This window comes from Dendrosporobacter sp. 1207_IL3150 (genome assembly GCF_036763085.1).
In the GTDB taxonomy this organism is placed as follows: domain Bacteria; phylum Bacillota; class Negativicutes; order DSM-1736; family Dendrosporobacteraceae; genus JBAIYU01.
In genome coordinates, this window is sequence record NZ_JBAIYU010000006.1 from 57,672 (window position 1) to 107,750 (window position 50,079).

Annotated in this window: 48 protein-coding genes and 11 tRNA genes (1 of these 59 cut by a window edge); 53 read left to right on the plus strand and 6 right to left on the minus strand. The window is 38.6% G+C overall.

Going from position 1 to position 50,079, the window contains the following annotated elements; translation table 11 throughout:
- From V6C17_RS00925 to V6C17_RS01020, 20 genes are all read left to right on the plus strand, one after another.
- Positions 1-111, plus strand: the final stretch of a protein-coding gene (locus V6C17_RS00925; RefSeq protein WP_333520680.1) for an HpcH/HpaI aldolase/citrate lyase family protein. The gene continues 762 nt to the left of window position 1, outside the view; only the last 111 of its 873 coding nucleotides appear in the window; its start codon lies off the left edge, out of view; its stop codon occupies positions 109-111.
- Positions 111-1,652 (plus strand): citrate lyase subunit alpha, encoded by a 1,542-nt coding sequence (gene citF, locus V6C17_RS00930; protein WP_333520681.1) that lies wholly within the window; start codon positions 111-113, stop codon positions 1,650-1,652. The genes V6C17_RS00925 and citF overlap by 1 nt, the downstream gene beginning before the upstream one ends.
- A gap of 3 nt (positions 1,653-1,655) precedes the next feature.
- Entirely contained in the window at positions 1,656-2,705 is a 1,050-nt protein-coding gene (gene citC, locus V6C17_RS00935) for a [citrate (pro-3S)-lyase] ligase (RefSeq protein WP_333520682.1), read from the plus strand.
- Positions 2,706-2,916: 211 nt separating this feature from the next.
- The gene (locus V6C17_RS00940; protein ID WP_333520683.1) at positions 2,917-3,759 is read left to right on the plus strand and encodes a fumarate hydratase; all 843 of its coding nucleotides are present in this window, start codon (positions 2,917-2,919) and stop codon (positions 3,757-3,759) included.
- A gap of 15 nt (positions 3,760-3,774) precedes the next feature.
- Positions 3,775-4,332, plus strand: a complete 558-nt coding sequence (locus V6C17_RS00945) for a Fe-S-containing hydro-lyase (RefSeq protein ID WP_333520684.1) — start codon at positions 3,775-3,777, stop codon at positions 4,330-4,332.
- A 91-nt stretch (positions 4,333-4,423) separates the two neighbouring features.
- Positions 4,424-5,041 (plus strand): succinate dehydrogenase, encoded by a 618-nt coding sequence (locus V6C17_RS00950; RefSeq protein WP_333520685.1) that lies wholly within the window; start codon positions 4,424-4,426, stop codon positions 5,039-5,041.
- Positions 5,042-5,144: 103 nt separating this feature from the next.
- A complete protein-coding gene (gene sdhA / locus V6C17_RS00955) occupies positions 5,145-6,854 on the plus strand; it encodes a succinate dehydrogenase flavoprotein subunit (RefSeq protein ID WP_442891420.1) in 1,710 nt (569 codons plus the stop codon).
- Between the two features lie 3 nt (positions 6,855-6,857).
- Complete coding sequence (sdhB, locus tag V6C17_RS00960; RefSeq protein WP_333520687.1) at positions 6,858-7,607, plus strand: succinate dehydrogenase iron-sulfur subunit; 750 nt, start codon at positions 6,858-6,860, stop codon at positions 7,605-7,607.
- Between the two features lie 295 nt (positions 7,608-7,902).
- A tRNA-Pro gene (locus tag V6C17_RS00965) sits at positions 7,903-7,979 on the plus strand.
- A 7-nt stretch (positions 7,980-7,986) separates the two neighbouring features.
- Positions 7,987-8,060, plus strand: a tRNA-Gly gene (locus V6C17_RS00970).
- A gap of 3 nt (positions 8,061-8,063) precedes the next feature.
- A tRNA-Arg gene (locus V6C17_RS00975) sits at positions 8,064-8,140 on the plus strand.
- Between the two features lie 8 nt (positions 8,141-8,148).
- Positions 8,149-8,225, plus strand: a tRNA-Arg gene (locus V6C17_RS00980).
- Between the two features lie 189 nt (positions 8,226-8,414).
- On the plus strand, positions 8,415-9,329 hold the full coding sequence (locus V6C17_RS00985) for a tyrosine-type recombinase/integrase (RefSeq protein ID WP_333520688.1): 915 nt from the start codon (positions 8,415-8,417) through the stop codon (positions 9,327-9,329).
- 707 nt (positions 9,330-10,036) lie between these two features.
- The gene (locus tag V6C17_RS00990; RefSeq protein WP_333520689.1) at positions 10,037-10,207 is read left to right on the plus strand and encodes a helix-turn-helix domain-containing protein; all 171 of its coding nucleotides are present in this window, start codon (positions 10,037-10,039) and stop codon (positions 10,205-10,207) included.
- A 49-nt stretch (positions 10,208-10,256) separates the two neighbouring features.
- A complete protein-coding gene (locus V6C17_RS00995) occupies positions 10,257-10,781 on the plus strand; it encodes a helix-turn-helix domain-containing protein (protein ID WP_333520690.1) in 525 nt (174 codons plus the stop codon).
- A gap of 152 nt (positions 10,782-10,933) precedes the next feature.
- Complete coding sequence (locus V6C17_RS01000; protein WP_333520691.1) at positions 10,934-11,125, plus strand: hypothetical protein; 192 nt, start codon at positions 10,934-10,936, stop codon at positions 11,123-11,125.
- 336 nt (positions 11,126-11,461) lie between these two features.
- Positions 11,462-11,614, plus strand: a complete 153-nt coding sequence (locus V6C17_RS01005) for a hypothetical protein (RefSeq protein ID WP_333520692.1) — start codon at positions 11,462-11,464, stop codon at positions 11,612-11,614.
- 48 nt (positions 11,615-11,662) lie between these two features.
- Positions 11,663-13,225: a ParB/RepB/Spo0J family partition protein gene (locus tag V6C17_RS01010; protein WP_333520693.1), complete on the plus strand. Its 1,563-nt coding sequence runs from the start codon at positions 11,663-11,665 to the stop codon at positions 13,223-13,225.
- Positions 13,226-13,794: 569 nt separating this feature from the next.
- Positions 13,795-14,376: a 5' nucleotidase, NT5C type gene (locus tag V6C17_RS01015; protein WP_333520694.1), complete on the plus strand. Its 582-nt coding sequence runs from the start codon at positions 13,795-13,797 to the stop codon at positions 14,374-14,376.
- A complete protein-coding gene (locus V6C17_RS01020) occupies positions 14,361-15,179 on the plus strand; it encodes a hypothetical protein (RefSeq protein WP_333520695.1) in 819 nt (272 codons plus the stop codon). Before V6C17_RS01015 ends, V6C17_RS01020 begins: the two co-directional genes overlap by 16 nt.
- Here the strand turns inward: V6C17_RS01020 and V6C17_RS15940 are convergent.
- Entirely contained in the window at positions 15,156-15,419 is a 264-nt protein-coding gene (locus tag V6C17_RS15940; protein ID WP_442891419.1) for a hypothetical protein, read from the minus strand. The two genes, V6C17_RS01020 and V6C17_RS15940, sit on opposite strands and share 24 nt — an antisense overlap.
- Before the next feature lie 1,028 nt (positions 15,420-16,447).
- Between V6C17_RS15940 and V6C17_RS01025 the strand changes: the two genes are divergently transcribed.
- The 13 genes from V6C17_RS01025 to V6C17_RS01085 all read left to right on the plus strand — a co-directional run bounded on the left by V6C17_RS01025 (position 16,448) and on the right by V6C17_RS01085 (position 24,164).
- Positions 16,448-17,026: a site-specific integrase gene (locus tag V6C17_RS01025; RefSeq protein WP_333520696.1), complete on the plus strand. Its 579-nt coding sequence runs from the start codon at positions 16,448-16,450 to the stop codon at positions 17,024-17,026.
- A 253-nt stretch (positions 17,027-17,279) separates the two neighbouring features.
- Positions 17,280-17,588 carry a zinc ribbon domain-containing protein gene (locus V6C17_RS01030; protein WP_333520697.1) on the plus strand — a complete coding sequence of 103 codons (309 nt, stop codon included), beginning with the start codon at positions 17,280-17,282 and terminating at the stop codon, positions 17,586-17,588.
- A 7-nt stretch (positions 17,589-17,595) separates the two neighbouring features.
- Entirely contained in the window at positions 17,596-17,964 is a 369-nt protein-coding gene (locus V6C17_RS01035; RefSeq protein WP_333520698.1) for a hypothetical protein, read from the plus strand.
- A 41-nt stretch (positions 17,965-18,005) separates the two neighbouring features.
- Positions 18,006-18,506 (plus strand): hypothetical protein, encoded by a 501-nt coding sequence (locus V6C17_RS01040; RefSeq protein WP_333520699.1) that lies wholly within the window; start codon positions 18,006-18,008, stop codon positions 18,504-18,506.
- Between the two features lie 253 nt (positions 18,507-18,759).
- Positions 18,760-18,836, plus strand: a tRNA-Arg gene (locus tag V6C17_RS01045).
- A 262-nt stretch (positions 18,837-19,098) separates the two neighbouring features.
- Complete coding sequence (locus V6C17_RS01050; protein WP_333520700.1) at positions 19,099-21,066, plus strand: methyl-accepting chemotaxis protein; 1,968 nt, start codon at positions 19,099-19,101, stop codon at positions 21,064-21,066.
- 75 nt (positions 21,067-21,141) lie between these two features.
- Positions 21,142-21,217, plus strand: a tRNA-His gene (locus V6C17_RS01055).
- Between the two features lie 18 nt (positions 21,218-21,235).
- A tRNA-Gln gene (locus tag V6C17_RS01060) sits at positions 21,236-21,311 on the plus strand.
- A gap of 6 nt (positions 21,312-21,317) precedes the next feature.
- A tRNA-Lys gene (locus tag V6C17_RS01065) sits at positions 21,318-21,393 on the plus strand.
- A gap of 12 nt (positions 21,394-21,405) precedes the next feature.
- A tRNA-Leu gene (locus tag V6C17_RS01070) sits at positions 21,406-21,488 on the plus strand.
- A gap of 189 nt (positions 21,489-21,677) precedes the next feature.
- Complete coding sequence (locus V6C17_RS01075) at positions 21,678-22,265, plus strand: hypothetical protein (RefSeq protein ID WP_333520701.1); 588 nt, start codon at positions 21,678-21,680, stop codon at positions 22,263-22,265.
- 218 nt (positions 22,266-22,483) lie between these two features.
- Positions 22,484-22,566: transfer RNA gene (locus V6C17_RS01080), tRNA-Leu, on the plus strand.
- A gap of 233 nt (positions 22,567-22,799) precedes the next feature.
- A complete protein-coding gene (locus V6C17_RS01085) occupies positions 22,800-24,164 on the plus strand; it encodes a mannose-1-phosphate guanylyltransferase/mannose-6-phosphate isomerase (protein WP_333520702.1) in 1,365 nt (454 codons plus the stop codon).
- Positions 24,165-24,219: 55 nt separating this feature from the next.
- On the opposite strand, the gene V6C17_RS01090 is transcribed toward V6C17_RS01085, so the two are convergent.
- Positions 24,220-25,554, minus strand: a complete 1,335-nt coding sequence (locus tag V6C17_RS01090) for a hemolysin family protein (RefSeq protein WP_333520703.1) — start codon at positions 25,552-25,554, stop codon at positions 24,220-24,222.
- A 397-nt stretch (positions 25,555-25,951) separates the two neighbouring features.
- Here V6C17_RS01090 and V6C17_RS01095 point away from each other — a divergent pair, with 397 nt between their 5' ends.
- Both V6C17_RS01095 and V6C17_RS01100 read left to right on the plus strand, forming a co-directional pair.
- Entirely contained in the window at positions 25,952-26,374 is a 423-nt protein-coding gene (locus tag V6C17_RS01095) for a Fur family transcriptional regulator (RefSeq protein ID WP_333520704.1), read from the plus strand.
- A gap of 22 nt (positions 26,375-26,396) precedes the next feature.
- Positions 26,397-27,362: a metal ABC transporter substrate-binding protein gene (locus tag V6C17_RS01100; protein WP_333520705.1), complete on the plus strand. Its 966-nt coding sequence runs from the start codon at positions 26,397-26,399 to the stop codon at positions 27,360-27,362.
- Positions 27,363-27,419: 57 nt separating this feature from the next.
- Here the strand turns inward: V6C17_RS01100 and V6C17_RS01105 are convergent, their stop codons facing one another.
- A complete protein-coding gene (locus tag V6C17_RS01105; RefSeq protein WP_333520706.1) occupies positions 27,420-27,851 on the minus strand; it encodes a hypothetical protein in 432 nt (143 codons plus the stop codon).
- A 20-nt stretch (positions 27,852-27,871) separates the two neighbouring features.
- Complete coding sequence (locus V6C17_RS01110) at positions 27,872-29,128, minus strand: radical SAM/SPASM domain-containing protein (protein WP_333520707.1); 1,257 nt, start codon at positions 29,126-29,128, stop codon at positions 27,872-27,874.
- 170 nt (positions 29,129-29,298) lie between these two features.
- Between V6C17_RS01110 and V6C17_RS01115 the strand changes: the two genes are divergently transcribed.
- The 6 genes from V6C17_RS01115 (at position 29,299) to V6C17_RS01140 (ending at position 34,891) form a co-directional block, all read left to right on the plus strand.
- A tRNA-Gly gene (locus tag V6C17_RS01115) sits at positions 29,299-29,373 on the plus strand.
- 194 nt (positions 29,374-29,567) lie between these two features.
- On the plus strand, positions 29,568-30,857 hold the full coding sequence (gene tig / locus V6C17_RS01120; protein ID WP_333520708.1) for a trigger factor: 1,290 nt from the start codon (positions 29,568-29,570) through the stop codon (positions 30,855-30,857).
- A gap of 53 nt (positions 30,858-30,910) precedes the next feature.
- The gene (gene clpP / locus V6C17_RS01125; protein WP_333520709.1) at positions 30,911-31,516 is read left to right on the plus strand and encodes an ATP-dependent Clp endopeptidase proteolytic subunit ClpP; all 606 of its coding nucleotides are present in this window, start codon (positions 30,911-30,913) and stop codon (positions 31,514-31,516) included.
- A gap of 12 nt (positions 31,517-31,528) precedes the next feature.
- Positions 31,529-32,791, plus strand: a complete 1,263-nt coding sequence (gene clpX / locus V6C17_RS01130; protein WP_333520710.1) for an ATP-dependent Clp protease ATP-binding subunit ClpX — start codon at positions 31,529-31,531, stop codon at positions 32,789-32,791.
- Between the two features lie 201 nt (positions 32,792-32,992).
- Entirely contained in the window at positions 32,993-34,699 is a 1,707-nt protein-coding gene (gene lonB / locus V6C17_RS01135; RefSeq protein ID WP_333520711.1) for an ATP-dependent protease LonB, read from the plus strand.
- Entirely contained in the window at positions 34,700-34,891 is a 192-nt protein-coding gene (locus V6C17_RS01140) for a DUF378 domain-containing protein (RefSeq protein ID WP_333520712.1), read from the plus strand.
- A gap of 82 nt (positions 34,892-34,973) precedes the next feature.
- Here the strand turns inward: V6C17_RS01140 and V6C17_RS01145 are convergent, their stop codons facing one another.
- Together V6C17_RS01145 and V6C17_RS01150 are read right to left on the minus strand one after the other, a co-directional pair.
- Positions 34,974-36,470, minus strand: a complete 1,497-nt coding sequence (locus tag V6C17_RS01145) for an AAA family ATPase (protein ID WP_333520713.1) — start codon at positions 36,468-36,470, stop codon at positions 34,974-34,976.
- A complete protein-coding gene (locus V6C17_RS01150) occupies positions 36,471-37,007 on the minus strand; it encodes a hypothetical protein (protein ID WP_333520714.1) in 537 nt (178 codons plus the stop codon).
- Between the two features lie 210 nt (positions 37,008-37,217).
- On the opposite strand from V6C17_RS01150, the gene lon reads away from it, so the two are divergent.
- The 12 genes from lon (at position 37,218) to V6C17_RS01210 (ending at position 49,922) form a co-directional block, all read left to right on the plus strand.
- Entirely contained in the window at positions 37,218-39,536 is a 2,319-nt protein-coding gene (lon, locus tag V6C17_RS01155) for an endopeptidase La (RefSeq protein ID WP_333520715.1), read from the plus strand.
- Positions 39,529-40,152 carry a ribosome biogenesis GTP-binding protein YihA/YsxC gene (gene yihA, locus V6C17_RS01160; protein WP_333520716.1) on the plus strand — a complete coding sequence of 208 codons (624 nt, stop codon included), beginning with the start codon at positions 39,529-39,531 and terminating at the stop codon, positions 40,150-40,152. The genes lon and yihA overlap by 8 nt, the downstream gene beginning before the upstream one ends.
- Positions 40,153-40,271: 119 nt before the next feature.
- Positions 40,272-40,724: a siroheme decarboxylase subunit alpha gene (ahbA, locus tag V6C17_RS01165; RefSeq protein ID WP_333520717.1), complete on the plus strand. Its 453-nt coding sequence runs from the start codon at positions 40,272-40,274 to the stop codon at positions 40,722-40,724.
- A gap of 7 nt (positions 40,725-40,731) precedes the next feature.
- Positions 40,732-41,208 (plus strand): siroheme decarboxylase subunit beta, encoded by a 477-nt coding sequence (ahbB, locus tag V6C17_RS01170; RefSeq protein WP_333520718.1) that lies wholly within the window; start codon positions 40,732-40,734, stop codon positions 41,206-41,208.
- Positions 41,209-41,577: 369 nt separating this feature from the next.
- Complete coding sequence (locus tag V6C17_RS01175; RefSeq protein WP_333520719.1) at positions 41,578-43,215, plus strand: L-lactate permease; 1,638 nt, start codon at positions 41,578-41,580, stop codon at positions 43,213-43,215.
- A 230-nt stretch (positions 43,216-43,445) separates the two neighbouring features.
- Positions 43,446-45,074 (plus strand): L-lactate permease, encoded by a 1,629-nt coding sequence (locus tag V6C17_RS01180; RefSeq protein ID WP_333520720.1) that lies wholly within the window; start codon positions 43,446-43,448, stop codon positions 45,072-45,074.
- Between the two features lie 176 nt (positions 45,075-45,250).
- Positions 45,251-46,327 (plus strand): ferredoxin oxidoreductase, encoded by a 1,077-nt coding sequence (locus V6C17_RS01185; protein WP_333520721.1) that lies wholly within the window; start codon positions 45,251-45,253, stop codon positions 46,325-46,327.
- A gap of 21 nt (positions 46,328-46,348) precedes the next feature.
- A complete protein-coding gene (locus tag V6C17_RS01190; protein WP_333520722.1) occupies positions 46,349-47,119 on the plus strand; it encodes a thiamine pyrophosphate-dependent enzyme in 771 nt (256 codons plus the stop codon).
- A 3-nt stretch (positions 47,120-47,122) separates the two neighbouring features.
- Positions 47,123-47,839 carry a 2-oxoacid:acceptor oxidoreductase family protein gene (locus V6C17_RS01195; protein ID WP_333520723.1) on the plus strand — a complete coding sequence of 239 codons (717 nt, stop codon included), beginning with the start codon at positions 47,123-47,125 and terminating at the stop codon, positions 47,837-47,839.
- A 14-nt stretch (positions 47,840-47,853) separates the two neighbouring features.
- Positions 47,854-48,102, plus strand: coding sequence for a 4Fe-4S binding protein (locus V6C17_RS01200; protein ID WP_333520724.1), 249 nt, complete (start codon positions 47,854-47,856; stop codon positions 48,100-48,102).
- A gap of 61 nt (positions 48,103-48,163) precedes the next feature.
- Positions 48,164-49,138 carry a polyprenyl synthetase family protein gene (locus V6C17_RS01205; RefSeq protein WP_333520725.1) on the plus strand — a complete coding sequence of 325 codons (975 nt, stop codon included), beginning with the start codon at positions 48,164-48,166 and terminating at the stop codon, positions 49,136-49,138.
- A gap of 16 nt (positions 49,139-49,154) precedes the next feature.
- Entirely contained in the window at positions 49,155-49,922 is a 768-nt protein-coding gene (locus V6C17_RS01210; RefSeq protein WP_333520726.1) for a FadR/GntR family transcriptional regulator, read from the plus strand.
- The last annotated feature ends 157 nt before the right edge of the window (positions 49,923-50,079 follow it).

A 50,079-nucleotide genomic window follows, 5' to 3' on the forward strand; every position in this document is an offset into this window, starting at 1 on the left:
TCCGGAGTAGCCTCACTTAATGGTAAAATGGTTGATGCGCCTATAGTAAGCCGCGCACATAATATAATATTTTTGGCGCAGTTGTTAGGTTTGCGAAAGGAGATTGAGTAATGAAGAATGCAATTGGCAGGGAAATACCTGAATCAATTCCTGGTTATCAAACCCCGATACTTTTCGCAGGTGCTTTCAATACAAAACCTGGTATGAATAGGCAGGCACCTTGCGTAAAGGCAATTCGTCCAAGTGAGACCAAACTAACCGATAGTCTCGAAGCGGTTTTCAAAAAGATTCCAATTACTGATGGTATGACTTTATCTTTCCACCATCATTTCCGTAATGGTGATGGCGTTGTTAATATGGTTTTAGCTGTTGCGGCTAAACTAGGCTTGAAAAATTTAAAAGTGGCTTTAAGTTCTGTTTTTCCGGTTCATGCACCATTAGTTGACCATATGAAAAATGGCGTGGTAACAGCCTTGGATACAAACTATATGTCTGGACCTGTAGCCCAAGCAATATCAAGAGGGGTACTTGAAAAGCCAGTTGTTCTGAGAACACATGGTGGCCGCGCTCGTGCTATAGAGTGTGGACAGCTTAAAATAGACGTGGCGTTTATCGCGGCGCCAGCAGCAGATGATTATGGTAATATTAATGGGGTTCAAGGACCAACTGCGTGCGGATCGTTAGGTTACGCAATTCCTGATGCCGAGTACGCCGATAATGTTGTTGCGGTAACGGATTATTTGGTTGAATATCCGCTTACGCCTGTATCCATTCCGCAAACGAGAGTTGATTATGTTGTAAAAGTTGACTGTATTGGTGATCCTAAGGGTATAGTTTCTGGCACAACCCGGATAACCAAAGACCCAGTAGGTTTAAAAATAGCAGAGACGGCAGCTAATGTAATAAAAGCAGCAGGGTTAATTAAGGAAGGATTCTCTTTCCAAACAGGCGCTGGTGGAGCATCTTTAGCTACGGCTCATTTTGTTCGCAAAATGATGGAAAAAGAAAATATTAGCGGTAGTTTTGCTCTTGGCGGTATAACAGGGTACATGGTTGAAATGTTGGAAAAAGGCTTATTTAAGAAACTAATGGATGTACAAGGTTTTGATCTTGAAGCGATACGATCAATTGCTGCAAATCCAAACCATATGGAAATTAGTGCGAACTTTTACGCCAGCCCATTTAATAATGGTTGTGCCGTTAACAAATTGGACGCCGTTATCTTAGGTGCTACAGAAATTGACACTGACTTTAATGTTAACGTAGTTACAGGATCAGATGGCGTAATTATGGGCGGCTCTGGAGGTCATGCTGATGCTGCAGCTGGTGCTAAAGTCACAATAGTAGTAGCAAACCTTCTGCGCGGACGCTTACCAATTATAGTAGAGCAAGTTTTAACAGCTACAACACCAGGAGAGACTATTGATGTGCTTGTAACAGAGCGCGGTGTTGCTGTTAATCCTCGTCGTCCAGAATTGCGTGATAAGCTTCTTGCAGCAGGAATTACTGTTAAGGATATTAAGGAACTGAAAAGCATTGCTGAAAGCATTGCTGGAGCGCCAGATAAGCTGGTTACTGGTCAACGTGTCGTCGCAATAGTAGAATATCGTGATGGAACCGTTATTGATGTTGTTCGGCAATTGGAGGACTAGCTAATGAATTGGGGCGATTTTGAAGAACGAGTAATAGATCTTAAAAATGAGAAGCAAGTGACAATTATAAAACAATTTCTTGCCCGTTTTGATCTAAGTTTTTCGGCCCAAGTTGATTATACGATTGCTTTATATAAGGAAGGTAAAATCGCTGGTACGGGTTCGTTTTGTGGTGAGGTCTTACGTAATATCGCAATTGATGATGCTTTTCAGGGCGAAGGACTTACTGCAACAATAGTTACTAAACTTATAACCGAAGCTAGTAGGAGAGGTATCTTTCATTATTTCATATTTACAAAACCGGATAAGGCATATTTATTTAGTGCACTTGGTTTTAATGAAGTTGGCAGAGCTGAACCTTATGCGGTTTTACTTGAGTCAGGCATTGGCTCGATTGGTAGTTATTGCCGGGAAATAGCGAATAATATCGTTGAGATGCCAGAAGGTAAAAGAGCAGCATTGGTAGTAAATTGCAACCCTTTTACTTTAGGACATAAAGCTGTAATCACTAAAGCCGCTGCGGAGAATGATTCTGTTATTGTCATGGTAGTTAGTGAAGAAGGTTCAGTATTTCCTTTTGATGTTAGATTTAGATTAGTCAAAGAAGGTTTAGCTGAGTTTAATAATATAGCAGTTGTCCCAGGGGGGAAATATGTTGTATCTTCGGCCACCTTTCCAGGCTACTTTACTAGAGGGAATGAGACCGTAACGGCACAAACCCGTCTTGACGCAGAGATATTCGCATCTAGAATTGCTCCTGAGCTCAAAATCAGCAGCCGGTATGTAGGTGATGAGCCTTACTGCTTAGTTACTAGGGCTTATAATGAAGCGTTAACAGATATACTGCCTCAACGCGGTATATCTGTTAAGATAATGGATAGAATTACAGTTAACGGCGAAGTTATAAGTGCATCACGAGTAAGAGCTTTAATTAAGGATGAAAAATGGGCTGAGATAAGTAGTCTAGTTCCGGATACAACTTATAAATATTTAATTTCCGCTGAAGCAAAACCGATAATCGACAAGGTTATACATAATAAATCACGCCATTAGTCGGAAAATTCGCAATAATGTCATGGCGCTAATTGCAGTTTTTGGCAAAATATAAAAGTGCGATAGAACCAAAAAAGCCAGTAATTTCAAGGGTTTTTTCGCTATCGCACTTTTTTTGTTTTCTTGCCCAAAATGGTTGTCAACCTAAAGTAATTGTGCTATTATTGTGAATATAAATGCATACATAATATTACAAATTAGGAGGGTTTGCATGCGTACAATTGAGGTAGAGCAAATTACTCAGGCCATAGCAAAAATGTGTATGGAAGCTTGCTATTATCTGCCTGAGGACGTTTACGCCGCCTTGGTAGAAGGCCAGAAAACCGAAGAGTCTCCGCTAGGTAAAGACGTTATTGGTCAAATCATTAAAAATGCCGATATCGCTAGGAATGAAGACAGACCGATCTGCCAAGACACTGGTATGACGGTTATTTTCATGGAAATTGGTCAAGACGTGCATTTTGTTGGCGGAAACATAGTAGATGCTGTAAATGCTGGTGTTGCCAAAGGTTATACCGAAGGATACCTGCGTAAATCAGTGGTTGCTGAGCCATTATTCAATCGTAAAAACACTACCAATAACACTCCTGCAGTGCTTCATACCAGCATTGTTCCAGGCGACAAAGTTAAAATTAAACTTGCGCCTAAAGGCTTTGGCAGTGAAAACAAAAGTGAATTAAAAATGCTTGTTCCAGCTGATGGAGTTGCCGGTGTTAAGAAAGTTGTTTTAGACACTATTCTTCACGCTGGGGAAAATCCATGTCCTCCAATCGTTGTTGGTGTAGGTATTGGCGGTACTATGGAAAAAGCTGCTATTTTATCTAAAAAAGCGCTTCTTCGTAATATTACTGAGCGCAATGAGCATCCTGAATATGCTAAACTTGAGCAAGAACTTCTTGAATTAATTAATAAGACTGGTATCGGGCCTCAACTTGGTGGAACAACAACAGCCTTAGCTGTAAATGTTGAGTGGTATCCAACCCATATCGCCGGTCTGCCTGTTTCAGTAAATATCAGCTGTCACGCCACTCGGCATGCCGAAGTTGAGTTATAAGGAGGTGTAAAAGGAATGACTGAAAAAATTCGTATTACAACCCCGTTAACCGAAGAGCAAGCTCGTAAGCTAAAAGCTGGAGACAGCGTACTTATCACTGGTACAATTTTCAGCGCCCGTGATGCTGCTCACAAAACAATGGTTGAAGCTTTAGATCGTGGCGAAAAACTTCCGATTGATTGGCAAAACCAAATAGTTTACTATCTTGGCCCAACACCAGCAAAACCTGGTAACCCTATCGGATCAGCTGGTCCAACTACATCTGGTCGTATGGATGCCTATACTCCTAAAATGCTCGAACAAGGCATTAAGGCAATGATTGGTAAAGGATCTCGTAAACCAGAAGTTGTCGAAGCTATGAAAAAACACGGCGTTGTTTATCTTGCCGCTGTTGGTGGTGCCGCTGCTTTGATTTCAAAATGTATTAAAAAATACGAAGTACTGGCGTACCCAGAACTAGGTCCTGAAGCTGTGGCTGCTCTTGAAGTGGAAGATTTCCCTGCAATTGTGGTAATCGACAGTGAAGGCAACAGCTACTACGAAGAAGGTCAAAAGCCTTATCGCAGACTGTAAAATTAATAGTTAAATTTTTTTTTGGCTAATTAGTGAAATTTTAGCCAAAGAAAACCCCAATAGGTCACCCAAATATACAGGAGGTTAAAGCATGAGCAACACTGATTTTTATATCCGACGTATTCATTCGTTATCTGGTATAGTACCAATTGGTTTCTTCTTACTGGAGCATATCTTCTCAATTTCAACTGTATTAGCAGGTCCACAGGCTTTCGATGCTACAGTTGCCCATCTTGCAGCAATTCCACATGAAATTTTAATTCCTCTTGAGATTATTGCAATTGCTATTCCATTACTTTTCCACGGTATCTACGGTGCTTACATTGCACTTCAAGCTAAAAATAACGTTGGAGACTATGGATATGCTCGTAACCGTCAATTCTGGTTACAAAGAATGACTGCTTGGTATACTTTTGCTTTCTTGATCTGGCACGTAGGATACCTGCGTTTCATGGTTAAAGGCGGCGGTACTCCAATCAACTATGCATTAATGCATGATTATTTAAGCAATCCTATCGTATTTGTCCTTTATGCTATCGGTTTAGTGGCGGCTGTTTACCATTTCACTAACGGTCTTTTCACTTTCTGTATTACTTGGGGCATTGCTGTTGGACCTCGCGCTCAAGGCTTTGTTAACAAAGCAGCATGGGGCTTATTCGCACTAATGTCTGGCGTTGGTCTGTTAGCTCTTACTCGTTACATCGCATAAAAGTAATCTGTATAGAAATTATTTTTCTGTATAATATTAGATTAAGGAGAGAACCCGAGTGAAAAAAAGAATTATTGTTGTAGGCGGCGGTTTGGCCGGCTTGATGGCTACTATGAAGATTTGTGAAGCTGGTGGCCAAGTAGACCTCTTTTCTCTTTGTCCCGTTAAGCGCTCCCACTCGGTTTGCGCACAGGGCGGCATGAACGCCTGTATGAATACTAAAGGTCAAAATGACACAATATATGAGCATTTTGATGATACTGTATATGGTGGCGACTTCTTAGGCGATCAAACTGCTATTAAAGGCATGGTTGAAGCTGCTCCTAAGCTTGTTGAAATGTTTGACCGTATGGGTGTAACTTTCACTCGTACAGCTGAAGGTGTAATTGACCTTCGTAACTTCGGTGGTCAGAAAAATAAACGTACTGTATTCTCTGGTGCAACTACTGGCCAACAGCTTCTATACGCTCTTGATGAACAAGTTCGTATGTGGGAAACTAAAGGCGCTGTTAAAAAATATGAGTTCTGGGAATTCTTAAAAATCATTAAGAACAATCTTGGCGAATGCCGTGGTATTGTTGCTCAGAACATGAATTCAATGGAAATTGAAGCTTTCCCAGCTGATGCTGTTATTATCGCTACTGGCGGTCTTGGACTTGTATTCGGTAAAAGTACTAACTCCACAATCTGTACTGGTGCTGCTGCTTCTGTTGTTTACCAACAAGGCGCTTACCTTGGAAACAGTGAGTTTATCCAAATCCATCCAACTGCAATCCCTGGCGATGACAAAAACCGCTTAATGTCCGAGTCTGCTCGCGGTGAAGGTGGACGAGTTTGGACTTATAAAGATGGTAAGCCATATTATTTCTTAGAAGAGAAGTACCCTGCATATGGTAACCTTGTACCACGTGACATTGCAGCTCGTGAAATTTTCGATGTTTGCGTAAGACAAAAGCTTGGTGTTAATGGTGAGAACCAAGTATACCTTGACCTGTCTCACATCGACAGCGACTATTTGGATAGAAAACTAGGCGGTATTCTTGAAATTTACGAAGAGTTCGTTGGTGATGATCCTCGTAAAGTTCCAATGAGAATTTTCCCTGGCGTTCACTACTCCATGGGCGGTATCTGGGTAGACCGTACGCACAGAACTAATATCCCTGGACTATTAGCTTCTGGCGAGTGCGATTATCAATACCATGGTGCTAACCGTTTGGGAGCTAACTCCTTATTGTCTGCAGCTTATTCCGGAACAGTATCCGGTCCAAGCGCAATCAAATGGGCAAAAAGCGAACAAAAAGGTCCAGCATTAACTCAAGCTGAACTTGACGCTGCTAAGAAAGCAGAAGTTGAGCGCTTCGAAAAACTTCTTGCTATGAACGGTTCTGAAAATGCATACGCTCTGCATAAGGAATTGGGCGATGTAATGCTTGAAAACGTTACTATCGTTCGTGAAAATGCAAGACTAGCAGAAACAGAAGTGAAATTACAAGAACTTCTTAAGCGTTGGGATAATATCGGTATAAATGATAAAGGTCGTTGGGCAAACCAAGAAGTTATGTTCACAAGACAACTTCGCGATATGATCATTGTTGCTCGCGTAATAACTCTTGCTGCTCTTAATCGTAACGAAAGCCGCGGAGCTCATTACAAACCTGAATTCCCTAACCGTAATGACGAAGAATGGCTCAAAACAACAAAGGCATTATTCAATCCAGAGACAAATGCTCCTGTATTCGAATATGAGCCTGTAGATATCTCACACATCAAACCTCGTCCTCGCCGTTATGATGTTGCTAAGGAGGCTAAGTAATCAATGACTACAAAGACAGTTCATTTTATTATAGAAAGACAAGATTCTCCTAACAGCGCACCTTATACTGAGGAGTTCACTCTCCCTTATCGTCCAGCAATGAACGTAGTTTCCTCTTTGATGGAGATTCAAAAGAATCCTGTTACTAAAGACGGAAAAAAGACTACTGCAGTAGTTTGGGAATGTAACTGCCTTGAGAAAGTTTGCGGCGCTTGCATGATGGTAATCAACGGAAAAGCACAGCAAGCATGTGCTGCTCTTATCGACCATCTTGAACAACCGATCCGTCTTAGCGCGGCTCGTACTTTCCCAGTGCTTCGCGACTTAACAATCGATCGTACTGTTATGTTCGAAAGCCTGAAAAAAGTTCAAGCATGGGTTGCTGTTGATGGAAGCTGGGAAGTAGCTCCTGCTCCTCGCCAAAATCCTAAAACTGCAACTGAGGCTTATGAAATTTCCCGTTGTATGACTTGCGGCTGCTGCATGCATGCTTGCCCAAATGTTAACTCCGGTTCAGATTTCATTGGTCCACAACCTCTAGGTCAAGCTCATTTATTCAATCTTCACCCAATTGGAGAATATGACAAAGAAGATCGTTTAAATGCTATTATGAACAAAGGCGGCATCAGCAGCTGCGGTAACAGCCAAAACTGCGTACAGGCATGCCCTAAAGATATCAAACTTACTGAATACATCGCTAAACTTAATAGAGATGTAAACAAACAAGCATTGAAAAACATGTTTAATAAGTAATTGATACAATGAAAGAGCCGAGTTTTTACTCGGCTCTTTTTTTGTCCATATTTACTAAAATATATCGACTATTAGATAGGTTATATATTGATCGTCAAGTAAGTGGTTTTATAATATTAATTTAGTTAGATTCTTAGCTAAAGCATTATGGCTAAATGTTTGACTTTAGATAATAAGTTTACTATAATTACAGGAGTAGTTTGATTGGTGCTAAGTTTAAAGGATTTCATTAAATTTCCTGTTAAAAAGTGTTGACATATAACTTTAAATTTAGTATAATCTATTTTGTGGTCGACGGGGCGTGGCTCAGTTTGGTAGAGTACCTGGCTTGGGACCAGGGGGTCGCAGGTTCGAATCCTGCCGCTCCGACCAGTATATTGCGGGTGTAGCTCAATGGTAGAGCTCTAGCCTTCCAAGCTAGCCACGTGGGTTCGATTCCCATCACCCGCTCCAAATGCGCCTGTAGCTCAGCTGGATAGAGCAACGGCCTTCTAAGCCGTGTGTCGCACGTTCGAGTCGTGCCAGGCGCGCCATTTATTATGACTCCGTAGCTCAGCTGGATAGAGCGTTTGACTACGAATCAAAAGGTCGCAGGTTCGAATCCTGCCGGGGTCGCCATTGTAAATTAGAACCCTTGTATTTCCTAGGTTAATCCTAAGAGGTGCAAGGGTTTTTTGCGTTTACTTAGTATAGCTAGAGTAACGGCCTTTTGTGTACACGTGAAAACATTAGCTATATCAATTGTAATTTATTACGGTATTGTGCTTCATAAACCTCTACTTATGTGAATATGAGGTGTTGGAAGTCATGGAATTAGGTCAAGTAAAGAAAATATTTTTTATCACAAAGAAGAGTGAGAATGTAACTGTAAGGACACTAGAAACATATGACGAGGTTCTTAAGAGATTCATTAAGTATTTAATCAATAGAAATATTTATGATGTATCAGAAGTAGACAGTAGTTGTGTTCGAGAATTTTTTATATTGCTTCAAGAACAAGGTCTAAGGGGAGTAACTAGACATAGATACTTTAGAAGCCTTAGAACGTTCTTTTTGTTCTTGCATCGTGAAGAATACATTAGTAAGAATCCTATGATACATATTAAGCCTCCAAAGATTGAGCAAAAGGTCATGCGCACATTCACAGCACAGGAGATCAGCAAGCTACTCAATGGTTTTGATAGAAATACGTTCTTTGGACTAAGGAACTACTGTATTACAGCAATGTTTTTTTCTACAGGTATTCGTAAGTCTGAATTGATTAACCTTACTTTAGCTGATATCAATATTACAAATGATTTGATTAGGATAGCACAGGGCAAAGGTAATAAGGAAAGGTATGTACCAATAGGAAGAACCTTGAGGCGAGTCATGATTCAATACTTAAAATCAAGAAATGAATTTCTCAAGGGTGATAATTGTAACTATCTATTTGTTACACCAAGAAATGAGCGTAAAATGACAGGGTCATGCTTGAGTGTATTATTTCAGAAGCTAAAGAAGGAACTTAAGTTAACTGGTGAAAAGGTATCATGTCATACTTTCAGACACTCGATGGCTAAGAACTATTTGCTTAATGGTGGAGATGTGTTCAGCCTTCAAAAATTGCTCGGTCATAGTGACATTGCAACAACTAAGAAGTATATTAATCTCAATGATAATGAACTCAAGATACAACATGCTAAGTATAATCCACTTGATAATAATGATTGGAGTTACTAGAATCAATTCTACGCCCTAAATCATCATATAGGAATGTAAATTTTACACATAACTAAAGACACCAAGGGGTTTGTATTGGCTTATCATTTGATGTCCTAAAATATCATTTATGTATGAAGAAATACAAATACGAACTTCGAGCAATCTAAGGGATATAATATAGGGGCTACTTTAGATGGAATATTTTCGTAATAAAAAAGATAGATTATGTAGGGTACTTTTGGTTATAATTTTAGACTTCCAAGAGATATATAGTGGAGGGAATAATTTAGCTATTCTAGGGGATATATTATGAGGGACTAAAGTTGACCTAAAAAGAATACTGTATACTTTAGTAAAATAGGTTGTCTTTTCGTAATAAAAAAAGATATATAGTGAGAGCATTTTTAAATGTGACATTTTTATGATTCTAAGGGATATAATATAGAGGGAACAAATGTTTACTTTTCGCAATTCTGTGCCATATATTATGTAGGACTACTTTGGATTGTCATATTATAAATCGCTTGAGAACCCTTGAATTATCTAATGTTATCCATAGTTTAATACAGGTGTTATATATAATGGTTGTATTTTTGTAAATCTATGCCATATATTATGTAGGATTCTTCATAAGAATCATAATCCACTAGGCTATTACAGCTTGGTGGTTATTTTTTTAGTTATTTTATTGAATTAAATTTAATGGGAAGGAGAGGGATGTCACAATGTACAGATTATCAAGGATGAAAAAAGGATTAACTCAAAAGCAAGCTGCAGAGCTTTTGGTAATCTCTAGAGCTTACTTATGTATGATTGAAAAACTACAAGTCAAGCCGACTCAAGAAATTATAATCAAAATGAGAAAGTTGTACGAAGACAATAGCCTTACTGTATAGGGCTATTTTTTTATTGTCTTATTGAATTTAATTAAAAGGAGTGTTGTTATTGATTAAATACGAATGTAATTCATGTGGTAAGGTCACTGAGTTTTCTTCTGATGAATGGAAAGTAGAATGTACTTGTGGAGATGGTTGGTTAAAGCCTGTTCATGCCGTGAACGCCCCTAAACTAGAGTATAATCCTAAACTAAATCAAGCAAGAAAAGAAGCTAAAGCAATTAAGTCAGACAAGTATTGGAGACATATCTTTCAATGTAGCAGATGCAGTAAAACAACGATACAGCAAAACTATGATAAATCAATTCCTTGTACTTGTGGAGGTACTCAGCTAATCAAAATTACTTACGATAACAACAGGATTGAATATGATGCAAATACTGGTGAACCAATTTTGGACAGCCAAACATCAGCAACTATAGATAATCCAGTAAAATCAATCAGGAAGAAACTTAATTTGTCACAAAAGGAATTAGCTGATATTTTTAATACTACTCAGCAGTACATAAGCCAACTAGAGAACAACGAAAGACCAATATCAGCAGAAATACAAGAATGGATTAATAATAACTAGAATTACATTTGCTTGTATTTTCGATAATACGTCCAAACTACCACGCCTTAAAAATACAAGCACGATGAAGCCTTATAAATCAAGGGCTAAAAATGCCATATTTGAGGACTCAGACCCCCATAAAATAATCAAACGAAAAGGAATGATGTGTAGTGGCTAAAGGCAAGCAAATTGAAGCCCAAGTATCAACAGCAGAGGCAAATTATGAGTTAGCTTCAGACATAATGATGCCTATTGATTATTGCAAGTGGGTAGTAAAGAAAAATAACATATGGACGGTTAATGTTTCAGCACATGAGGAATTTAAGGGTATATTCCCTAATGCTAAATTGATTGGAATGTAAGAAAAGACAAGAGGAAGAAGGCTAGTATATCAATTTATAAAAAAATATTTTTTCGACAAAAGTATTTCAACTGAGATTATATGTAAAGTACAATCCTTATTATTCTTATGATGGCTTAGCAGTGAATAAATGCGCTATAAGGTTTGGATTAATGTTGTTTAGTGCAATTTCTATAATAATTCTTATAAAAATGTTGACAACCTAATGGTTTTTGTGGTAACTTAATATGTTATGCACATATTGACCATAGTATACCAATATGTTAAAATTAATCCAAAGATAGATAATTTTACCAAGGGAGTGGAGATTATGAAAAATCAATCAGGAAAATTATTAATGGTATCAGTAGTTGATGACTTAGGCAATATTCATTGCGAAGGATTATTTAATAATCGTGAAGAGGTTGAAGATTATCTAGTTGATGCTAAAGAATTAGAATTAGATCATGAAATAAAAGGGTACAAGCTATATCAATTAGTAGAAGCATAGGAACAACATAAAAAGCCTTCACTAGTTTTAACACTGGTGAGGGCTTAAGTGTTTAATCAATGGATTATGCTTAGTGAGAACCTTCAGAGGAAAGACTTGAGTGAAGTTGAGAAGGCAGATGTATTGAAGGAGATATATGTGACCTCTCAGAGGTCAGGAAGAGAAATGGCTGCGAAACTAGGTCTTACTCTGTCGTACTTACAAAGCTTATTATCACTCGCTGGATACCCAACCGAAGTAAAACAAATGATTAAAACTGAGGAAATCACAGCATATCAATCAAGACCATTAGCTCAACTTCAGACACCTCAAGAGCAAATCAAGGTAGCTGAACATATAAAGAGTAAAGGGGGCGGATTAGTATTGATTAAAGTAATTGATAGTATAATGGGAAGTGGTAAAAGTTCGTATATCAGAAAAATGATGAATGATAATCCGGATAGAAAATTTATATATGTTACTCCTTACCTTGAAGAAGTAGCTAATGTAATTCAAAACTGTGATAATTTTGCAGAACCAGACACTATTACAGAAGATGGAGAAAAATGTCTTAAACAAGAAAGTTTTCATGAGTTATTGCTACAGGGCAAGAATGTAGCTAGCACACATCAACTATTTAAACTTAGTACGTCATACACAATCAGCCTTTTAAAACAACAGAATTATACACTAATCATAGATGAAGTTATGGAGGTTGTAGACTGTCAACAGATTAAACCTTCTGATTTGCAAATGGCTATAAGTGGGGAGTATTGTAAAGTTGACGATGATGGTAGGTTAATTTGGAATGACGAAAAACCTTATAATGGTGATTGGGCTAAAAAACTTAGGACACTATGTAAGAATAAGTCAATATATCTAGTTAATGATACTGCGCTTATATGGATGTTCCCACCTAGAATTTTTAACTACTTTGAAGAAATTTATGTACTTACATATCTATTTGATTCACAGGTCATGAGATTCTACTTTGATATTAATGGCATATCATACAAAAAATATAGAATTATCAATAAGCCAAACTTTGAAATAGTGGAACATAATGGAAAGCCTGATGATACTGAAGCATTATCAAAGTTAATAGATATATGCACCAAAGGTAGAATTAATGATATTGGTTCAAATGTTGACAAGCAAAGCACTAAGCGAAAAACTCCTTATTTTTTATTAAGTAGCGGTTGGTATGATGAAGCCAATGAAACGGATATAAAAAATCTTAAGAATAACTTAGATAATTTCTTTAGGCATTATTGTAATGGTCAAGAAGTCAGGCTGAACTTATGGACTACCTTCAAAGATTACGAGGGCAAACTTAAGGGCAGAAGATATCCTGAGTTTTTAGCTCATAATGCTAGAGCAATGAACAAATATAATCATGTAACAGCAGTTGCATATCTGATTAATAAATTTATGTATAGAACAGTAGGAGAATTTCTTAAATCTAAACAAGTCAAGATAACTAAAAAAATAGAAGAAGAATATGCTTTAGGTGAAATGTTGCAATTTATCTTTAGGTCAGCAATAAGAGAAGGACAGCCGATTAAACTTTACATTCCAAGTAGTCGCATGAGGCATATACTACAGAAATGGTTAGGTATATCTAAAGATTAATTCCACAAAACCTGTGGAAGTTTTTTTGATGACACTAGGAAATTCAAGGGTTCCAGCGGTTTGTCATTAAAAGAAAATAGGTATATATACTATAGTTATTACTTAAGGATAAAACTATAACTAGAACTATTTATACATTGATAAAATAACATTGTGAAGCGATAGCTGAAACAATGATTGCGTATGCAATAAGAGCATAAGAATACTACTATAGTTTACTTTGGATTAACAATATCAATCATATGAAAACTTAATATAATCAGCTTAAGATAATCATATGGCAAGTATTGGAATATCAAAGTAAGCTATAGTGGGAGAACGCTAACCCGCTACGCTTGTTACTTGTTGCTTACGCACCAAGCAGACGATATATCAATGTAAAAGATTATTACTATGATTGGTTGTTATGATTGAACTATAACATTACTTTTGATTGATATAATGCCTTTCACATGATTAGCTTTAGTCAGTCACCTTAAAGAATTACATGTGACCAACATTAGAATATAAAAGATTAACTATAGATCACCGCATAGGTGGTCTTAATTTATTTTATAGGAGTGGTATAGATGAAACAAAAGAAATATATTGCGGTTGACATTGATGACACATTAAATTTATTCACTGAAGCACTAGAACAACTAGAGGTTAACTATGATGATTATAGTTACTTAGGTATTGATAGAGATACTTTCAAAAACTATCTTGATCTTATAAAGAAACAAGAAATATTAAAGAAAGACCATATAAATAAATTCGATAGGTTGCATTATGATTTACACAAAGAGACATATAAGATTGCTGAAGTTAAACCAGATGCGCCTGAGTTTATGCAATGGCTTAAGAAACAAGGTTATACAATAGTTATTTTGACTTATAGAGACTTAAGGCACTGCATAGATGACACTAGGGCATGGCTAAAGAAACATAGGATTCCTTATGATTATATTTTTAATACTGATAACAAGGTTAGCTTTTGTAAGGTCTGGAAGATTCCTATATTAATTGATGATTCGCCTTCTAATGTAGTAGCAGCACCAGAATTTAATATTAAGATGTTCTATCCGATTACTAAATTTAACTGTGAGATTGAAACAAAAGCTAAAGGTTTCACTAAATTTGAGGAGGTAAAGCAATGTCTAATCCGATAGATAAAATTTATCAAGAAATAATTTCATCTATGAAAAATGGTTACAGCAAAGCCGATGTATTAAAAGATTTTTATTCTTCAATGGATTTTAGCACAATGAAATTAGAGGTTAAGGACTATGGATTCGACTTTCTTGAGACTATGGAGAAAGCTGGGATAATTGTCGAGTATGTTGAACTCAAAGGATTAATACACAAGTACAAACTTAAGAACATCAAGCCAGTATATCAAAAATATCTATTAGAACAACATATAGAGCAGAGTGGAAATGTCTGCGGATATTATCATAAGACACATAATAATGTCTTTAGTTTTAACCTTGATAATAGTCACAATGAAAACAATACAGAACTTACAATAGAGATGAGAACAGCAGTACAAGTCATAAGGAAATATTTAAATGAAGTGGGTATTGAACCTCTAATTATAAATAGCGGTAGAGGATACCATATACACACAAGACTTGATAAGCCAGTATCAAACGAGAAGATACAGAAATTCATGATTAGTGTTACAGCTAGGACACAAGTGACAATAAAAGATCTTGGAATGGATGTTGCTAAAGTAATATTTAATAATTATCCAGGCAAAGACACAAGAATAGGAAGTCTACGATTATTCGGCAGTGATCATATTAAAAATCAAGTGTTTTCTCATGTGTGTACTAAACAAGGTGTATTGAATGAACGTGATTCGTGGATATACTTTGCAGATTATATTAATAAACACACGATTACAGAGGAACAGCTAGACAAAGCTATTATTGATATTGAAGATATATTATTCGTTGGGGCAGAGGATTAATTTCCTTTGCTCTTTTCTCGTTGATTCTTCAGTTATCTGCTTTTGTTGAACCATTTGTTGAACCTCAGATGAAAGTTTAGTGTAAGCATTGATAGCGTAGGAGATTCTCCTCCTGTTAATGCCTATTAGTTTAGATAAATCATGTTGAGAACCTGGGAACGCCGTTCCCAAATGATAGTAAACTTCCCCTTCCTCAACGATACTTAAGTCCTTCCTTTGGAGGTTCTCAATAGCCATCATAAGTAATTTCTAATGTGGGATTATCACCTATTTTATCAGCAGGGAAATATATTTCACTATTGATGAAATCTAAAGTAGTCCTTGTTATTGATGATACACTGATTAGTATATTTTGCAGTATATAGAAAGAGGTGACTACATTAGCAAAGTGCTGTGAAGCCTTATGGTATATGGCTTGGATGGTATTTTTAGCAGTCCAGAATTTCGGACTACTGTAGTCCAACTTTTCGGACACTAAGCGTAAAACTTCGCTCAGCTAAAGTAAACCCCATGTTCATATTATGACTTTGTAATGTCACCAAATGAACTAGGGTTGGTACTGGACACATGTATTTTTACAATAGACAGTATATTGATTCACTGGGCTTAAAATTAAGGTGAGTGTAGCACACCTTTTGAATACCCCTAAATGTGGGATTATCACATATTTTAAATTCTATTCGTGGTCGCACAGGTGGAACATATGGACACAGGCAGATAGGCTTTTAAACACTACAGAAGTGTAGTATCTGAAATATAACCTGAGTGTAGCACAGGTTTTTATACTATTGATAAAACGTAAATGCAAGCTATAATTGCAATTCAACATCGCTGTGGAATTTCCAAATTCGTGAACGCTCCAGAATTTGAAAACTCTTTTGCTACTTGATAAATCCTTGATAGCATAAATATCTGATTATCACATTTAGGTGTACAAAACTACACCTGAACACATTACCGCATACTGTTAATATTACCATGTAGTGATAATGATTATCAATAGAATGAACTATAGGAACATAGTAATATCAATAGTTCATGCGGTGTTAAATATAGATATATGGTATAACAGGGGCTACTAAATTTTAAGGAATCCTCTTAGTGAATCTGACACAATGCTATTATGTAAGATTGGCAAAATACCCACGAACATAGATGATATAAGGGTTGACGGTACTTTTACAAATAAATGACATTTAACTATTGTATTTTAATCTGACATATTGTATAATTGTAATCAAAGAAGCAGATTGAGAGAGGTGTCATTTATGGAGTATGTTCAACCTATCAGAGATAAAAAACAGCTAGACAATATGAAAAGGTATCTCAAAGAACAGAATCTTAGGGACTGGCTATTATTTATTCTTGGAATTAGTTCTGGTTTACGCATAAGTGATTTACTTAAGCTAACTATAGAAGATGTTAAAGGTAAAGATAGGATTACTATTAGAGAAGAAAAAACAGGGAAATCAAAAGACTTCCCCTTATCTGATAACTGTAAGAAAGCTATATGTGAGTATTTGAAAGCAACAGGATTGACTGAAGGAGTATTATTCCCTAGTCGCAAAGGGCGAGGCAGTAAAGGAACTGGGGCAATATCTAGACAGCAGGCTTATGATATTATTAATAAGTCAGCTAAAGAAGTTGGCATTATCACAGACAAAAATAATGTATCTATAGGAACACATACATTAAGAAAAACATTTGGTTACTGGGCATACAAGGCAGGGTATAGTATAGAGGTCATTCAGAAGATACTTAATCATAGTGCCCCTAGTATTACCCTCAGATATATTGGAATAACTCAAGATCAGCTTGATGAGGTATATGTAAATTTAAATCTTTAGGCAGGAGAAATCCTGTCTTTTGTTCTGTCTAGGGGGTACGGTGAGTTTGCTGAATCCAAAGCTAAGTTCCTATTTTGACCTACCCGACGTATTACACTAGCTCAGTCTCACGCTAGAAAAGTAGCTCCAAGATATTTTATTCCAAAGCTAGGCACTTATTGTAAAACTATGGCAATATTCTACAGAATTTTACAATAGACAAGGGGTATAATTTAAGTAAATATGTAAAATGTTAGAAAGTGAGAGTGACTCAATGGAGATTTTCCTTACTGCAGTAATAATTGGATTGTTACCTGCCTTCATCGCAAAATCAAAGGGTCGTAGTTTTATGCTTTGGTGGATATATGGTGCAGCGTTCTTTATAGTAGCAATAATTCATGCAATAGTTATCAAGCCAACCAAACAACAGGCCGATAGGGATATGACTGAAGAAGGTATGAAGAAATGCCCTTTTTGTGCTGAATTTATCAAACCCGAAGCAAAGCTATGTCGATATTGTGGCAAAGAGGTAGCAGAAGTATCAACAGTCAATATATCTCAAGGTCAAGATATTAAGGGGTAAAGGTAAAATGAAGAAACTTTTGATTATAACTATGGCTATCCTTATGATGACTTTAGGTGCTGTCTGTAGTGCGAGTAGTGGTGAGCAGTGGGAACAGATAGACGAATCAGCTTATATTGATGTAAACTCAATCAAGACATTTATGGATGGAACTACTGAATATGTCAAAGGCAGAATTAAGTTAAACTTTAGTGATTCTACCTATGGCATTTATTATTATTTAGTCGATAAAGACACCTTAAGATTTGGTCTTTATTTAACTGAGAAATATGATGCAAATGGTACTCTAAAGTCAAAAATGGAGTTTACTAAAAGTCTAACTCATGATGGGACAAACAATCCAATAATAAAGGAAATACTTAAGAGGGCTAACTAAGATTTTTGCGTATTTTGGAATGAGTAGGAGTGATTATTAGAATGCGTAAAACGTTGCTACTTGTGATTATGCTTATGGTTGTCTTTAGTACAAGCTGTTGGGCTTCAATAGAAAAACAAGTGGACAGCTTTAGCGGTGAAGTTGAAGTAAAGAGTATAACTAATAAATTTAACTCCTTTCACATGATTGTTTTTTCTAAGGAAACAAAGAATATGAATACTAAATATAGCCTTCGATTACACAAGATTGATTTTAATGATTGGTATTTCTTTAGTGATGATATAGTTGATTTTAAGATTAACGATGAAATATATCCTTTGAAAGTTGTAACAACTATTTCCGATATAGTTCCTCCAGATAATGCTTTGCATACTGCAGCTTTAATAAGGGTGAATCCCGAAATAATAAGTCGTATAAGTTCAAGTAATGATTCTGATAACTTTTATATGAGAGTATACTTTAATAATCAATCGGCTAAGACATTTCAAATACCACAATATATTATAAGTGAATGGAAAACAGTGATTAAGCAAGAGGGCTAATAAATAGCCTTCTTTTATTTTCCTTCCTTATTATATAGCAACTTGTGTTACCGTCTTATGTTTGCTATATTTAATGTAGGGAGGCGAGAGCACAATACTTTTGATAACACGTGCTATTCATTAGCACATACAATTGATAAAAACCTAGGAAATATCTATGGTCATGGGCTATAGATTAATCAGCTGGATAGAGCAACGGCCTTCTAAGCCGTGTGTCGCACGTTCGAGTCGTGCCAGGCGCGCCATTTATTATGACTCCTTAGCTCAGCTGGATAGAGCGTTTGACTACGAATCAAAAGGTCGCAGGTTCGAATCCTGCCGGGGTCGCCATTGTAAAGTATGCACTAAGATAAATCTTAGTGCTTTTTATTTTATACCCAAAATACTTAATAGTTTAAAATGTAATATATTGACACAATATGCTATATATTATATGATAAATGTAACATAATAATTTTTACAGCGTACAGAGACGTGCAACTGGCTGGAGTGTGATACTTTGGTCGAGTTGGTTTTTTTTTGTAACAGCTTGTAATGGCAGTAAGAAATTACTAGCAGTGTGATTAGTAAAATAATGAACGAGGTGGCACTAATGTTTGCACAAAAAAGTTTAAAATTCAAGCTTGTGGTCTTATTTACTTTATTTACTTTGTTACCTGCTTTGATTGGTTCTTTAGTTAATGCCTACTTAAATTTTTCAAGTACAAGAGATTCAACAGTTCAAGCGAACCTGAATCTAACCAAGCAAATTACTTATGCTGTCAAACGTCATATGGATAATGCTCAAGGGATAGTAGAAGGGTTAGCTTTGTCACCGACTTCTTCATCAATGGATGCAAATGCGATTAAAGAAACAATTGTTGCAATACAGCAAAAAAATCCGCAATTTGAATTAATTTTTGCTATGGACAATAATGGCATGCAGATCGCTAGGACAAGCGGAAATCTTGCTAATCGTGGAGACCGTGCATATTTTAAGGAAGCTTTGAAAGGAAATACTTTTTTCACTAATGTATACATATCGGCATTCACTAATGCTCCCTGTATTACAATCTCTACACCGATTAAGAATAAAGATGGGGCTATAGTAGGGGTTCTGGCTGCAGATGTTAGTATTAAGGCCTTGTGGGATATCGTCGAAAATAGTGTAATAGGCAAAACTGGCTATGTAGATGTTGTTGACCAAAAGGGTATAGTATTGGCTCATCCTAATAAAGAAAAAATAATGGCTAAAGATGACTTCTCAAACTACGATTTCGTTCAGAAGGCTATTAACGGTCAAACTGGATACATGGAAACTACTTCAAGTCGGGGTGACAAAACACTGACGGTATATGCTCCAGTAGAGGGCTACGGTTGGGGCGTTATTGTTCATGAACCAGTTTCAGAAGTATTTTCATCGCTAGTGTTTTCTAGTCTAATTAGTATTGCTATTTTACTGTTATCAATTGCTGCAGCTATATACGCTGCATTTAAGGTAGCGGGTAGTATTGTTAATCCTCTGAATGAACTGATAGAATCTGCGGATAGAGTAGCTAAAGGTGATTTAACACATAATATTAGTATTAAAGGAGCGGCAGAAGTAACAAAGCTAGCCGATGAATTTAACTCAATGACTGCCCAGCTTAGAGAACTTATTGTTCAGACAGCTGCTACAGCTCAATCGGTTTCTGCAGCTTCAGAACAATTATCCTCAGCGATTTACGAGGTTGGAAAAGCTTCGGAAGAAGTTGCTACTACTGTGCAGCATGTCGCTAATGGAACAGGTGAGCAAGTCGAACTATCAAATACGTCCTTCCAGGTTATAAGCAGTATGGTGGAATTCAGTTCCGACTCTGCTAAGGCAGCAGAATCGGTTGCCAATACTACCGAAGACAGTGAACGTGCAGCAAACCAAGGGGCAATACAGTCCCAAAGAGCTGTTTCAATGATGACACAAATCAGAGATGACGTTAATAATACGGCCAAAATGATCCATGTTTTAGGTGATAAATCAAGACAGATTGGGAATATAGTAGATACTATTACCGGTTTGGCAGGTCAGACAAATCTACTTGCTCTTAATGCAGCTATTGAGGCTGCAAGAGCTGGTGAGCAGGGAAGAGGCTTTGCTGTGGTTGCTGATGAAGTGCGTAAACTTGCTGAGCAATCTGAGACTGCTGCAAAAGAGATTTCATCAATAATAGGCGCGATTCAGCAAGAAACACTTGAAGCCGTTACTGCAATGGACAAGGGAAGCAAAGAAGTAGAACAAGGAGTTGCAGTAGTTGAAGCTTCTGGATCTGCATTTAGAGAGATTCATCAGGCTATCAAGGATATGAGCAGTCAAGTTAAAAATATAGTTGAACTTGCTAATCATCAAAAGTCAGGCAGTAAGGAAGTTGAGAAGGCGGTAGGGCATATCGCCGATGTCGCGAGAGCCAATGCTGCGAGTGCTCAGCAGGTAGCTGCTGCTAGTGAGGAGCAGAATGCCGCTGTACAAGAAATTTCGGCTTCGGCCCAAACGCTAGCCCAAATGGCTAATGAGTTAAGAAGTATTGTAAGTAAGTTTTCAGTTTAAAAAGCATCAAAAATATGCTTGACATAATAAAGTCCATTTGTTATAATAGTTTTTGTCGTTAGGTAATGATAAATGGTGGCTGTGGTGAAGTGGTTAACACGGCGGATTGTGGCTCCGTTACTCGAGGGTTCGAACCCCTTCAGTCACCCCAAATAACCTAGCTATATACTGGGGCGTCGCCAAGTTGGTAAGGCACGGGACTTTGACTCCCGCATGCGTTGGTTCGAGTCCAGCCGCCCCAGCCATAACATGATCCACTAGCTCAGTCGGTAGAGCACCTGACTTTTAATCAGGGTGTCGATGGTTCGAGTCCATCGTGGATCACCATTAACTTAATATGCGGGAGTGGCGGAATTGGCAGACGCACCAGACTTAGGATCTGGCGGGTGACCGTGGGGGTTCAAGTCCCTTCTCCCGCACCAATTCAACAATTTTAAGGCTTACAGGCAAACGCTTGTAAGCCTTTTTGTTTACTTTAAGACGACATTATGTGGCACTAGTGCCGTTATTTGATGAAGCCAGATTAGAGCTAAGGTTAGGCCAGAGTTACAGAAGTTATTGTTACAGCATATAATTTAACATAAAAACTTTTCTAAGGAAGGTAATATTATATGCCGAATACTAAAATTGACCGTAGCTTGATACGTACCAATTGCAGGGTTATATCAAGTCCTTTAGAACCGATATATGCAAATCTGGCCTCGGTTGACCCGCAGTCGCCGATAGTTGTTGAAAACTTAGGCGCAGCTTATTGTAAACTGGGGCAGCGATTTAATATTAATACTGGCGCGCAGAACATTGAAAACAACAGCTATTTAGTAGTACAAATTACAATTCCAGCTAATTGGGGAAAAACGTTATACTTTGACAAAATACAAGCGGGAACAAGCGGAACGTCTGTAGTAGATATTATAGCTGCATCAGCAACTACAACAGATGTTATTACCCCAGTAAATACTAATTTAGGATCGGCAAATACAACTTTACTGACTGCAGGATATGCCGTTACGGATACAAACCCAGCAACTAATAATCCATTATTAACATTCATACTGGTGAATGGGACATACGAATCAAATTTCGAGGGGGAAATCATTATACCAAGCACGACTGCTGTCCAAAACTATATCATAAGAGTATCTAATACAGGTACAGAAAATGCGACTTGTATGGCAACATTTAGCTGGTGGGAGGTGTAATTGATTTTACGATATAAGGGCATTAGTTAAGTTTTTGGTTAAATTGAATGACGAAGAGTTATAATTAATACCAAGGGACGAAAGGTAGCTTTATGTATAAGCGTAAAATACGATATCAACTTTCTTGTAGATTTTTTTAAAAAAACACTAGACAAACAAAACATGTTATGTTATCATAATACAAGTGAGAGGGCGATAAACAAAAGCCTTCAAAACATGCGGGAGTGGCGGAATTGGCAGACGCACCAGACTTAGGATCTGGCGGGTGACCGTGGGGGTTCAAGTCCCTTCTCCCGCACCACAACGTTAATTAACCGATATCATTAAAATGATATCGGTTTTATGATTTTATAGGACTTTTCGCAGCCCTGTGGTTAATCCGCAGGGCTTTAGTATTGTAGCTAAGACCAATTTTAAATTAAAGTTTAGAGTAATTATGCGCTGTTATCATGCATAAGTTTTTATTATGGTGATTGTGCTAAAAAGACACTTAAATTTAATGGTCTAACTTCATTACTAAAGGAGAAGAGCTATATGAAAGTCATTATCCTTGCTGGTGGTGGTGGCAGTAGGTTATTTCCTTTATCTCGCGTCGGATTTCCCAAGCAATTTCTTAATATCGCTGGTAATCAAACGTTACTTAAACAAACTATTTTGCGATTTAAGCCGTTTGTTAAAGCTTCAGATATTATAATTATCACAAATAAAGATTATTACCATTACGTAAATGAACATATAAAAACTTGTAATGTAGAAGGAACTCATATTTTAATTGAGCCTGAAGCAAGAAATACCGCTCCTGCGATTGCGCTAGCAGTGTGTTTTTGCCTTAACGAGTTGAAAGTTTCGGAAAATGAATTTGTTCTTGTAACCCCTTCTGACCATGTTATAGCAGATAGCAATAGTTTAAGTGATGTTATTCGCAAGTTAGAGAAGCTAGGCAGCCAGAATTACTTAGTGACATTAGGAGTAAAACCGGATAAGCCGGAAACAGGCTATGGTTATATAAAAACAGGTAAAGCCTTAGAAATTGGGTTTGTTGTCGAAGCATTTAAGGAAAAGCCAGATATCGAAACAGCGCGATCCTACATAGAAGATGGCAATTTTTATTGGAATTCAGGAATGTTTGGATTTACGATAAAATTTATTCTAAGTCAGCTTGAAGAACATTGTCCAGAGCTTTACACGCAAACTAAAGACTATAATATAATGATGGATAGGTTTTGTGAGATGCCTAATATATCATTTGATTATGCGATTGCCGAAAAGGTAAAATCGTCGGCTATGTTACCCTTAGGGCTGTACTGGAATGATGTTGGCTCGTGGGATGCCATATATGAGGTGCTTCCTAAAGATGATATGGGTAATGTTTTAAGTGGTGACTGTACAGCTATTGATTGCGAAAAAACTATGATGATGGGCAATAACCGGCTTATTACAGGTGTTGGAGTCAAAGACTTAGTTGTTATTGAAACCGCAGATGTCATTTTAGTAGCTCAAAGAGGAGAAACACAAAAAGTTAAAGATTTAGTCGCACAACTTAAGAATGTTGGGAGAACCGAAGCAAAAGAGCATACCACTAAATACAGGTCATGGGGTAATTACACTATAATTTGCAAAGGGCAGAATTATAAAATAAAAAAGATCGTCGTTAATCCCGGTCAGTGCCTGACTCTTCAGCTTCATTATCACAGAAGTGAACATTGGATCATAATTCGAGGTACGGCGAGGGTCGCGATTGGTGAAAAGGAACACTTTATTTCTGAGAACGAAAGTATTTTCGTTCCGCCATCTACAAAACATCGTTTAGAAAACCCTGGAAGAATTAATTTAGAGATTATAGAGATTCAAAATGGTAAGTATCTTGAAGAAGATGATATTGTTAGGTTTGGCGATTAATCTAACAAAGAGAAAAACCAATGATTTGGCATGCCAGAATCATTGGTTTTTTATTTTACTCAGCGCACATGGGGTCAGCTTTATTAGGAGAGACTTTAGAAATCAACACTTTATCGACTCTAACTCTATCCATATCCATTATCTCAAACCGAAAGCCATTCCATTCAAAATTTTCCGATGCCGATGGAATGTACCCTAAATATGAAATTACAAAGCCACCAACCGTCTGGTAATGATCACGATCTTCATCCGGAAGCTCATCAACATCAAAAGCTTCTTTAAACTCATCTATAGGGAATAGCCCATCTACTAGCCACGAGCCATCCTCACGCTGGGTAATTTGGGCTTCATCAGGTTCATCATTCTGCGAGATATCGCCAATGATTTCTGATAAAATATCATGCAAAGTAATAAAGCCAACGACGCCCCCGAACTCATCTAAAACTACGGCTTCGTGAGTGCCGGACTGTTTGATCGCTTCGAGTATTTTAAATGCTTTCATAGATTTAGGAATAAACATTGGAGTGCGAACAGCAGTTTCGAGATTAAGTTTATCGGATTCTATACTTGAGACAAGTAAGTCATTAGTATAGATTATGCCGACAAAATCATCAAGGCTGCCTTTTGCTACTGGAAATCTTGTATGAGAGCTATCATTAATTATTTGCAAATTATATTCAAGCGGTTCCTCAAGATCAAGCCATGTCATTTGCGTTCGTGGTGTCATAAGTGAGTAAGCTCTTAAATCGCCGAGACGAAATATCTTATCTACCATATCCTGTTCGGTTTTTTCAAAAGTTCCGGCTTCGGTTCCTTGTTCTATAAGTATTCTTATTTCATCCTCAGTTACAGGAGGTTCCAAGGATGGTTTAACTCCAATAAGTCGAAGGACAAAATTAGTTGAGTAACTTAGAAAACTCACAACAGGGGACATAAGCTTGGAGAAAGCTCGCATTGGACGAGCAAGTACAGCGGCAATAGGTTCGGGATTGTTTAAGGCGAGTTTTTTTGGAACTAATTCGCCTATTATTAATGAAAGGTAGGTTATTATTGAAATGACGATTAATAGCGCGACACCTTCACTATGATCGCCGATAAAAGGGATAGCTTTCAGTTGTGGAGCAAGCAGACTAGTTAATGTTGCTCCGCCGAAGGTACCTGTTAGTATGCCAATTAAGGTTATGCCAATCTGAATTGTTGATAAAAGCGGTGTTGGTTCTTCGGCTAAATCTAGTGCTGCTCTAGCACCTGCGTCGCCTGAATCAGCCCGTTTTTCAAGTCTTGCCTTACGAGACGAGACAATTGCCATTTCCGTCATGGCAAAAACTCCATTTGCTAAGATAAGCGCAAGTATTATAACAATTTCTAGACCTACCGTGGGTGTATCCAAGAAAAAAATCACTCCTTATTTTTGGGCGAAAAGTTATTATATTTAGTTTTTCAACCATTTTATAAAATTATATCATAGGAATGCAATTATCCAAAGTATTCCATAATAAATGAATTAAGCTAAATAAAGCCATATTACACTAGCTGCTCTATAATTTGTTTTCTTGGAGGTAATTACTCTAATTATCTTATATTATCTGGTATGTGTATAAAAATAAAGATTTAGATGTCTCGCATCTTTATAATTCGTGGGTGTAATTTAAATTTATTTGGAACTTAAATTATCTTGTTAGAAAAATAGTAAGTAAAAAAGTTTTAATTAGTTATAGCTTGATTTTAAGAATCAAAGTAGTTAAAATTGGAAATAGTAATATTACTATTTGAGAAAGGTGTTATCAATGGATCAGCTAATTAGTGTTTTACGTAATAAGGGATTCAAAATTACGCCGCAGCGCCGAGCTGTAATAAAAGCGCTTTGTGAGTGTGGCAAATTTCCGACAGCACAACATGTGTTAGAACATGTTAGGAAAAATGCGCCGGATGTAAGTTTTGATACAATTTATCGCAATTTAAGCCTGCTGGCAGATTTAGGTGTGGTACACGAAATACAGACCAAGGGAAGAGAAGGTAACGTATTTGAAATAGTAACTTCTAGCCACCATCATCATTTAATTTGCGTAACTTGCGGGATAACGAAATGCTTGGACTTTTGTCCAATTAGCGAGAATGATTTAAAGAGGGCCCAAGCAGATGGATTTGAAGTAACATCTCATTCCCTTGAATTCTACGGTTATTGTAAAGAATGCCGAAATGCCAGCTAAAATTTTTAATAAGGGTGATCATATGTTAAGAACAAGAAGACCTTTTTTACTAATGCTAATTTGTTTATTAGTTTTATTAACTGGTTGTGGAAGTAAAGTTAATCAGACCCAATCCAATATTGATAAAATGAAGATAGTCACTACCGTGTATCCTGTTTATGAATTTGTTCGTCAAGTTGGCGGAGATAAGGTCGATGTGGTTATGCTGGTTAATCCTGGGGTAGAGCCTCATGACTGGGAACCAACCGCTAAAGAACTAATGCAAATTAGATCCGCAAAGCTTTTCTTCTATCACGGTGCTGGACTGGAGCCAATGGAAAAGTTACTTACCAAGGAAGTACTTGGAACAGCTCAAGCCTTTGAGGTAAGTAAGGGCATTGCGCTTATTGAGCATAGTGATGAGAAGGATGCGCATAAGCATGAACATGATCAAGAGAAAGCTCATAAAGAAGATGAGCATAATCATGATGCTGATTCTCATATTTGGCTTGATCCTGTAGCAGCTCAGCAGGAAATAAACAATATCGCTGAGGCATTAGTTGCCGCCGATCCTGCTAATCGTGACTACTATCTTAAAAATGCCGAAAAATTTAATAGCGAATTGATAAAACTTGATCAAGAATATAGATTAGCTTTAAATAATGTGGCGCGAAGAGACCTTGTTACTAGTCACGCGGCATTTGGGTATCTTGCTAAACGTTATGACTTGCATCAAATAGCTATAATGGGTTTGTCGCCAGATAGTGAACCCACCCCAGATAAAATGGCTGAGATCGTCAACTTTTGCCGCGAAAATAGCGTAAAGTACATATTTTTTGAAACATTAGTTAGTCCCAAATTATCACAAGCCATTGCTGCCGAAACGGGAGCCGGTCTTTTGGTATTGAATCCTATTGAAAGCTTAACAGAAGATGAGATAAAACAAGGGAAGAGTTATATAACTATAATGAAGGAGAACTTGATTAATCTTAAAAAAGCATTAGATTAATGAGGATAATTCCCAAAATACCAAAAGCCGGTATGGCCGGCTTTTGGTATTTTTTTATTATGGACGTGGAAATATTGGACTGCATTGGTTTGGTCGACAGGAAGGATTACAATTGTTAGGATAGCAATTGCGAGGAGAACAGTAAGGTGGGCAGGTTGTATTTGGATAGCAGGTACTAGGATTACAAGCAGGACGGCAAGCTGGAAAACAATAACGCGGTTGACAAAAGCGCGGTCTGCAGATCGGATAGCAAGTTGTAGGATTACAAGCAGGCCGACATCTTGGGCTGCAGGATGGATTGCATTGAGAAGGCTGGCAGGCAGGGGCACAATTCGGATTACAAGGAGTTGCTGTCGGCAGGCACCCAATACCTTTGCGATCATCTACATTTGAATACTCGGCGTCAGCATCTGCCATTTCATCGAATTTGCAAGCAGATATTTCTGGAGCTTCCCATTTTGGCGGTTTTAAATTAGAATTATCAGACATTGTTAATAAGCCTCCTACTATTATTTGTCTTGAGTGTTATCATCAGACCACTTACCGGTATAGGGGTTATATAAGCATCCGGCTGAGCATGCAAGCCATCTCTTTTTATTGTCACTGCCTTGAGCGAGCGGGCGGCAATCATTACAAGCATAGCGGTATTCGCAGTCTTTACATTTATCAACTTGATCTTTGGTAGTATTCCATACATCCTTTAAAGCCTGACCGTTAATAATCTCAGATAAAGGTGTAGTTAAGACATTGCCACAAACTTTATTTCTAGCGAAGATGCAAGGAATCACGTCGCCGTTTGCAGTTATGGCAATCTTGCCGTTTAGGCAGGTATGACAGCTATTAGCTAATTGAAAGGATTGTTCATCGGTATAAAATGGCGGTTTAATTGGAGCTTTAGTATAAGAGGACGGCAATAAATCTTTGTCATCGCCTCGCCCGGTTGGGCGTACTACATCCGGCGGGGTTGGCTCAACTCCCAATTCTGAACAAAGTTTCATTATGTTTTCAGGTTGATCTTCGTTCGCTTTCATAATGATTGAGGCTATTCGCAGCTGGAGACCAGCATCGATTATTTTTTTGACTGATCTTAGCGTTTTTTCAAAGCTGCCTTTATTTAACGTAACCTTGTCATGTACTTCAGCATTGTCGGCATATATTGTCGTAGCAATGTTAACCTTATGTTGCTTAAAAAAGTCAATACATGAATCATCGATAAGAGTAGCATTTGTGAAAATTTCAATAAGCTCGTAGCCTTCTTCGTCAGCTTTAACTACTAATTCACGCCATTTCTTATACATTAGTGGCTCGCCACCTATAAGTTGGATTGCTGTTGCGCCTTGCTGTCTTGCTTCCGAAATTACACTCAGCCATCTGTCATGAGGAACTTTGTCGGTCTCTTGAACGGTTGGACCACTAGTGGCGTAACAGTGAAGGCACTTATTATTGCAGCCAGAGGTGAGTTCAAGCCATAAAAATTCGAGTTTTGGTGAAGGTGGGGATTGATCAGCTCTTAACTGGTTGTCAGTCTTAATTGCATAAAACCCACCAAGACCTTTGGCAGTTAAACCATCCAAGAACTGTAGGTAAACCTGATTTTCTGGACAAGCTGTATCTAATATAGATTCTATTTTATTGTCGCGGCAGGCTTTCAGTAATTCGACTGCACCGCCGTTTATAGAGAATACTTTGCCGCTGTTGAAATCGTATATGGCTCCTCTTTTTGCACCTGTTACTAGTTGACAGTGCTCATTAAGACGATAGAACAAATTATGTCCACTCCTTTACCCTGTAAATCTCATACATAATATGCATTAAAGCAGTTTATGTGTGCAGAGAAATTAGTGGTAAGGACGTACATGATCCGAAATTTTACATACCATGTTGACAAATGAAATTTTCATGTGTATAATAATTGGTGTCGAAACAATATAAATATGCGGAAATAGCTCAGTGGTAGAGCATCGCCTTGCCAAGGCGAGGGTCGCGAGTTCGAATCTCGTTTTCCGCTCCAGATGTTTTTTCACCCGGCAGTTATGTCTGCTGGGTTTTTTGCATATACTTGTATTTGCTAGATAATTATGGTATGATGTGTGGTATGGCAAATAAGGTTTTTTGGGACTAGATCTTTGGAAAAAGTTAACTGGCTAACCATATAAAACCTGAGAAAATGGTAATAATAATATAAAATGGGAGGACACAGTATAAATGAAGGTAACAGCGGAAAGAATAGACAATCATAAAGTAGTCTTAGAAATGGAAGTTCCTCAAGTAGAAGTAGCTAAAGCATTAGATAAGGCTTATGCTAGACTAGCGAGCAAGGTTAATATTCCTGGTTTCCGTAAAGGTAAAGCTCCTCGCAATATTTTGGAAATGCGTGTAGGTAAACAGGCGCTTCTTGATGAAGCTTTTGATATTTTGGCGCCAACTGCTTACAATAAAGCATTGGCAGATGAAAAAATCGAACCAGTTGGCCGTCCTCAAATCGAGGTTGTAACACTTGATGAAAGTCAACCTCTTGTATTTAAAGCTACTATTGTTGCTAAACCAGAAATTAAACTTGGTGAGTACAAAGGACTTAAAGTTGCTAGTACAGCAGCCGAAGTAACTGAAGATCAAATTAAAGCCCAAATTGATGGGTTATTAGATCATAATGCTAAAATGGTAGTAGCTGAAGGTGCTGCTTTAGAAAACGGCGATTTCGCAGTTATTGACTTTGAAGGCTTCATTGATGGAATTCCTTTCAGTGGTGGAGAAGGAAAAGGATATCCTCTGCAGTTAGGTTCAGCTAGCTTTATTCCTGGCTTTGAAGAACAGCTTCTAGGAGCAAAAGCTGGTGAAGAGCGTGAAGTTAACGTATCTTTCCCAGAAGACTATCATGTTAAAGAATTAGCTGGTAAAGCTTCAGTATTTAAAGTGAAGATTCATGATGTAAAACGCAAGGAATTACCTGAATTAGATGATGACTTTGCTAAAGATGTAAGCGAGTTTGATTCAGTAGAGGAATTAAAGGCCGATATTAAGAATAAATTAGAACAGGCCGCCCAAGAAAAAGCAGAGAAGGATTTCCGTACAGCAGTAATTAAGCAAGCTACTGACAACGCTTCTGTGGATATTCCTGAGGTAATGGTAGAAGATCGTATTAACCACATGATTGAAGAGCTAGACATCAGCTTGCAAAATCGCGGCATGAAGCTTGAAAACTACATGCAATATGCTAATATGGATATGGAAACATTACGTCAAAACTATCGCGAAGCTGCTCAGATCAATGTAAAAACAGATATGATGTTAGAAGCGGTAGCCAAAGCTGAGAATGTTGAAGTAAAGCCAGAAGATATGGAAGCTGAAGTAGTAGCTATGGCTCAATCATATGGCGCATCTCCAGAGCAAGTTAGCAAAATTATCCGTGAGCAAGGTCGTATCGGTGATTTGGCTGCTTCAATTATTCGTAAAAAGGCTGCTCAATTCCTTATTGACAATGCCCAAAAAGAATAATAGAACTTCGAATCATGATACAAGTTTATCAATAAAAAGCCGAGGTGGTTACCATGAATTACGTGCCAATGGTAGTAGAGCAATCTAACCGCGGAGAGCGGGCGTATGACATTTATTCGCGGTTATTAAAAGACAGGATTGTTTTTATAGGCGGTCCGATTGATGATCATATCGCGAACTTGGTAATTGCTCAATTGTTATTCTTGGAATCAGAAGATCCTGATAAAGACATTCATTTGTATATCAATAGCCCTGGTGGTGTTGTTACAGCTGGTTTAGCAATTTATGACACAATGCAGTATATTAAGCCTGATGTGTCAACAATTTGCTTAGGTCAGGCTGCAAGTATGGGGGCACTACTTTTATCAGCAGGTGCACCAGGAAAACGCTATGCTCTTCCTTATGCAAGGATTATGATCCATCAGCCGTTAGGCGGAGCTCAAGGGCAAGCCACAGATATTGAGATACACGCAAGAGAAATTTTGCGAATGAAGGAAATTATTAACGAGATGCTTGTTCGGCATACAGCACAACCGCTTGAAAAGATTCAGCGTGACACAGAAAGAGACTTTTTCATGTCAAGCGAGCAAGCAAAAGAATATGGTATTATTGATGCAGTTATTGCCCGGGGGGAAAGACGCACTGAGAGCTCTAAATAAAGAGGTGATAGCATGTTAAAGTTTGGGGATGACAAAGGTCAGCTAAAATGTTCATTTTGCGGTAAACTGCAGGAACAAGTTAAAAAATTGGTTGCTGGTCCTGGGGTATACATCTGTGATGAATGTATCGAACTGTGCAATGAGATAATTGAAGAAGAACTCAGTGATGATATCGATATGGAACTCAAAGAAATTCCCAAACCTAAGGAAATAAAGGACATACTTGATCAGTATGTTATTGGTCAGGATATGGCCAAGAAGTCATTATCTGTTGCGGTATATAACCATTACAAACGTATAAATCTTGGAACCAAGATGGATGATGTTGAACTGCAAAAATCTAACATTGTAATGTTAGGTCCGACAGGTAGCGGCAAAACTTTGTTGGCACAAACACTGGCTAAGATATTGAATGTTCCATTTGCTATTGCTGATGCTACCTCCTTAACTGAAGCCGGATATGTGGGCGAAGACGTTGAAAATATTCTTTTGAAGCTTATTCAAGCAGCTGATTATGATGTAGAAAAAGCTGAAAAAGGCATAGTTTATATTGATGAGATTGATAAGATAGCACGCAAATCCGAAAACCCATCAATAACTCGCGATGTATCGGGTGAAGGTGTTCAGCAAGCTCTTCTGAAAATTCTCGAAGGTACGGTTGCTAGTGTGCCGCCACAAGGCGGGCGTAAGCATCCTCATCAGGAATTTATTCAGATTGATACTACTAATATTTTATTTATCTGCGGTGGCGCCTTCGATGGAATCGAAAAAATTATTGGCTCTCGTACCGGTAAAAAGTCCATGGGTTTCGGGTCCGAGGTTGTCAGCAAAGAAAAGAAAAAGCTCGGTGAGTTTCTTAAGAATATCTTGCCAGAAGATTTGCTTAAATTCGGCTTAATACCTGAATTCGTAGGTCGTTTGCCAGTTATTGTTACTTTAGATGCATTAGATGAAGCAGCACTTGTAAAAATACTGCAGGAACCAAAAAATGCTCTAGTTAAGCAATATCAGAAGTTTTTAGATATGGACAATGTGCAGCTGGAATTTAAAGATGATGCACTAACTGCAATTGCTCAAGAAGCCCTAAAAAGAAATACAGGGGCTCGTGGATTAAGAGCTATAATTGAAGGTATTATGTGCAACGTTATGTACGAAGTTCCATCAAGAGCAGATGTAACTAAATGTACAGTAACTAAAGAAGCTGTGCTTAATAAAGAAGAACCGATTCTTTGTACAATTGACCGTAAATCTAAGAAAAAAGAAGAATCAGCATAAACATAAACAAAGGAGTTTTACTCCTTTGTTTTTTTATTGATAATAGGTACAAACAATGACAAATTTGTGGATGTATGATCCTGTGATATCTATACATTAATTAACTTCGCTGACCGTTTTTTCCAGGATAAAAATACTTTGTCTGCTTATACTAAAAAAGTAGATCAAAGGTTTTTAAAGGAAGGGAGGTTTTGCATCGAAGTGGATTTTGCCGTAAATATTATCACGTTTATCCAATTCTTTTTTGCGATTGTAATTGGGTTATATTTTCTAAACCTTCTTAGATCACAGCAGGGCAATAAGGTTGCAATTGATCGAGAATCACGCAAAGAGATGGACAAACTGCAGCGTCTGCGTGAAGTATCGTTGACTGAGCCACTGGCCGAAAAAACTCGTCCTACAACCTTTGCCGAAATAGTCGGGCAAGAAGAAGGGTTAAAGGCACTGAGAGCTGCGCTATGCGGCACCAATCCGCAACACGTAATTATTTATGGACCACCGGGAGTTGGCAAAACAGCCGCTGCCCGATTAGTGCTCGAAGAAGCTAAAAGGCATCCGCTTTCTCCGTTTGCATCTGCAGCTAAATTTATTGAAATGGATGCCACAACCGCTCGTTTTGATGAAAGAGGAATTGCCGATCCGCTTATTGGCACAGTTCATGATCCGATATACCAAGGGGCTGGTCCCTTAGGTGTTGCTGGTATTCCCCAGCCTAAGCCTGGTGCCGTCACCAAAGCACACGGTGGAATTTTATTTATCGACGAAATCGGTGAATTACATCACATTCAAATGAATAAGCTGCTAAAAGTATTGGAAGACAGAAAGGTTTTTTTAGAAAGCTCGTATTATAATAGCGAAGATACTAATATACCGACTCACATTCACGATATTTTCCAAAATGGATTGCCTGCAGATTTTCGTTTAGTAGGAGCTACAACTCGAACAGCACAAGAAATACCTCCTGCTATAAGATCGCGTTGTGTAGAAATATTCTTTCGGCAGCTTTTGCCAGATGAAGTTAGCCTAATTTCTCGGAACGCAGCTAGAAAAGTTGATTTTACAATTGAGGACAAAGCTATAGATGTTATCAAGAACTATGCAACAAACGGGCGAGACGCTGTTAATATTGTACAAATCGCAGCAGGAATCGCACTAAATGAAAGAGGTAAATCCATTCAAGCCAGCGACGTAGAGTGGGTTGTTAATTTTGGTCAATACAACCCGCGGCCTGATAAAAAAATCCCATTAAAGCCGCAGGTAGGCTTTGTGAATGGGTTAGCTGTTTATGGAGCTAACATCGGTACACTAATGGAAATCGAAGTTTCAGCCGTACCTAATATTTTTGGTAACGGCAAGCTTACAGTAACAGGGGTTGTTGATGAAGAGGAAATTGGGTCACCAGGCCGGACTATTCGTAGAAAAAGTATGGCAAAAGGTTCGGTGGAGAATGTTTTGACAGTGTTGTCCAATCGATATAATATCAATTTCAACAAACATGATATACATGTTAATTTTCCAGGTGGCGGACCTATAGATGGTCCTTCTGCGGGAATTACCATGGCAATAGCTATATATTCAGCGATAAAGAATATCCCTGTTGACAATAAAATAGCTATGACTGGTGAAATATCAATAAGAGGCTTTGTAAAACCTGTCGGTGGCGTAAGCGCAAAGGTTGCTGCGGCAAAACAGGCAGGGGCTCGCAAAGTGTTAATTCCTAAGGAAAATTGGCAAGATATGTTTAATGATTGTGGAGTCGAGGTTGTGCCAATTGAAACAATCGATGAAGCTATTAACCTTTCGTTTATTGACGAAATGAAGAATGAAGCTATTGAAACAATACCTAATCAGCAAGAAGTTTTAGCTGCTTCTGGAATTAACGTACAAATGCAAGGAGTTGTAAAATAAATGGATAGGATTGCACTGCTGCTTGTTATTATTGGCGCTTTAAATTGGTTACTAGTGGGTTTGTTTAATTTTGATTTGGTTGCAGCAATATTTGGCCACAATAGTTTTTTAAGCCGAGCAGTTTATAGTTTAGTTGGACTGGCTGGAATATGGTCAGTGTCACTATTGTTCAGAGATCGCAGTCGTGCTTAAATGATTTGAGCTACATACCGATGAATTTAAAAAATCGACATTCGAATTTAATTCGAATGTCGATTTAATTTGATATTTCTAACTAGGCACAAATGTTAGCCTTTGTATTACCCAGAAGTTCGCGAAACTCTTGACCGCTTATACATTCATTAACGAGAAGAATATTAGTAGTAGTCAGAAGTTTTTCTTCATATTTTTTTAGTGTATCACGAACAAAATTTTCAACCTCTTTGAGTATTAATGATATTTGGTTATGCAGTAAATCTTTCGGAACATCTTCTTGAGAAACAATACCAAGACTAGACATACCGCCGAAAATTATTTGCTTAGTATAGTCGATTGCCACTTTAAAATCGTTTGATGCACCAGTACTTCGATTTCCGAAATGCAATTCTTCTGCAAGTGCTCCAGCTAAAGCCACAGCAATTTTCCCCTTGATATAATCTACAGTATATAGATACATATCATCTGATTGGGTTTGGCGGACATAGCCCAAAGCGTTGCTTCGTGATGCTACATTTACTGACGCGACAGAACCGGGCTGAGTAATCTCGCTTAAAAGGGCGTGACCTGCTTCATGAATTGCAATGCGGCGCTTTTCTTCAACGTTTGGAATTCTATCAAGTTTTTCACCCATAATGACCTTTTCAATTGCATTTTTAAAATGGCCAGCATTGATTTCGGCGGAGTCTTCACGAAGAGCCATGATAGCAGCTTCGTTAGTTACGCTTTCTAAGTGAGCCCCTGAAAAGCCAAAAGTATCTTCAGCCACACTATTTAGCGATACGTCACCAGCAATGGGCTTATTACGAGTATGCAGTTGCAATATATGAAGGCGACCTGTTTTATCTGGTAAATCTACTCGTACTTGACGATCAAAGCGCCCTGGACGAAGAAGTGCCGGATCAAGGATATCAGCACGGTTTGTTGCGGCAATTATTAAGACGCGAATATCATCGCAATTAGATAATCCATCCATTTGTACCAGCAGCTCGTTTAGCGTTTGATCATACTCCATATTACTATTATTTTGACCTCGTTTACCGCCGAGGACTTCAATTTCGTCAATAAAGATTACAGCACTTTCTTTTTTGGATCTTTTCGCTTGCTGTTTGGCTTGATCGAATAACTGCCGGATTCTTTGAGCCCCAACGCCGACGTACATTTCAACAAACTCTGAGCCGCTTGCTGCCATAAACACTGAATCTGTAAATTGAGCAGCTGCTTTAGCTAGGAGTGTTTTACCGGTACCAGGAGGGCCATTTAGAAGAATACCCTTTAGAGGGCGAATACCAAGTTTGTTAAGACGTTCAATATCTTTAATAAATTCAAGGGCTTCACGTAATTCATTTTTAGCGACCTCTTGACCACCAATATCATCAAAATTTATTAAAGATCCAGTCAGCTCTTTTGATCCTGCAGAGGCAAAAGACTTGCTTCCTAGGCGGGATTTACTAATAAATATAAGACCGCCAATCATAGAAATAAAGAAAATGATTGGCAGTATGTCATATCCTTGTACACCTAAGAATAAAAGAAAGCTGAGTAGAATACCTGCAGCAATTTCAAATCGATACATCTACTTCACCTCCTGAACAGGCTGCCTTGGAACAACAACATACATACTGCTATTGCTATTTGTCAGCTGGACATAAATGTGCTTTGAATCGACGAATAACTGGGCATTTGTACCGCTAACCGCTGCTTTTTCCTGAATGCGCTCAGCCATTAATCCAAAATTACCAGTAACTATAGCCTCTTGGATATATAAGTGAATAGAATAATATAGCCCTTCAAGTTCTGGCGTGTGTGAATCATTTATTATAATCTGATAGTTTTTATGTCCTAAGACGTTAGTTATACGATCGTTAAGGGCTTTATAGGTTTTTTGAAGATTTGTAACATTTGCAAGAGTTACGTTGATCTTAACCGTGGTGCCGTTCTTATCGTTTTTGTTCAGGGAAGCCGATTCAACGCCTTCAATTCCCTGTGCAAGCTGCGACATAGGCTTAGTTATGGCGAACTGCTGCCACAAAAATTGTCCGCCAAACAATATAGATAAAGTTACAATTACGGTAAGCCCCACGATTGACCAGCGATATTTATGCCAATTCATGTGGTTCCCCCCTTCTAATTTGAGCGGAAATATCTATTTAGTTAACATAAAAATTATATCATTAGTGAATTTATAGCGCAAAGACAAAATTTTGGTTTAATTTTTGGCGAATAATGCCATTATTAAAGGAATTCCCGATTGTCATAAGAATATTTATATTTACTGGCGTTGAAACTAACAATGAATTGGAACTTAAAGGAGACGATACACATGGCAAAAAAACGTACAATTCCACTACTGCCGCTTCGAGGCATTTTGGTTTTTCCATATATGATCATTCATTTAGATGTAGGACGGGAAAAATCAATTAGCGCCTTAGAAGAATCCATGGTACATGATCGCCTTATAATGTTGGCTACACAAGTTGATGCCCAAAATGATAAACCTGAACCGGAAGATATATTTAATGTTGGCACTGTTGCCGAGATTAAACAACTGCTTAAATTACCAGGCGGCACAATAAGAGTACTAGTCGAAGGCCTTCACAGGGCTGAAATTACAAAATATACGGACTTAGAACCTTATTACCAAGTAGAAATTACTGAATTTGATGAGACCGAAACAAAAACGCCAGAAATTGAAGCTTTAACAAGAACTGCAGTTCATCAATTCGAGCAATGGGTTAAGTTAAGTAAAAAAATTCCACCAGAAACTCTTGTATCGGTTGTTGTTGTAGAAGAGCCAGGACGCTTGAGTGATTTAATTGCCAGCCATTTATCGCTTAAAATAGAAGATAAGCAGGCTTTGCTTGATGCAGTAGATACAAAAAAGCGTTTAGAAACACTTTGCGAAATTCTCGGACGTGAAATGGAAATTCTCGAACTAGAAAAGAAAATAAATGTTAGAGTTCGCAAACAAATGGAAAAAACGCAAAAAGAATATTATCTGCGTGAGCAGCTTAAGGCAATTCAAAAGGAACTTGGGGAAAAAGATGATCGATCATCAGAAGTCGCCGAATATCGTGACCGGCTTAAAGAACAAGAATTTCCGCAAGATGTAGCCGAAAAAATTAATAAAGAGATTGATCGCTTAGAAAAGATGCCGCCGATGGTGGCAGAAAGCGGTGTAATTCGCACCTATTTAGACTGGCTCTTTGCGTTGCCTTGGTCTAAAAAAACTATCGACAGCTTAGAAATAACAAACGCCCAAAATATACTTGATGAGGACCATTACGGTTTAGATAAGGTTAAAGAACGTATTCTAGAATATTTATCAATTAGAAAACTAACTGAGACGATGAAAGGTCCTATACTCTGTCTGGTAGGTCCGCCAGGAGTAGGTAAAACTTCTCTGGCACGTTCGATAGCTCGTTCGATGGACCGTAAATTTGTCAGAATTTCGTTAGGTGGAGTACGTGATGAAGCCGAGATCCGCGGTCACCGTCGAACCTATGTTGGCGCGTTGCCTGGCAGAATTATTCAAGGAATGAGAACTGCGGATTCTAAAAACCCTGTTTTCTTGTTAGATGAAATTGATAAAATGAGTGCAGATTTCAGAGGTGATCCTTCAGCAGCACTCTTAGAGGTACTTGATCCAGAACAAAATAATACCTTTAGTGATCATTATATTGAAGTTCCTTTTGACCTCTCACGTGTTTTATGGGTAGTAACAGCTAATGTAATGCATAACATTCCTCGGCCGCTTTTAGATCGTATGGAAATAATTCACATTGCAGGCTATACGGATGATGAAAAAGTCCAAATAGCAAAGCGTTATCTTATCACTAAACAAATGCGTGACCATGGTTTAAAAGAAAAGCAGGTAATATTCTCAGAAGGGACCATCCAAAAAGTGGTCAACGAATATACTCGCGAAGCCGGAGTACGAAGCCTCGAAAGGAATATAGCTAGTCTTTGTAGAAAAGCGGCCAGACAAATTGTGCAGGATGATCGAACCACTGTAAAAATCACTGCACAAAATCTTCATACATTTTTAGGCGCACCTAAATATCGTCAGCGTCAAGCAGAAGCTAATGATCAGATTGGCGTAAGTACTGGATTGGCTTGGACTGAAGTAGGAGGAGATGTTCTTCCTACAGAGGTTACTATATTGAAAGGCAAAGGTAAACTGATATTAACCGGACAGCTTGGTGAAGTTATGCGCGAGTCTGCCCAGGCAGGATTTAGCTATATTCGCAGCAGGGCCGCTGAATTAGGTATAGATTCCGAATTTAACGAATCGAACGATATTCATATCCATTTGCCTGAAGGAGCAATTCCTAAAGATGGGCCTTCAGCAGGGATTACAATGGCGACGGCAGTAGTTTCTGCACTTACAGGTAAACCTGTGAAAAATGATCTTGCCATGACAGGCGAAATAACACTGCGAGGGCGGGTGCTGCCAGTGGGCGGCATTAAGGAAAAAGTACTAGCTGCTCATCGTGTTGGTATAAAGAAGATCATACTTCCAAAAGAAAACAAACGTGACATGGATGAAATACCGAATAATGTAAAAAGGAACTTGGAATTTATACTTGTCGAGCACATGGATGAAGTATTAAAGCAAGCGCTGGTGACTAATAATGACTGAAGCATCGCTGGACATAATTAGAGCCAAATATATAGCATCTGCTGTACGGATGGATCAATATCCTGAAGGGGAATTAATAGAAGTGGTTTTTATCGGACGTTCAAATGTCGGAAAGTCTTCTCTTATTAATTCTCTTAGCCGCCATCATGGTATTGCGAGAATCAGTGGTACCCCTGGTAAAACTCAAACCATTAACTTTTATCAGCTTACGGCTAAATTAAGCCCTGAAGAACGCAAAGATTTCTTTTTGGTTGATTTACCCGGATATGGCTATGCTCGTACCGGTAAAACCAGCAGAAGGCAATGGTCCAAATTTATTGAAGAATATATGTTAAAGTCACCTAGACTAAAACTCGTATGCCAACTTATTGATATTAGGCATCCACCTATGGAAAGTGATATCGAAATGTATAAGTGGCTGATTATAAATGATCTTCCGGTGCAGATTGTTACTACAAAGGCGGATAAGATAAGCAAGATGGCTGTTCAAAAGCATCTTAACATTATAAGAAATGCCTTAGGAATTTCTAATTCGCAAATTATAGCTTACTCTTCAACGAAAGGTACTGGTCGTCAGGAGTTGCTTGACGTAATTAGTGAAGTTTTGCTAAAATAGAACAGGCCGAAATAAGAGACAGTCTTTAAGGCTGTCTCTTATTTTTCCCAATAAAGCATCCCTAGGTAGGTTTGTTGATTTAAAATTAGGTAGAAAATTTTAAAAATTAGGAGAATGCCATGCTTACTGCGTTTGACAAGGCGCTGCTCAATATAATACAGACGAATTTGCCATTAGATAGCCGACCATTTTTAGTTTTGGCTAATCAGCTTGGCACAACTGAATCTGTTGTAATAGAGAGACTGCGGACCTTAAAAGAAAACGGATATATCAGAAGAATTGGTCCATTTTTCGATTCAGTAAAGTTAGGGTATGCAGGAACATTAGTGGCGGTTCAAGTTGATGCTGACTATGTCGAGTCTGTAGCAGAGGCAATAAACGCCTACACTGGAGTAACTCACAACTATGAACGTGAAGGGCAGTTTAATCTTTGGTTCACATTATTGACCCCTGATATTGAAACCCAGCGAGAAATTCTTTCTTATATAGGTAATTTACCTGGTGTAATTAAACTTTTAGATTTACCGGCATCGAAAAAATTTAAAGTAAGTGTACAGTTTACTTTAGAGTAGGTGAAATATGTTAGACGATATTGATAAAAAAATTATCTGTGCAATGCAGGATGAATTTCCGCTGTCAGCTGAGCCATATCGAGAAATTGCGGAACGATTGGGTATTGATGAAGTAGAATTACTAAACAGACTTAAAAAATATAAACAAAATGGGCAAATTCGAAAAATGGGAGCTGTATTGCGTCACCGCGAAGTTGGTTATTCAGCTAATGCCTTGTGTGCATGGATTATACCAAATGACCGTATTGAAGAGATCGGTCAGTTCATGGCTAGCAAAGAGGCGATAACCCATTGTTACATCAGGGCCGAGCAACCTGAATTCCGGTATAATTTATATACCATGCTGCATGGTCATACACGACAAGAATGTAAGCAAATGGCTGAAGAATTAGCTAGAGAAACAGGTATTAGTGAGTATATTATGTTATTTAGCACAAATGAATGGAAAAAGACAAGCATGAAGTATTTTCGCGAAATAGAGTAAAAATTGCGAAAATTTAGTCGATTTATGTTGTTGTGAAAAAAATAACTTTAATAATACTGAAATTGTAAAAGGAATTCTGATTTTTATGTAGAATTGAAATAACATAGCAAAAAAGAATAATTACGATAGGCATAATGAATGCCATGGTAATTATTGGTCTGATCACCTGACCGATTTACTATTTGCTGAGGACAAGTCAGGTGAGTAATTTATTATATATAGTTTATTTTTATAGCTATATAACTTTAAGGAGGTGGTGCAAAAGGAGAGCGGTACTGCGTAATTGGTACCATGAACCTGCTTAATTTTCAGAATTCCACAAAAACACAAAAAAATGCAAAAAGCATTAACGAAAGGATGTTACTTCTAATGACATGGACTCAAATCTATGATCCAATGGGTAGCCTCGCGTTATCGGCATTCATGGCAGCTATTCCAATCTTCATCGTATTCTATATGCTTGCTGTCCGTCGTGCGCCAGGTCAAATCGCTGGATCTCTTGCAATGGTTTCAGCTGTACTTGTAGCAATTCTTGTTTATAAAATGCCTGTAGGCACTGCACTTACTGCAACTGCTATGGGAGCAATGTATGGTATATTCCCAATCTTCTGGATCGTTATTACTGCAATCTTTATCTATAATATGACTGTTGAAACTGGACAGTTCGAAATCGTTAAAAATTCCATCGCAGCTATCACTGATGACCGTCGTCTGCAAGCTCTTCTTGTTGCATTCGCTTTCGGTGCGTTCCTTGAGGGTGCTGCTGGTTTCGGTACTCCGGTTGTTATCTCCGCAGGTATGCTTGTGGGTCTTGGTTTTAACCCACTTTATGCCGCTGGTCTTTGCTTGATTGCAAACACCGCTCCTGTTGCTTTCGGTGGTATCGGTATTCCAATCATCGTTGCGGGTCAGGTAACTGGTCTTGATACTATGAAAATCAGCCAGATGGTTGGTCGTCAGTTGCCATTCTTATCAATCATCATTCCTATCTGGTTAGTTGTACTAATGTCCGGCTGGAAATCCGCTATGGAAGTTCTTCCTGCTTGTTTAGTAGCTGGTATCGCTTTCGCGGGTCTTCAATTCTATTCTTCTAACTATCTTGGACCAGAACTTCCGGATATTCTTTCCGCTTTGGCTGCTATCGTTGGACTTTATCTGTTCCTTCGTGTTTGGAAGCCTGCTAAAATCTGGCGCTTCCCAGGCGAGCCTGCTGTTGCAGCTAGCCTGTCCGAAAAAGCTGCTGCTGACCTTACAGCTGGCAAAGTAATCAAAGCTTGGTCCCCATTCATCGTATTAACTGTAATGGTTATTCTTTGGGGTATTAAGCCAATATCTGCTGCTCTTGATGCAGCAACTATTAAAATCTTCGTACCTGGTCTTGATAAAGTAGTTACTCAAGTAGCTCCTATCGCTAAAAAGCCTACCCAAATGGTAGCTCTTTATAAAATCAACTGGTTAAGTGCTGCTGGTACTTCCTTGTTCATCGGTAGCATTATCTCCGCAGCTATCCTTGGCATTGGTCCAAGCCGCTTCTTCACTATCTTCGGTAAGACTTTCCTTCAATTGAAGAAACCTCTTATCACTATCCCTTGCGTTCTTGGTCTTGCTTATATCATGAATTTCTCTGGTATGAGTGCTACTATGGGTCTGTTCCTTGCTGGTACTGGCAAATTCTTCCCATTCTTCTCACCACTTCTTGGCTGGTTGGGCGTATTCCTGACTGGTTCCGATACTTCTGCTAACGCATTGTTCGGTAACCTTCAAGCTGTAACTGCACAACAAGTTGGAATGAGCGATGTTCTAGCTGTTGCTGCTAACTCCTCTGGTGGTGTAACTGGTAAGATGATTTCCCCACAAAGTATCGCAGTTGCTACTGCAGCTACCGGTCTTGTTGGTAAAGAGGGCGACCTGTTTAACTTCACTGTAATGCATTCCTTCATCCTTGCGCTTGCGGTTATGTGCATGACTTATGCTCAAGCATACTGGCTGTCCTGGATGATTCCTTAGAAATTAATATTTCTAAATTAAAGAGCTGAGACTTTCGTCTCAGCTCTTTTTTGTCATTAGTGATTATAAACGTAGACTTACGTTTATAATCTTTTTTTTTGGCAACAATACTTGTATAAAATTTATCAAAAAAGGGTACAAACTAATATAGAAGGTGAGGTGATTAACAAAGAACATATATTGAACTGCATTAAACAAAATTAAATTATAGAGGAAGGTGTTACATCTAAATGACTTGGACGCAAGTTTATGATCCAATGGGTAATCTGGCATTGTCTGCACTTATGGCGGCAATTCCAATGATTGTAATTTTCTATTTACTCGCAATCCGTCGTACGCCGGGACAGATTGCTGGCGCAATTGCAGTAACCTCGGCTGTATTGGTAGCTATTCTAGTCTATAAAATGCCGGTAGGAACCGCACTCACGGCAACGGCAATGGGTGCGCTCTACGGAATATTCCCGATTTTCTGGATAGTTATTACTGCAATATTTATATATAATATGACGGTTGAAACTGGTGATTTTGACGTAGTTAAAGATTCTATAGCAAGTATCACAGATGACCGGCGTCTTCAAGCACTACTCGTAGCATTTGCTTTTGGTGCATTCTTGGAAGGAGCGGCTGGTTTTGGTACACCTGTTGCAATATCAGCCGGTATGCTGGTCGGACTTGGTTTTAATCCCTTGTATGCTGCAGGACTTTGCTTAATTGCCAATACTGCACCAGTAGCATTCGGTGGTATTGGTATCCCAATAATTGTAGCTGGCCAGGTAACAGGTCTAGACACAATGAAAATAAGTGCGATGGTTGGACGCCAATTGCCGTTCTTGTCAGTAATTATCCCAATTTGGCTTATTGTCATAATGGCTGGCTGGAAGTCTACAATGGAAGTGCTCCCAGCATGTTTGATCGCTGGTGTATCTTTTGCGGTGCTACAGTGGTTCTCTTCAAACTATTTAGGACCAGAACTGCCCGATATCTTATCATCCCTAGCTGCAATAATCGGTCTGGCTCTGTTCTTGAGAACTTGGAAACCACCATCTATATGGCGTTTCTCTGATGAGCCTCCGGTAGCTAAAAATGCGCACATACCAAATCATTCAACAGGAAGAATCATAAAAGCGTGGTCTCCGTTTATTGTTCTTACAATAATGGTTATTCTATGGGGTCTAAAACCAATCGCTGCTATGCTTGATGCTACTACAATAAAATGGTACGTGCCTGGCTTAGATAAAGTAGTAACACAGGTTGCCCCGATTGCCGCAAAACCTACTAAAATGGCAGCTCTGTATAAGATCAACTGGCTAAGTGCTGCAGGAACTTCCTTATTCATCGCAAGTATTATTTCGGCTGCTATCCTCGGAATTGGGCCTGGACGTTTCTTTAGCATATTTGGCAAGACCTTCAAGCAACTGAAAAAACCGCTTATCACAATTCCTTGTGTTTTAGGTCTAGCGTACGTAATGAACTATTCTGGCATGAGTGCTACTATGGGGCTTTTCTTAGCTGGAACAGGCAAGTTCTTCCCCTTCTTTTCACCGTTACTTGGCTGGCTAGGTGTTTTCTTGACAGGTTCAGATACTTCGGCCAATGCGCTATTCGGCAATCTGCAGTCAGTTACCGCGACCCAGGTTGGTGTTGATCCTATTCTTACGGTAGCTGCAAACTCGTCTGGTGGTGTAACTGGTAAGATGATTTCACCTCAAAGTATCGCTGTTGCAACTGCTGCAACAGGCTTGGTTGGTAAAGAGGGTGAGTTGTTCAACTTTGCTGTAGGTCATTCTTTTGCTCTAGCTTTAATAGTTATGATTATGACTTATGCTCAGGCATACTGGTTATCGTGGATGATTCCGTAAAACAGATTGAGGAGCTGAGGTTAAAACTTCAGCTCCTTTTTACATGCTCTTTTTGAAAGAAAGTGAATGATGAATATGATTTTGGTAAATAGTAATTATGATATTACTATTTTATGTATAAAGGCATTGCTACTTGTCTTTATATAGAGTTAGAAATCTTTCAGGAGGTGCCCTAGATGGCTGAAGTTTCACTAAAAGGTGAACAGAGAGTGTTTTTGACAGGCAATGAGGCTATAGCCTGGGCTGCCGTAGCAGCCAAAGCCGAGATAATGTATGGCTATCCTATTACACCGCAGAATGAAATAATGCACTATTGGACAAGACTTGCTCCAAAATACGGGAAAAAATTCCTTCAGACCGAAGATGAAATTTCTGCAGGTTTTACTACTTTAGGTGGTACCTTTACAGGTGCAAAATCCTTTACAGCAACTTCTGGCCCAGGTAATGTTCTGATGCAAGAACCAATTGGCATGGCTGAAATGATGAGAGTTCCAGCTGTATTTATTATTCAACAAAGGGGCGGTCCATCCACAGCAACAGTTATATATGGGCAGCAGGAAACTACTCTAACCTGCTATGGCGGTAATGGCGAAGGTTATCGTATCGTATATTCTCCGGCAACTCATCAGGATCTGTTTGATTATACAATTAAAGCATTCAATACAGCCTGGACATATTATTTCCCAACATTTGTCCTGGGCGATGGTTATCAGGCTAAGATGCGTGAACCGCTCACTATATATGATCCAGAAGAAAAAGGTATTCAATTAGTAAAACCACGTCCAATTGTTGCTGATACTGCTGATCCTAATCGTAAAGTTAAACATCTTCGTAATTGTCTCAATACTGAAGATGAGTTGTATGAAATTCTTAAAGGACATCAAGCTGACTATGATTCTCTTGCACCAAAAGTTGTTGAGTGGGATGCTCAAGGCTGTGAAGACGCCGAGACCATTATTTTAAGTCATGGTGTTGTATCCCGGGCCGCACTTGGTGCTTATAAGAAACTGCGGGATGAAGGCAAAAAGATAGGTTATTTCCGTCCTATAACTATTCGCCCATTCCCTGACCAGCAGCTAAAGGAAGCTATAAAAGGCGCAAAAAGGTTATTAGTTGCAGAATCCGCATATGGTCAATTACTAAAAATGGTGCAGCATAATATTTATGGCAGTACTATTGAGATAGTACCAATGCTGAGACCTGGTGTTGGTATTACTAGCGAAGAAATTTATGATGAAGTAAGCAAATTGTAGAAGCCGGAGGGGTAATTAAAAATGCAGGAACTTAAGGAAAATAATATTATTCAGCCAGCTATGCCTTCGAGCTGGAACGAAGATACAAAACCGCATAAATTTTGTCCGGGCTGTGGTCATGGCATTATACTCAAAACACTAGGTGAAGCGGTAGATGAGCTTGGGATCCGCGATAAAATTGTTTTTGGCTGTGATATCGGCTGTTCTTTATTGGCATGGGACTTTTTTAATTTTGATACAGTACAGACGCATCATGGCCGCACTACGCCTGTAATAACGGGTATGAAAAGAGCTAATAATGATGTCATAGGTATCGCTTATATGGGCGATGGAGGGGGATATGCAATCGGCTCGCAGCATTTATTCAATGCAGCTGTCAGAAATGAACGAATTACATTGATTATTTGCAATAACTCAAACTATGGTATGACTGGTGGCCAGATGTCACCAACATCACTGCCAGGAATGAAAACAGAAACTAGTCCATATGGACGTGATACTCAGTCCACTGGGATGCCGACTAAAGGGCCAGAAATGGTAGCTGCAGTTGCTCCTGAAGGAGCATATGTTGCGAGGGGCACTATAGCTAATCCTAGACAACTTAAAGGCTTTATCAAAAAAGCTCTTGAAAATCAGATGGCCGGAAACGGAATATCCTTTGTTGAGGCATTATCAAGCTGCCCAACAAATTGGCGTACAAATGCAAAGCAAACATGGGAGTTTGTTGAAAAAGATATGGCTCAGTATTTTAAAGTTGGCGAATTGCGCACACCGCAAGCTAAGGAGGGATAAACAATGTCTAAAGTTATCAAAATTGCTTTGGCCGGTGAAGGCGGGCAAGGTGTGCAGTCAATTGCCGAGATATTGGCAGAGGCTGCGAATGAAGAAGGTAAGAATGCTCTATATATCCCTAATTTTGGTGTAGAACAACGCGGTGGCGTTTCAATAGCATATGTCCAAATCAGCGATGGCCCGATTGGTGCACCAAAATTTGTTAAGGCGGATATTTTAATACCACTCAGCCCACGTGCGGTTAATCGTACGAAAGATCATGCCGGTCCAGAAACAGTCTACATTTATGATAATTCCTTGATTCAGCAAAGCGAAGTTAATGATAATATTGTTGGCTTACAGTACTTTGATGTAACGCCTCCATGTCCGACAGCTGATCATCCTAACCAGGATTTGTCGCAAGATTTGATAGCTGGGGAACCTAAGACCTGCTCCTTTACAACAAAAAGCAAAGGTGTAGATCCAGCAGATATTCCTGAGGTGAAAAGAGTTATAGCTATACCAGCAAATGATATAGCGAAGAATGAATTGCATCCTAGGGTTTTCAACGTTATAATCCTAGGAGCTATTATTGCTGCAACTAGTGTATTACCACTGGATAGTATCAAAAATGCTCTTGAAGTAAAACTGGGCGATAAGTTCACGGCAAACCCCAAACTTAGAGAAATGAATTTCAAAGCACTTGAGCGCGGCTATGAGCTGATCAAGGGTGCGATGTAAGGAGGGGATAAAAAATGGGCAAAGTGAATTGGGAATCAGCAAAGTATGATAGTGAAAAAGGTCAATGGGCGGTTTTCCCGGGATTATGCAAGGGCTGTGGATTGTGTATTGAAAAATGTCCAGTTAAGTGTATCAGCTGGGCAGAGGAACTAGGGGTTTATGGCACACCTCGTGTAGTAGCCGACATGAAGAAATGTATAGTATGCGGCATCTGTCAAATGGTGTGTCCTGATACAGCTATTCGTGTTGAAAAAAAGAAATAACTGGACTTTAAAATATTAAATAGTGTATTATAGTAACAGACTTAGCTTGTAGGTGATAAGATTGATAAAAAATTCTATTTTCGGAATAGTCCAAAATGACTTAACCGCATTGGAAGCCGAGCTGCTTTCTGTAATACACTCTCCGGTCCACCTGATAAAAGAGATTAGTGAGCACCTTGTTAAGGCAGGCGGCAAGCGTTTGCGGCCTGCTCTTTATTTTTTAAGTGCTCGTTCCGCCGGTAATGTAGATAATATTAAGCTACAGCCGCTGGCAACAGCTATTGAACTAATTCATATGGCTACATTAGTACATGATGACGTTATAGACAACGCGTCAACAAGACGTGGTATTCCGACAGCCAATACAAAATGGGGAAACCAGATGTCGGTTTTGATCGGAGATTATCTATTTGCCAAAGCATTTTCAATTGTTGCTTCCAACCAGGTCTCAAGCCGGGTTATGGAGGTACTCACCGAGGTTATTTGCTCAATGAGCGAGGGCGAAATTATCCAGAATCAGGATACCTTCAACGCCGATCAGGGTGAAATGGAATATTTAGGGCGCATAGCCAAAAAGACAGCAGACTTCATTGCTGCCAGCTGTGAGCTGGGAGCACTAACCGGCGGCTTGTCGTCTGAAGATGTACAAGCTTTAAGAGATTATGGTTATTCGATTGGAATGGCTTTTCAGATTACTGATGATATACTTGATATGACTGCATCTTCTGAACAGCTGGGGAAACCAGCTGGTAATGACTTGCGGCAGGGTATCGTTACGCTGCCAATTATTTATGCACTGCAAAATAGTGCTGATGCTGAAGAATTAAGAAATATTGTTATAACTAGAAATATGTCGGAAGAAAAGCTTGCACGTGGGTTAGAAATTATTCATAGTACTGATGCTATTGATTATTCATATCGCATGGTTGATGAATATCTTACTCGTGCTAGAACGGTATTGCCAGTTGCATTGCCATCTGAAATACGAGAAGCTTTTTTAGCGGTAACTGAATTTATCGAGATGCGTAACTTCTAAAGCTATGGAGACAGATATGTTTAGACCGGTAAAAACCAAAAAAGTTTACGAGGAAATTGTCCAGCAGATAAAATTATCGATTGAAGAAGGTAAACTAAAACCGGGTGACAAAATGCTCTCTGAACGTGAACTGTCGGAGCAATTTGACGTCAGCCGTGCATCGGTAAGAGAGGCACTTAGTGCTTTAGAAATGATGGGGATTATTTCTATTTATCCTGGTGAAGGCAGTTATGTTCGTCATTTGCCCTCTGAAAGCATGTTAAAGACACTAGTATCTTCCGTTCAGACTGAGAGTATTGATGTCCTGTATTTGTTGGAATTGCGGAAGATTATTGAAGTTGAAATTGCGGCGCTTGCAGCATTGCGTGCCACCGAGGAAGATATTAATGACTTGCAGCAGGCTTTATCAGAAATGCATAAGGAAGTTGCTGCAGGTGTGCTTGCTGACGATATTGATGCAAAATTTCATTATAGCTTAGTCAGGGCAGCGCATAATCCATTACTTCTTCAGATTGCTCAGACAGTTTCGCAGTTACTTAGTAATAATTATCGTTCTATTCGTTTGGCTTTATTTTTGGTGCCAGGAATGAGTAAAATGTTTTATGAGGCTCATGTTGAAATTCTCGAAGCTGTTTGTGCAAAAAATTGTGAGCTGGCCCGAAAAAAAATGCATATGCATTTGAATGCAATAGAAGAAGCTATACGCTGGTATAAATATGGCGGCGAAGAAGCATTAAAAATATTTCCGAAAATATATAACGCTCGTAACTCAAATATATACTAGTAGTTCCTGTCCATGACAGGAACTACTTTTTTGCGTAAGCGAATACCACATGCTATGCATGTGGTTCCAAAAAGCTTATAGCTATGCGTCGAAAAAAACAGCCTCCTTTGTTAGAATAAATGCAGGTTTGCCGACCGCATAATCTGAACAAAGGAGG

What these genes read in the sequence shown, in the direction of transcription:
- V6C17_RS01075 (WP_333520701.1), top strand. Translation starts at nt 21,678, where the DNA reads ATGCCGAATACTAAAATTGACCGTAGCTTGATACGTACCAATTGCAGG.
- V6C17_RS00985 (WP_333520688.1), top strand. Translation starts at nt 8,415, where the DNA reads ATGGAATTAGGTCAAGTAAAGAAAATATTTTTTATCACAAAGAAGAGT.
- lon (WP_333520715.1), top strand. Translation starts at nt 37,218, where the DNA reads ATGGCAAAAAAACGTACAATTCCACTACTGCCGCTTCGAGGCATTTTG.
- V6C17_RS01190 (WP_333520722.1), top strand. Translation starts at nt 46,349, where the DNA reads ATGCAGGAACTTAAGGAAAATAATATTATTCAGCCAGCTATGCCTTCG.
- V6C17_RS01175 (WP_333520719.1), top strand. Translation starts at nt 41,578, where the DNA reads ATGACATGGACTCAAATCTATGATCCAATGGGTAGCCTCGCGTTATCG.
- ahbA (WP_333520717.1), top strand. Translation starts at nt 40,272, where the DNA reads ATGCTTACTGCGTTTGACAAGGCGCTGCTCAATATAATACAGACGAAT.
- citF (WP_333520681.1), top strand. Translation starts at nt 111, where the DNA reads ATGAAGAATGCAATTGGCAGGGAAATACCTGAATCAATTCCTGGTTAT.
- yihA (WP_333520716.1), top strand. Translation starts at nt 39,529, where the DNA reads ATGACTGAAGCATCGCTGGACATAATTAGAGCCAAATATATAGCATCT.
- V6C17_RS01200 (WP_333520724.1), top strand. Translation starts at nt 47,854, where the DNA reads ATGGGCAAAGTGAATTGGGAATCAGCAAAGTATGATAGTGAAAAAGGT.
- ahbB (WP_333520718.1), top strand. Translation starts at nt 40,732, where the DNA reads ATGTTAGACGATATTGATAAAAAAATTATCTGTGCAATGCAGGATGAA.
- sdhA (WP_442891420.1), top strand. Translation starts at nt 5,145, where the DNA reads ATGGCTACTATGAAGATTTGTGAAGCTGGTGGCCAAGTAGACCTCTTT.
- clpX (WP_333520710.1), top strand. Translation starts at nt 31,529, where the DNA reads ATGTTAAAGTTTGGGGATGACAAAGGTCAGCTAAAATGTTCATTTTGC.
- V6C17_RS01140 (WP_333520712.1), top strand. Translation starts at nt 34,700, where the DNA reads ATGGATAGGATTGCACTGCTGCTTGTTATTATTGGCGCTTTAAATTGG.
- V6C17_RS01145 (WP_333520713.1), bottom strand. Translation starts at nt 36,470, where the DNA reads ATGTATCGATTTGAAATTGCTGCAGGTATTCTACTCAGCTTTCTTTTA.
- V6C17_RS01185 (WP_333520721.1), top strand. Translation starts at nt 45,251, where the DNA reads ATGGCTGAAGTTTCACTAAAAGGTGAACAGAGAGTGTTTTTGACAGGC.
- V6C17_RS01035 (WP_333520698.1), top strand. Translation starts at nt 17,596, where the DNA reads ATGAAGAAACTTTTGATTATAACTATGGCTATCCTTATGATGACTTTA.
- V6C17_RS01050 (WP_333520700.1), top strand. Translation starts at nt 19,099, where the DNA reads ATGTTTGCACAAAAAAGTTTAAAATTCAAGCTTGTGGTCTTATTTACT.
- V6C17_RS00950 (WP_333520685.1), top strand. Translation starts at nt 4,424, where the DNA reads ATGAGCAACACTGATTTTTATATCCGACGTATTCATTCGTTATCTGGT.
- tig (WP_333520708.1), top strand. Translation starts at nt 29,568, where the DNA reads ATGAAGGTAACAGCGGAAAGAATAGACAATCATAAAGTAGTCTTAGAA.
- V6C17_RS00945 (WP_333520684.1), top strand. Translation starts at nt 3,775, where the DNA reads ATGACTGAAAAAATTCGTATTACAACCCCGTTAACCGAAGAGCAAGCT.
- V6C17_RS01005 (WP_333520692.1), top strand. Translation starts at nt 11,462, where the DNA reads ATGGTATCAGTAGTTGATGACTTAGGCAATATTCATTGCGAAGGATTA.
- V6C17_RS01105 (WP_333520706.1), bottom strand. Translation starts at nt 27,851, where the DNA reads ATGTCTGATAATTCTAATTTAAAACCGCCAAAATGGGAAGCTCCAGAA.
- clpP (WP_333520709.1), top strand. Translation starts at nt 30,911, where the DNA reads ATGAATTACGTGCCAATGGTAGTAGAGCAATCTAACCGCGGAGAGCGG.
- V6C17_RS01195 (WP_333520723.1), top strand. Translation starts at nt 47,123, where the DNA reads ATGTCTAAAGTTATCAAAATTGCTTTGGCCGGTGAAGGCGGGCAAGGT.
- V6C17_RS01025 (WP_333520696.1), top strand. Translation starts at nt 16,448, where the DNA reads ATGGAGTATGTTCAACCTATCAGAGATAAAAAACAGCTAGACAATATG.
- sdhB (WP_333520687.1), top strand. Translation starts at nt 6,858, where the DNA reads ATGACTACAAAGACAGTTCATTTTATTATAGAAAGACAAGATTCTCCT.
- V6C17_RS01100 (WP_333520705.1), top strand. Translation starts at nt 26,397, where the DNA reads ATGTTAAGAACAAGAAGACCTTTTTTACTAATGCTAATTTGTTTATTA.
- V6C17_RS00940 (WP_333520683.1), top strand. Translation starts at nt 2,917, where the DNA reads ATGCGTACAATTGAGGTAGAGCAAATTACTCAGGCCATAGCAAAAATG.
- V6C17_RS01015 (WP_333520694.1), top strand. Translation starts at nt 13,795, where the DNA reads ATGAAACAAAAGAAATATATTGCGGTTGACATTGATGACACATTAAAT.
- V6C17_RS01180 (WP_333520720.1), top strand. Translation starts at nt 43,446, where the DNA reads ATGACTTGGACGCAAGTTTATGATCCAATGGGTAATCTGGCATTGTCT.
- V6C17_RS01210 (WP_333520726.1), top strand. Translation starts at nt 49,155, where the DNA reads ATGTTTAGACCGGTAAAAACCAAAAAAGTTTACGAGGAAATTGTCCAG.
- V6C17_RS01020 (WP_333520695.1), top strand. Translation starts at nt 14,361, where the DNA reads ATGTCTAATCCGATAGATAAAATTTATCAAGAAATAATTTCATCTATG.
- V6C17_RS01085 (WP_333520702.1), top strand. Translation starts at nt 22,800, where the DNA reads ATGAAAGTCATTATCCTTGCTGGTGGTGGTGGCAGTAGGTTATTTCCT.
- V6C17_RS01150 (WP_333520714.1), bottom strand. Translation starts at nt 37,007, where the DNA reads ATGAATTGGCATAAATATCGCTGGTCAATCGTGGGGCTTACCGTAATT.
- V6C17_RS15940 (WP_442891419.1), bottom strand. Translation starts at nt 15,419, where the DNA reads ATGATGGCTATTGAGAACCTCCAAAGGAAGGACTTAAGTATCGTTGAG.
- citC (WP_333520682.1), top strand. Translation starts at nt 1,656, where the DNA reads ATGAATTGGGGCGATTTTGAAGAACGAGTAATAGATCTTAAAAATGAG.
- V6C17_RS00990 (WP_333520689.1), top strand. Translation starts at nt 10,037, where the DNA reads ATGTACAGATTATCAAGGATGAAAAAAGGATTAACTCAAAAGCAAGCT.
- V6C17_RS01040 (WP_333520699.1), top strand. Translation starts at nt 18,006, where the DNA reads ATGCGTAAAACGTTGCTACTTGTGATTATGCTTATGGTTGTCTTTAGT.
- V6C17_RS01095 (WP_333520704.1), top strand. Translation starts at nt 25,952, where the DNA reads ATGGATCAGCTAATTAGTGTTTTACGTAATAAGGGATTCAAAATTACG.
- V6C17_RS01030 (WP_333520697.1), top strand. Translation starts at nt 17,280, where the DNA reads ATGGAGATTTTCCTTACTGCAGTAATAATTGGATTGTTACCTGCCTTC.